A 57,671-nucleotide genomic window follows, 5' to 3' on the forward strand; every position below is an offset into this window, starting at 1 on the left:
CCTCCATATCAAATTGTATAAAGATGCTTGTTTTTCTATAGCTTGGTAATTCTGACTGAATCTTCTGCCTTGTATTTAAAAAACATTGTAACTTAATTTACACAGGATTTTGGACTTGACTGATTTATGCTCTTTTCTCGGGATATATGCTCCCTTCTCGGGATATTTCCTTTCTTCTCGGGATTTATCCTCCCTTCTCGGGATATTTCCTTTCTTCTCGGGATATATCCTCCCTTCTCAGGATATATCCTCCCTTCTCGGGATATATGCTCCCTTCTCGGGATATATCTTCTCTTCTCAGGATATTCCCTTTCAAAATGCAACCATAAAAATCCCCCTAAAAGTTAGATTTTTACGTCTAACATTTTAGGGGGGCACATTGTTCCAGGCTTTTATCAAACCTGTAGATTTACAATACGTATTCTTCTTCCTCAATAATTTTTGCAGCAATTTCACGTTTTTTCGCTATAACATTAATCGGTGTATGACGTGTTAACTTACGTAGGGAAGATAACATCATACGTAAAGAATCTCCTTCTTCTATCGCAATAAGTGTTTCTTTTGCATCACTTTCTACACGGTTAAACGCCTCTTGAATATACACTTGTGTATAGAGAAGTTTTTGTTGATTCTTTTCTGCTCCAGACTTATTAATTGCTTTTTCCGTACGAAGAATAGCTGATTCCATGTTATACACTTCAGCGACCATATCAGCCAAGTTAACAAGAAGCTCTTGTTCACGCTCAATTTTTTGCATGTATTTCCCGACAGCAATACCCGCAGCAAACAATACTAATTTCTTCGCATTTTTAAGTAAATATTTCTCTTGCTCTAACGTACCTGCACCAACTTCCTCAGGCATCTTCATAACTAATTCCTCTTGTAGACTTTGCGCTTGCTGCAACAGTGGAAGCTCGCCTTTCATCGCTTTTTTAAGCAAAGTACCAGGCACTAGTAAACGGTTTATTTCATTCGTCCCCTCAAAAATACGATTAATACGAGCATCACGATACATTCTTTCTACTTCATATTCTTGGATAAAACCATTACCACCATGCATCTGAACGGCTTCATCAACAACAAAGTCAAGAACCTCTGTTGCAGTATATTTGTTCATTGAGCATTCAATTTGATATTCAGCAATTGCTTGTGCAATTTGTCGTCCGTCTTTTAATTGCTCTTCCGTAAGTGCGCCCATACGCTGTTCAAAAAGTCCTACAGTACGGTAAACAGCACTTTCATTTGCATAAATATTCGCAGCCATCGTACCTAGTTTCTCCTGTGTTAGTGAGAAGCTTGAGATTGCTGTGTTAAATTGTTTTCGTTCATTTACATATTTCACAGCAGTTTCTAAAGCTGCTTTTGCACCACCGACACCACCAATTGCTAATTTATAACGACCCACGTTTAGAATATTAAAAGCAATCTTATGTCCTTTTCCTTTTTCACCTAAAAGATTTTCTACTGGAACTTCTGCATCATTCAAGATTAACGTTCTTGTTGACGAACTCTTGATTCCCATTTTCTTTTCTTCTGCACCGGTTGTAACACCAGGAAACTCACTTTCCACAATAAATGTAGAGAAGTGCTCACCATCAATTTTTGCATAAACAACAAATACATCTGCAAAGGCTGAGTTTGTAATAAATTGCTTTTCTCCATTTAAAATATAGTGTGTACCTGCTTCATTTAAGACCGCAGTTGTTTTGGCACCTAACGCATCAGATCCAGATGTAGCCTCCGTTAGGGCATATGCTGCAATTAACTCACCAGTAGCAAGCTTTGGTAAATATTTCTGTTTTTGTTCCTCATTTCCAAAGAACACAATTGGAAGTGAACCAATTCCAACATGCGCACCATGTGTAATTGAGAATCCTCCAGCACGTGAAAATTGCTCTGTAATTAGGGCTGAACTTGTTTTATCTAATCCCAATCCACCGTACTCTTCTGGCACATCTGCACCTAACAGCCCTAATTCACCTGCTTTTTTCAATAAATCTACCGAAATATCAAAGTTTTGATTTTCTAATGCTTCTAAATTTGGACGTACTTCTTTTTCAATAAATTCCTCGGTTGTCTTAGCTATCATAATCTGTTCATCTGTAAAATCCTCAGGTGTAATAATATCCTCCGCTGTTAGGTCTTCTGTTAAAAATGCCCCACCTTTAAATAATTTTTCCTTTGTTTCGCTCATTATAATCATCCTTTCATTTTAGTTTATTAGATTACTAGCTTATAAAAGTTCGAATACTCCTGCCGCTCCCATTCCACCGCCGATGCACATTGTAACAACACCAAATTGAGTGTTTCTACGTTTCATTTCATGCATGAGGGATAACGTTAATTTCGTCCCTGTACAACCAAGTGGATGACCAAGTGCAATTGCTCCTCCATTAACATTCACTTTATTAATATCTATATCTAGCGCTTGCACTACACGAACTGCCTGTGCTGCAAAGGCTTCATTTAATTCAAACAACCCAATATCTGAGAGCTCTAAACCTGCTATTTTCAATGCTTTCGGGATAGCCGCTACAGGACCAACACCCATTATTTCAGGCTCCACACCAGCGACAGCGAATGAACGGAATTTTAATATCGGAGTAAGTCCTTCTGATTCTGCTTTTTCCCTGTCCATTAATAGGACGGAAGCAGCTCCATCACTCATTTGTGAAGAATTCCCTGCAGTTACGGTTCCATTTACTTTAAATGCTGGACGTAATTTCCCAAGGATATCAGTTGTTGTACCAGGTCTAACACCTTCATCCATCTCGAAAGTAAATGCGGTTTCTTCTATTTTGTTATTTCGCCCTACTACACGCTCCGCTACTTCTACTGGTACTACTTCATCATTAAATTTCCCTTCAGCGATCGCCTTTGCTGCATTTTCATGACTTCTTACCGCAAATTGATCTTGGTCAGAACGTGAGATGGAGAAACGCTTTGCAACTTCTTCTGCAGTATGACCCATGCTCATATAATAGCCTGGTGCTTCTTCAACTAACTTGACGTTAGGCTTAACAACATGGCCTCCCATTGGAATTAAGCTCATTGACTCTGTTCCACCAGCAATGATCGTGTCACTTGCACCTAACATAATTCGTTCTGCCCCGTAAGCAATAGATTGTAATCCGGACGAACAAAAGCGATTTACAGTAACACCTGGTACATCATGACTTAATCCAGCAAGTCCAGCGATATTCCTGGCAACATTCGCTCCTTGCTCTGCTTCAGGCATCGCACAACCAATAATGACATCATCAATATTCCCGTCATATCCACCAGCACGTTTCAATGTTTCCTTTATTGTTAAAGCAGCAAAATCATCTGGCCTCGTATTTGCTAAAGAACCTTTAAATGCTTTTCCTACAGGGGTTCTTGCACCTGCAACAATAACTGCTTCTTTCATATCTTTCTCCCCCTTTTTAATTACGTAAGGCTTTCCCTTTCAGTAACATGTGCTGCATTCTTGCTTGTGTTAAAGGTTCTCCAATTAAACTTAAAAATGCTTCCCGTTCTAAATCAAGCATGATCTGTTCATCGATGACGGAACCTTCTCTTATTCTTCCACCAGATAACACATAGGCTAATTTTTCAGCAATTTTAATATCATGTTCCGATGCATAGCCGCCGTATTGAAGTGATTTCGCCCCCATCAGCATTGCTGCATACCCTGCTTCCCCTACAACAGGAATTTTCTCATGTATTGGTTTCCTATATCCTGCTTTACGTAAAGCGAGTACTTTTGCTTTTGCATCAGATATTAAGTGGTCTGGGTTAACACTAATACTGTCACCATGTCCTAAGAAACCATTTTCAACTGCCTCAGCTGCGGATGTGGAGACTTTTGCTGTCGCAATTTTTTCAAAAACATCATTTGCCACTTTAGAAAGATCAAACTTAATTCCCTTTGGCATGTTACGAAGTTGTTTTAAATACAGTTCTTTTGTTCCCCCTCCACCTGGGATGAGTCCAACACCAACTTCAACAAGTCCGATATACGTTTCAGCAGATGCTTGGATTGCCGCAGCCGGTAAAGATACTTCTGCCCCACCACCAACTGTCATATTAAAAGGGGCTGACACAACTGGCTTCTCTGCATATTTAATTTTCATTGCCATATTTTGAAACTGACGGATAACTAAATCTAGCTCATCAAAATTCTCATCTTGCGCTTCCATTAACATCAATGCAATATTTGCTCCAACCGAGAAGTTCTTCCCCTGATTCCCAATTACAAGGCCTTCATAATTATTTTCTACTTCTTCGATTGCAAACTGAACCATTTGAATGGTATCAAGACCTAGTGCATTGCTTTTCGAATGAAATTCAAGTAGCGCAACCCCATCACCAATATCGATTAAACTTGCACCTGTATTCTTTTTAATGATTCCATTTTTTTCTTTTAGTAGCTTTAAATTGATTTCATTTTCGTTAAACTGCTGGGCTTTATAGTCTCCTTGATCATAATAGGATATATCTCCAGCTTCCTTGTTATAAAAAGATTCATAACCGTCTTCTAGTAGATTTAGAATCCATTTTGGTACTGTCTCTCCTTCTTCCTGCATTCTGGAAATTGATGCTCTCAGACCAATCGCATCCCATGATTCAAATGGTCCTAGCTCCCAGCCAAATCCCCATTTCATTGCCTGGTCAATAGATACAATATCATCAGCAATCTTACCTAACAGTTCCGCAGAATAGAGTAACACTGGTTTGAGTACTGACCACACAAGATCCCCAGCACGGTCACCTTTCGCACTTACAAGCGCTTTCAATTTATTACGTGTACCTTTTTGTTGTTTCACGATTTCTGTTGCAGCTGTTTTTAATTTCTTACGTTCTACATATTCTAGTGTTTCTGGATTAATTTCATAGATTTCTCTGTCCTTCTTTACGAAAAATCCTTGTTTAGCCTTTGCACCAATCCATCCATTTTCATTCATTCTATTGATGAATTCTGGAACGTCAAATACTGTTTTTTCTTCTCCATCTACTTGGTCATACACGTTTTTTGCAACATGGATAAATGTGTCTATTCCTACTACATCCAAGGTACGGAACGTTGCACTCTTCGGTCTACCAATCATTGGCCCAGTTACAGAATCAACTTCACCAACACTGTAACCACCTTTTAACATTTCACGAACCGTTACGAGTAATCCATATGTCCCAATTCGGTTAGCGATAAAATTAGGTGTATCTTTCGCTTCAACTACACCTTTCCCAAGCACATTTTCCCCAAATGTTTTCATAAAGGAAAGTACAGCCTCATCCGTATATTTTGTAGGGATGATTTCTAATAATTTCAGATATCTTGGCGGATTAAAGAAGTGTGTTCCAAGGAAATGTTTCTTCAAATCATCTGAGCAATTTTCCACCATATCATTAACAGATATTCCTGATGTATTCGAACTGACAATTGATCCAGCCTTACGATGCTTATCTATGTTTTCAAATACTTTTTTCTTAATTTCCAAATTCTCAACAACAACCTCAATAATCCAATCTACATCTGACAACTTTTCCATGTCATCATCCATATTCCCAACTTTAATTAAATCAAGGCTTTTCTTTGTTGTGATTGGAGATGGCTTTTGCTTTAACAACGCTTTTTTACTTGCCTGTGCTATCCGATTTCTCACCATTGGGTGATCCAATGTTAGCCCTTTTTTCTCTTCTTCTTTTGTTAATTGCTTTGGTGTGATGTCCAGCATAAGTACGTTAATCCCAATATTTGCCAAATGTGCTGCTATAGCCGAACCCATAACACCTGTCCCAAGCACCGCAGCCTTCTTTACTTGATAAACCATTATTGTCCCCCTCATCATCTATTGAATGAATACTCATTCATTTATTGTTATAAAAAAAAGAAGGATTTATCCCATCTATTTATACTATAAATTAAATTCAGATTTTTCGCAATGGGTTTGGTTGAAGTTTTTGTATTTTTTTAACCACAAGAAACGAATCGTACGCCAATAATATGAATTTATATATTACTGGCGTAACCCAATAAACTTCCTTATATTTAAATGCTTATCCGAGCGCAACATCGAGGATCATCATAATTGTAAAACCAATCATTAAACTCATAGAAGCTAAATCTACATTTCCCTCTTCTTGACTGCCTGGAATTACTTCTTCAGCGACAACAAATATCATTGCCCCAGCCGCAAAGCTTAATGCATATGGCAGAAGGGGTTCAATATAAGAAACTGCTAAAAGCCCAATCACAGCTGAAATAGGTTCAACCATTCCAGAAAGTTGTCCATACTTAAAACTTTTTCTTCTAGACATACCCTCTCTGCGAAGTGGCATCGAAACAGCTAGTCCCTCTGGGAAGTTTTGAATCCCCATTCCTATAGCTAATGCAACAGCACCTGAAATCGTTGCTTGAGATGAGCCGCTAGCTACTGCACCGAACGCAACACCAACAGCCAATCCTTCTGGAATATTGTGTAATGTGATTGCTAATACGAGTAGTGTACTACGCTTTTTCTTTTTCGGTTGATATCCTTCTGCTGCATCTATTGGTGCATTTGGGTGGAGATGTGGAATTACTTTATCAACACTCCATAGGAAGGTCCCACCCAACATAAATCCAACAGCAGCGGGTATCCATGCAGGAGTGCTCCCCCCTTCTGCCATTTCAAGTGCAGGTGCTAATAATGACCAAAAGCTTGCCGCTATCATCACGCCTCCTGCAAATCCAAGCATGGAGTCCATTAACTTTTGATTAACGTTTTTTGAAGTAAATACAAGTGCAGCTCCAAGTGCCGTCATACCCCAAGTATATAACGTTGCAAGGATTGTTTGGTACAATGGATCAAGCGCTAGGAAAAAATCAAACATACTTATAAAACTCCTTTTTGCATTTAAAGTATCTCTTTATATAAAGTTTTTAACTTTGCACACAATGCGATCAATGATTATGCTATTAGTTTGTTCTGAATTTGATATTTCAATCTTTTATAATACAGCAAAAAAATATAACAAATCGTAATGATTCCTATTTACAAATCGTAATGATTACGATATGATGTTTCAGTATAATTAACTAAGAAACAAGAGGATGAACGTTTATGAAAACATATTGTAAAACTATTATTCTACTACTTATCGTCCTGTTAGCAACTGGATGTACTGCAGAAGAAACCACAAAAGATAATGATAGCAAATTAAATATCTATACGTCTATATATCCAATTCAATTTGCAGTTGAGCGTATTGGTGGGGAGTCAATACATGTAGAAACGGTATACCCTCCAGGTGTAGATGCACATTCCTATGAACCTACTTCAAAGGACATGACAGACATCGCTAAGAGTGATGCATTTATTTACTTAGGTGCTGGTATGGAGGCATTTGCAGAAACTGCTGCAGATGCATTGGAAAAACAAGATATATCTTTAATAGAAATCGGTGTGCATGAGGAATTATTCCATGTAGAGGAATCCGATGACCATCAAGAAGAGCACCATGACCATGACCATAACCATGACCATGAAAATGAAGAAGTAGAACATGATGGACATAACCATGGGGATCATGACCCACATATATGGATTGATCCGTTACGAATGATTGAAATGGCCAATATTATTAAAGAAGAATTAATAACATTAAATCCTAGTGAAGAAGCAGTGTATAATGAAAACTTTGAAGAACTGAAAGCTGATTTACTTACACTTGATGAACAATTCATACAAACCTTACAACCAAAAGCAAACAAAGAAATTATTGTTTCACACGCGGGATTTGGGTATTGGGAAGAACGTTATGGTTTGAAACAAATTGCTATTAATGGTCTTTCTTCAAGTAGTGAACCTTCACAAAAAGAATTAGTAGATATTATTGACCAAGCAGAAGAACTTGAGCTAGAATATATTATTTTTGAACAAAATAGCTCGAACCGTGTCTCAGAAATCATTCAATCTGAAATCGGAGCAGAAAGTCTAACGATTCATAATTTATCTGTACTCACCGATGAAGATATTACTAATAACGAAGACTATCTATCATTAATGAAGAAAAACATAGAAGTACTCGATAAAGCAACAGAATAGAAAACGGAGGTGCTATGATGAAAGAAGTAGTCGTTTCAATGGAAAATGTAAGTTACGCATACGAACAAAAGATAGTACTAGATTCTGTTAATTTCGAAATTCCAAAAGGTGCCTTCATGGGATTAGTCGGACCAAATGGAGGCGGGAAAACGACACTAATTAAACTTATCCTTGGACAATTAAAGCCTAATGAAGGATCAATAAAACTACTTAATGAACCAATTGAAAAGTTCAAAGACAGAAACAAAATCGGCTTCGTTTCACAAAAGGCAAATTCATTTAACAAAGGATTCCCAGCAACAGTGTTTGAAGTTGTTTCTACTGGTTTAACAGCAAAAATTGGTTATTTTAAATTTTTTAATAAAAAACATAAAGAAAAGATATTACATGCAATTGAACAAGTAGGTATGCTTGAATATGCATATGAAAACATCGGAAACCTATCTGGTGGCCAACAACAACGCGTTTTCATTGCCCGTGCATTAGTAAATGACCCACGGCTTCTCATTCTAGACGAGCCTACAGTTGGAGTCGACGTTGAAAACGTGAAACGATTTTATGAGCTACTAAAACAATTGCACGAAAATAACAATATTACATTATTACTAGTTACACACGACACAGGAACGATGACAGAGCATGCAACGGATATTGTATGCTTGAATAAAACGTTACATTTCCACGGGAGACCTGCAGATTTCTCTTCTTTAAATGAAGAAGATTTTTCTAGATTTTATGGGCACCCTGTTAACATTGTCGTGCATAACCATTGATTGGAGGCTACGTGATGCTAGCTGATTTTTTTCAATATGATTTCCTGAGATATACATTACTAACCGGATTACTTATCGGTATCATTGCCCCACTCCTTGGGACCTTTATCGTAGTTAGGAGGTTATCCCTAATTGCTGATGCACTTTCTCATGTAACACTAGCAGGGATAGCCTTTGGTTTAATGATCGAAAAAGTCTTTTTAATTACTTTTACGCCATTATATAGTGGGATGCTATTCTCCGTGGGTGGATCCATCTTAATTGAAAAACTAAGAAGTGTTTATAAGGGGTACCAAGAGATTGCGATTCCAATTATCTTATCGGGTGGAGTGGGCTTAAGTGTAATTTTTATTGCAATTGCTGACGGCTTTAATACCGACTTATTTAATTATTTATTTGGATCGGTTTCAGCAGTAAGCCAAGGAGATTTCTTTTTAATACTAGGTATTTCTATCTTTGTTATCCTTATCGTAACATTATTTTACAAGGAACTTTTTACATTATCTTTTGACGAAGAGCATGCAACGATCTCTGGAATTCATTCAAAAGCAATCCATCTATTATTTATCGTATTAACTGCGCTTGTAATTGCTGCATCGATTCGAATTGTTGGGGTATTATTGGTGTCCGCTCTAATGACATTACCAGTTGCAGCTGCTATGCGATTAGCAAAAGGATTTAAAAAGATGATGTTTTTATCTATTTTATTTGGGGAGCTATCGGTGATTATCGGAATCATTTCTGGATACTACTTGAACATACCACCAGGTGGCACCATTGTCGTTGTCTCTATTTTTATTCTGCTGATTTCAATTGGAATGAAACGGTTTAGAAAGGCGTAATTAGAAAGTGGGGGAAATAAAATGAATATAAATGAAGCGATTGATCTTTTAAAAGAAAACGGGTATAAAGCTACAGGTAAAAGAAAAGATATCTTAAACTATTTTGCAGATTCTGACGGTTATCGAACTGCAAAAGACTTAATTAAGTTCTTGGAGAAAAAGGATGATGCCGTAAGTTTTGATACGATTTATCGTAACCTTCATCTATATAATGAAGTTGGGATACTTGAAACCACTGAATTAAACGGTGAAAAGCATTTCAGAATGAATTGTACCCATCATCATCACCATCATTTTATTTGCAACAAATGTGGAAAGACAAAGGAAATTGAAGTGTGTCCAATGGATGAAGTAACCCGCTCGCTAGCTAACTATGAAATTGATGGTCATAAATTTGAAATTTATGGCTTATGCCCCACCTGTCAGTAGCTATGGATACAAGAATATATATAGCAGTAGGCATTGGTGGGATGATTGGTGCACTCCTGCGTTATGCAATTTCTATGATACTTGCAGGAGATTATGTATTTCCTTATGCAACGCTTATTACTAATTTTATTGGCTGCTTTCTTCTAAGCTTCCTCTTAAACCACTCATCCATTCGAAGTAAACTCAGGGATGATGTATTTACTGGATTGACTACAGGATTAATTGGTGCTTTTACAACGTTCTCTACATTTGCTGTTGAGACGATTGAATTGTGGAATGAAAATGTACTATTTGCACTTCTCTACACTGGAATTAGTATGATAGGTGGACTAGCTTTCTGTTTTATGGGTTTCATGCTTTCAACTAAAATAAAGATGCAAGGTGCGTCATGAACTTTCTACTCGTTGCGTTAGGCGGATTTCTTGGTAGTACACTCCGCTATTACATTTCTATAAAAACAAATAAGCGTTTGATTGGTACCTGGATTGCAAATATAACAGGGTCATTTTTATTAGCTTTTGTTGCTAAACTTCACATGGATGGTATACTTTCCGAATCCCTTTGGATATTACTAGGAATCGGGTTCTGTGGTTCTTATACGACCTTCTCTACATTTGGAAATGAATCACTTCAATTAATGATAGATAAAAAGTACAGATCTGCGATTATATATATTAGTAGTACGATTATGATCTCCTTCATTATTGTTGCGATGATATTATTGTAAAAGTCTACATAACTCTCCAATTTCCTACAATTTTCGTGTATAATAACCTATAGATATGAATACCCGAGGAGAAATTAAGATGAATAACCGTAAACGTATTATCATTATAATCTTGACTATTCTAGTAACATCATTAATCTCTTTTGTTATCATTATGCAACATAACTTCATGAATCCAGATTTCGCTACAGCAGAATCTACAGTTGAACCGACAAATGCGAAAGAAGAGAATGTCGTTGAAGTGAAAGTGGAAGAGAAACAAAAACCTCATGAAGATGAGAAGGAAACAATTTCAATCCAATATGTTGCTGCAGAACTATTAAATGTTCGTGAAGGTCCAGGAACAGAGACAGATATTGTTGGTGTTGTAACCCTAGATCAAGAAGTAGAAGTTGAAGAAATGAACAATCCTGATGGTTGGGTTAAAATTACAACGGAAGACTTTACTGGGTATGTTAATAGTAAATACCTAGAAAAAGATAAGTAGAAACTGGGACATAACTAAATGTTAATTCATAATTGATATAATTTGTGGACTAAGTGAAAGATTTTACTCGTCCCACCGAAAATATTTGTGTCAACGCCTTTGTGACCAACATCCTGTTGGCCCGAGGCCGTGCCCGCGGAAAGCAAAGTATTCTAACAAAGCTCTCGCCCACACATTACATTAATAATGTGTGAGCGAGAGCTACACTATTCTGAATAATTCCGAATTTCATATCAAATCCAAAGTAAGTTGTATTGGAAGATTTTAGAGCATCGTTCGGATTTTGCTATAATAGATTACTTTTATCCCAGCCTCATTCTTGGAAAAGGTGGTGTAACAGGCGTTCTTTATCTTGAAAAAACTGCTTCATTACTTGATAATGCCCCGTTTTCTCCAATGTTGTATCATACATTCCATGTTCTGTTAATTCGATTATTTTCCCTTCAGGATATGCCATAACAATCGGCGAATGTGTGGAAATAATGAATTGTGATCCTTCTTGTACAAGCTCATTAATTCTCGCTAACAACGACATTTGTCTTAACGGAGATAAGGCTGCCTCTGGCTCGTCCAAGATATATAGCCCATTTCCCCTGAACTTTTCTATAAATGCTGAGAAAAATGACTCTCCATGTGATTGCTTATGTAAAGACTTCCCTCCAAACGAATCGATAATCTTTGAACCATATGAAGGCTGACTATCCAACTCCTCAATATTCGTAGCAAGATTGTAAAATGTCTCTGCACGAAAGAAAAAACTGTCCGTTGGTTTATAGACACTTTTCGCCACTAGAAGAAATTCGTCTAAATTCGAATGCGAATCGTAATTCGAGAAACGGAAATTCAATGTACCACCTTCTGGGTTAAACCCCAAAGCAATTGCTATCCCCTCTAACAATGTTGATTTTCCCATTCCATTTTCTCCAACAATATACGTTACATTTGGATGAAACACGATATCTTGAAAATTTTCTATAACTGGTAGATTAAAAGGAAAAGAACTAAATGACGGAATCAACCCTTTCTTCAATCGAACGCTTTTTATATATTGCGTATTATCGTTTAGTTGCATCAGAATCACATCCTAGTTAATAACTTAACTTTTTATTGTCTATTACCTTTTATTTCTTTATTCATTAAATATCAATACGAAGAAAAAAACAATAACCCTTGAAAAATCATCACAAAAAATAAAATCCAAATTTAGTTTCACAACGTACCCTTTATTCTCAAGCTAAATTAAAAGAGACAGCCCACATGAGTTGTCTCTTTCTATTATTCTAGCTTCTTATGATCTTGACTCTTTTTATCTGGTAACCATCCATCTCATCAATTATAAATTGATAACCACCATGATCGACTGCTGAACCTACTTTTGCTTCAACATTTTTTGAGAATACCCATCCACCGACAGTGTCAATTTCATCATCTGATAGTGTCGTACCAAGAATGTCATTTAATTCATCAATATGCAGTTTCCCAGAAACTACTTTTGTTTTTTCATTTACTTCTTCAATCATCGGAATTTCATCATTATCAAATTCATCTCGAATATCGCCGACAATTTCCTCTAAAATATCTTCAACCGTTAATAAACCAGCAGTTCCACCGTATTCATCATTAACAATAGCCATATGAATTCGGTCACGTTGCATCTTTAACAATACCTGCTTAATTGGTGTTGCTTCAGATACATGTATAATTGGACGAATAAATTGCTCAAACGTTGCAGGCTTATCACCGTCCAATTGTGCTGTAAGAATTTCCTTCAGGTTAACAAGCCCAATAATATTGTCTTTTTCACCATCTGCAACAGGATACCTCGTATACTGTTCTTTGCGAATAATATCAATATTTTCTATGAAACTATCTTCCTTATAAAAACAAACCATTTCCGTACGTGGTATCATGATTTCTTTTACTAATCGCTCATCAAATTCAAAGATGTTATTTACATACATCATCTCAGATAAGTTAATCTCACCACTTTTATAGCTATCTGAAAGAATCATACGAACTTCTTCCTCAGAGTGTGCCCCTTCATGTTCATTCATCGGTTTGAAACCTAATAATTTTACGAGGATCTGTGCCGACCCATTTAATAACCAAATAAATGGATATAAAATCTTATAGAACAAAATAAGTGGTTTTGCTAAATATAAGGTAACTAGTTCAGCTTGTTGTATAGCAATCGTTTTTGGTGCTAGTTCTCCTACCACAACGTGTAAAAATGTGATGAAAGAGAATGCAATAATAAACGAAAGAACCGATGTAAATGTATCACTTAAATGTAACGCATCAAACACAGGATGCAATAAACGTGCGACTGTGGATTCACCTAACCAACCAATCCCTAAAGCCGTTACAGTAATACCTAACTGACAAGCAGACAAATAGGCATCTAAGTTATCAGTTAATTTCTTTGCATGTACCGCCCTTTTATTTCCTTCACTAATTAATTGATCAATCCGAGTAGTACGCACTTTTACAATAGAAAATTCGGTTGCTACAAAGAATGCAGTAAGCAATATCAATATAGCAACCATAACCAGGTTAACAATGTCCAATTAGTATCCTTGCATCTACGAGATACAAGGATTTCACCTCCGTTTTTTTATAAACTCTGTAACCTCTGTTGCATTCACCCGTGGCAATCCAACCCATGGTGTAAAATCGTTGCAAGCATTATGTCTTAACACGCTATTTAATTTCACATTCCCACCTGAATCACCCACTTTCCTACTCTTATTATATTACATCATATATATTCAGTCTACATTTAATTCCTCTTCATAAAATAACTATTAGGGATTGATGGACAAGGTGGGATCATATGATTAAGAAAGCATTGGCAATTATTGTTGGAAGTTTATTCGTCGCCCTTGGGGTAAATTTATTTGTTATTCCACATCACCTATTGGATGGTGGCATTCTTGGAATTGGGTTGATTGCGAAATACTTATTTGGAGTCAAAGCTGGGTTTACAATTATCATTATTAGTCTTCCATTATATATTTTTTCCTTTTTTTATTTTCGGGAGTACTTTTACAATGGACTGCATGGACTATTTGTATCGTCCTTATTAATTGATTTACTTCACCCACTCACTTCATGGAATATTGATGGAGGCTCGATACTCTTTTCTGTCATAGCAGGTGGAATATGCATTGGAAGTGGTGTAGGCATTATGCTTCTTAACGATATTAGCACTGGTGCATCTGATTTATTGGCATTGATGTTGTCCAAAGTAACTTCTATAAACGCTGGAATCATCATATTTCTAATCGATTGCTTTGTTTTAATTGTTGGCTGGTTTGCCATTACAGAAGTAAATTTCCTTTACTCTGCAATTATGGTAATCATCGTTGGCTTAACTACGTCAGGGATTATTAGAAAATTTACCTAGTAGCTATATTGAAAAAAGTTTGATTCGGATAGAGAAAAAGCAGGTAAAAGAATTAACTTTCACCTGCTTACTTATTTTCTTTATCTACTTTTTCTTTCGATTTTACATCCTTCTTTAAAAGCTTTAGAATAGCTGCAACCATCACTAATAGTATAACCGCAAATGGTAATGCCGAAATCAATGCAGCTGTTTGCAATGCTTCAAGTCCACCTGCAAGTAACAATACAACCGAAATAGCAGTGATTAGTACTCCCCAGATAATTTTCGTAATCATAGCTGGATTGATACTCCCTTTTGATGTCATGCTACCAAGAATATATGTTGCTGAATCCGCCGAAGTTACCAAAAAGGTAAATATCAAAAGAATAGCCAGTAATGATGTAATTGTTGAGAGTGGTAACGTACCAAATGTCTCAAATAACGCTACCGCTATATCTCCATTCACAGCTTCTGCAATTTGCGTCCCATTATTTAAATCACTGAACAATGATGTTCCTCCAAAAACTGCAATCCATAAACATGCAATTGCTGGTGGTACAACTAAAACCCCGAAGATAAATTCTCTGATTGTTCTACCTCTTGACACACGCGCGATGAAGGCTCCTACAAATGGTGACCATGAAATAGCCCATGCCCAGTAGAAAATTGTCCATTGATGAACCCATTCTCCACCTCCATATGGTGTCATTCGTAAACTATATTGAACAAAGTTTGTTAAATAATCACCGATTCCTAATACAAAGCTTTCTAAAATGAATACAGTTGGTCCTGCAAAAAATACAAATAACAATAATAGAAGACATAAGCTTAAATTTATATTACTTAACCATTTCATCCCCTTGTTTAAACCGGTAACAGATGATGATAGATATGTAATTAGCATTACTCCTGCAATGATTATTTGTACCCAAATTGTGTTTGGAATATTAAATATCGATGTTAATCCACCATTCATTTGCATAATTCCCAGTCCTAAAGAAGTGGCAACACCCATTACAGTGGCAATTACGGCAAAGGAATCAATTGTATTTGCTATTCCCCTATTTTTCCCAACAACAGGCTCAATTGCAGTGGATATTAATCCTTTTCCATCTTTTCTGAATTGAATATATGCAATAACTAAACCGACTATCGCAAAAACGGACCATTGACTTATTCCCCAGTTAAAGAAAGCATAGCCCATTGCCACTCTTGCAGCTTCTGGTGTCTGTGCATCAAGACCTGGAAAAGGCGTTTCAAAAAAGTGACTCATTGGCTCCGCAACACCCCAGAATACAAGTCCTGACCCAAATCCTGTGGAAAATAGCATGCCAATCCAAGTGAAAAACGAATATTCAGGTCTAGAATTTGATGGTCCAAGTCTAAGCTTACCGAATTTACCAATTGCTAATCCGAGTAAAACCATAATAAATACAAAAACCGCTAACAAATAAAACCAACCGAAATTGATTGTTGTAAAGTCAAATAATGCTTGAGCCACTTTTCCGAACCCTTCTGGAAATACTGCCCCAATAATAACTAATAGTCCTACAATAATTGTTGATACAAAAAACACTGGGTTATGATAGGCTTTCTTCTTCATGTAGTCTCCTTCTAATTTGTTGTTGTTTTTCTTTTAATATGTAAAAAATTTGCATTTATTATATTCCCCTATAATGAATAAGCTAAACTCCTTTTTTAGAAACACAATCAATTTAATTTTCATCCATTCAATTTGCATTAATCATTGGAAAATAATGCAAACCTTTTACATAATGAAGATTACTAAATACCCATAGTAGCCCATCTTCAGAAATTTTAATAACCCATCCTAAGTTAAGAATGAGTTATTCTATTATTTAAGACATGAAGTATCAGTCTAGAAATGTGAAGTTAGCAAAACCAATGTTTATAATTTACTTATTATCCTTCTAACAATCCATACTTCCTCTTAAAATGATTCATTATTTTCACCCAACTTACACTAAAAACAACAAGGAAGAAGACATTTGAGAGTGCATGGGCAAGGTCGTGGTAAATGCTTGAAACGTAAATACTAACGAAAAATTCCCATGTGAAATTTTCAATATTGCTCGTTACAATCCACAAATTCATTAACCACCCAAATAAATAACCCCAGATAAACCCAAATATACATTGCCCCCAAACTTTCCTCATAAACCAAATATTCCGAAGCAGGCCTGCACTCATCCCCATCATTCCCCATGCAAACATTTGCCATGGAGTCCAAGGGCCTTGTCCAAGAAAGATATTGGAAACAATTGCAGCAACTGCTCCTACAATAAATCCCGATTCCGAACCAAACACAAGACCTGTAACGATAATGACAAATGATGTTGGTTGTACACTTGGCAAGCCAGCAAATGGAACACGTCCGATTGCTGCAATAGCCGCTAAAATTGCCAATATAACAACTTCCCTACCTTTGATTTTCTTTAATTCGAATCGAGCAAAAAAGGGTATCATAATACATGCGATGATAACCAAACTCATTAATAAATAAGCATTGTATTGAAAGAAGACAAAAGCAGTAATTAATAAGATAAATATTATAACGGATACAATCAATAGGTAAGTACGTGATCTGGCCATATTTCTAGTGCCTCCTCTAATGTTAACACCTCTGGCAAATTACTCATTCGAGTTGCACGATTAATTGCGGTGGTATAAAAATAGTTTCCTTTAAATAATTCTTTTGGAGTACCATCAACTGTAATCGCTCCATCAAACATAATCGCACATCGATGAGCATTAATGGCTGCAAATTCAATATCATGCGTAACCATTACAATTGTCATACCTGTTTTATGTAACTCTTTAATAATCTTTCCGAAATGCTGTTTTGAAATTGGATCAAGTCCTTTTGTTGGTTCATCGATAAACAAGATTTCAGGTTTACTAAGAAGCATGCAAGCAAGTGCTGCTTTTTGTAGTTCTCCCCCTGAACAATCATAGGGATGGCGATTCCGCAAATGTGCTATACCGAATAGATCTAACATTTCCTCTATCTTAGCTGATCCATTTTCAATTTTGTGTTGATTTATTACTTCCTGCATTTCTTTCACCATCGTGTCCTGAATAAAGTATATCCGTGGATTTTGTGGGAGATAGGCAAACTTCTTATACAATTCCTTTCCCTTAAGCTTTGTGATATCCTTTCCTAAATACCTAGCTGATCCCCGTTGCGGTTTAATCATCCCTAGACATGCCTTGAGCAAAGTTGTTTTACCCGATCCATTTCCACCAATAATAGCAAAATAATCACCTTGTTTAATTTGTAACGAAAGATTTTTTAATATCATTGGTAAATCCTTATCATATTGAAAATAAGTATTTTTAACAGAAAGAATGGTATCATGATGAGTAATACTGAAAGAATCCTGCACTGATTGGCCACTATTCTCTACATCAGATGGCAACTCATTCATCCATTCCTTGCTCTCCTTTACCGTTAAGGGTATATTTTCAATCTTATGAAATTGCTCTATTTCCAGATAGAGACGAGAAACTGCTGGTACATAAGGAATAAACTGTTCATCATTATTTTTATAAAGCTTATATATTACCTCTTTACTATCTCCTGCATGTACGATTTTCCCTTCATCCATCATGAGTACGCGATCTGCTATCGCAAAAAGCTCTTCAAGACGATGTTCAACCAATACAATCGTTATTCCCATCTCCTTATTCAATCGCTCAAGCATGATAATTAAATCTTTTGCAGCAACAGGATCTAACTGTGAGGTAGGCTCATCAAGTAATAGTACCTTTGGTTTCAATAAAAGAATCGATAGTAAATTTAACAATTGCTTCTGCCCACCAGAAAGCTCTGATGGTTTATACTCCAATAAATGTTCCATACCAAAAGAATGTACCAATTCTGCAACACGTTTACGCATTTCAAAATGTGAATATCCAAGATTTTCTAAGCTAAAAACAATTTCCTGCATAACTTCATCCATCACTATCTGATTTTCAGGATCTTGAAAAACAAATCCTATTTCTTCTATTAATTTACGATTATCCCAACTATTTAATAATTTGTTGAAATAATAGATTTCCCCAGTAGATTCACCAACTGGAGCTAATTCCGTTTTTAATAGGCGAAGTAAAGTAGTTTTCCCACAACCACTCGGTCCACATACTACAACAAATTCTCCTTCTGGAATATGAATGGTTACATGGTCAAGAACTTTATTTTCCATGTCGGGATATCGAAATGAAAGATCATTTATTTTAAATATATCCATCTGAGTTTTTCTCTCCCTTCAGCAATTAATGGAAACGAAAATATACTAATCATACATACAAATAAAATCCAATCAAGCAAAAAGAAATGAAGGGTTCCTAACTCTGGATAAATTTGAATTTTACCGTATCCTAAAGAACCACCTACAATACAAATAAGGAAAAGTAATACCAATGTCAGAAGCCAACCCCAGTCACGTTTTTCCATTTTGTATGGAATATAGGAACTTTTCTTCCCAATTCCATATCCTCTTGCTTTCATCGAATCAGCCGTTTGAATTGCTTCTTCTAATGACAATGTTAACAGGAGCTGAATTCTTAACATCCCTATTTTCGCTCGTTCACGGATACTCCCTTCCGTCATACTCATCCCTCTAATTCGATGAACCATACCGATTTCTTCTAACCTTCTATTCAGAAGAGGGACGAAACGAATCGCTAACATAATTAAAAAAGCAGTACGAGGAAGAACTTTTGAGAAAATGAATAAAAACCTATTTCCGTTTAATACGAGATTGAAAGATACGAACATAATAAGGACGATTACTAAAGACAATGACATCGTTATTCCGTATATCGTAGCCTCAAGGGTTACTTGCTTATCTCGAAAGTAAAATAAAATATTTGTCCCCCGCGAAACTAAGAAAGGATTTAAAACAATAATAATCATACTCATTACGATTAAAACTAGTCCCCATTTCCTTAACGCCCTACCACCATCATGTGAAATATTAACAAAAACCATTAAAATACATGCGATGATTAAAAACAGTGGATGATTAAAATACATCGCTAAAATGCTAACACACAGATAATACAAAAATTGAACATAGGGGTGGTAGCTACGGTAACCATTTTCCATTTGACCAACACCACCTTTATATAAGACTTGCCTTAAAAAAACCGACCTGATGTACATAACAAACATACAGGCCGGATTCTTTTAATGTTAATATTTTATCTCCGGAAGGGTTGTAAATCGGCACCTAAGTCAGCACCTAAATCAGTTGTATAAAGCCATTCCACGCGGTCTCCCGCTAGTAATGGTACAACCCCAGCACCACGATCTGGAAAGATTCCATTTACGCGATACATCCAACCACTTCCCTGTCCACGATCAAACTCATAAACATTTGCAATACCCTCTATATAAGCTGTTGCACCTTGACCACCACGATAATCCATTTGAATTTTCTTTTCCCTCGTAATTTCAATTAAAGCATCCAAAACCGTATCGCCTTCCTCGATTTCTATTTCTGTTGGTGGTAGAGGAATCTCATTCGTTTCTGTTGATATAACAATTGAATAAACGATTGTATCCTTTGTATCCTCAGGTGTTTCTTTCTTATCTCCCGGATTTATTGTTGTATCGTTTGGTTTATTCTCTTCATTTTCTCTTGAACTATTTGTGGTTTCCTTTGGTGTATTCTCTTTTCCCGAGCTATTCGAGCTATCCTTTCTTATACTCTCTTCCGCTTCTTCAGGCTTATTCTTTTTCTCTTTTTTGGATTGTGTTTCCTTTGTAACATTTGTTGATTTAGAATCGCCTGTAGAATCTTCTTTTTGTTTACTTTCTTTAGAAACGTTTTTTGTACTTTCTGAAGAGACTAATTGTTTATCAACCTGTCCATTATTGTCACCACTTATTTTTTCTTCTGTTCTTTTCTCCTCTTCGGTTTTATCAGCTTGCTTTTCCGGTTCTTCTTCAACCTCATTCAATTGATTCGTGTCAGCAGTTTCTGTATCTTCAATCAAATAACTTTCATCAGAGCTACTTTCTTCAACCTTATCAGAATCCTCTTTTGATAAAGGCTTTTCTAATGATGAACCACAAGCCGATACGATAAAAATGAAAAGAATAGAACATATAAATAAAAGACGTTTCATCCAAACTGGCATACAACCATACACCCCTTTATTTAAATGTCTTTCATATTAATCTTTTTGCGAAAGAGCCAAAGAAATCCACCTAATAACACCGCCATTAAACCGATAAATATATAATTAAATGTGTTGGTTGATGTATCCGGGAGTTGACCTCCATTTTCTGTTTGCATTGACGTTTCCATACCATTATCTATTTTGTTATGCTTATTCTTTTCTAGAGAACTTTGGTTCTTATCATTATTCGCAACAGTTCCATCTTGATTTATTTCTTTTTCATCTAGGTTCTCTTCACCATTTCCTGGTATTTCAACTTCATCTGGATTCTCTCCACCGTTTCCTGGTGTTTCAACTTCATCTGGATTCTCTTCACCATTTCCTGGTGTTTCAACTTCATCTGGATTCTCTCCACCGTTTCCTGGTGTTTCAACTTCATCTGGATTCTCTTCTCCATTTCCTGGTGTTTCAACTTCATCTGGATTCTCTTCACCATTTCCTGGTGTTTCACCCTCGTCTGGATTCTCTTCTCCATTTCCTGGTGTTTCACCCTCGTCTGGATTCTCTTCTCCATTTCCTGGTGTTTCACCTTCGTCTGGATTTTCTTCTCCATTTCCTGGTGTTTCAACTTCGTCTGGATTTTCTTCACTTTGTTCTGAACCAAATTGGTACACATTACCTTTACCCTTTAGGAAAAAGTCATAGGCAACAAGTGCTTGCAGCGCCTGCTCAGTAGCCATTCCATTCGAAAAATCATAGTCCATTGTATGTTTAAATCCACCATCAGCATTTTGAAATTCTAGTAAATGATCTATTAGACTATTTCCATTTTTAGTAAACTGCTCCCCAGCCGCATCAATACCATAGGCGGACAATCCAATTATTACTTGTGAAGCAGCTTCACTTGTAATACCCCCAACAAATGAACCCCCATCGAATCCACCTTCTTCTGTTTGTACACTTGAAAGCCATTCTACTGTTTTATCTAATGCTTCACGAACCTTTGGCTGATCCCGATAAGGACTCAACGCAATCAAAGCCATCCCTGTTATATCAACACTTGGTGTTCCAAATGCTTCATTCAGTGCCCAGCTTCCATTATCATTTTGTGTACGTAACAATTCATCGATTAACCCTTGGCGATTCCATCTTGCATCACTAGGTACATCATACATTTTAGTATCTAATGCAATTAACGCAAAAATTGGACCATTATTACCTTGGAAAGTCATGGTGTCATAACCACCACGGCGATCAGGACTGTTATAAATCATCTCTATTAAATTCACACCATTAATATCCCGTGGGTCTAGTTTTAGAGCGACCGCCGCCATTGCAAGCCGCTCGGTATCTGTTATTTTAATGCGGCCGTTCTCTAATGCATCAATAACCTGATCTTGAACATTCTGATGGAATACATCAAGATAATCTTCTGGAACTTCCTTCCCAGCCTGTGCTAAACCAATTGCTTCCCACTCACCATTAACGCCATTTTCGATAATGTATGCACTTACATTCTCAATAGCAGATGTAACTTGCCCGATGTAATTTTCAGACTCTTCCGCATAACTAACTTGTGGATGTAAGAATGATAGATTACTAAGAACTACAAGCATTGACAAAATAACTGCAAACTGTTGAAAAATTGCTTTCCTCATACTTTCCCTCCTCATTTTCTCCAAAAAAATACATCTCTTAAATAGAGATGTATATGTGTGCCGTATTTCGGATGATATGTAACAAACCCATAAATACCTAATCCGTTCACACACCTCCCTATCCTCGTAGGTTGAATGGCGTAAAAGAATAGGCAGGTCTCCTGGCTTAGAGTCATCACCTTCTATTACCTTCCCATCTTGTGACAGTGGTATATGAATAGAAAGCTCTTCATTACAGTGGCGGGACCGCGCCGGATTTTAACCGGTCTTCCCTTTTAATGATTTGTCCTAATGCAAGACAAATCAAACCTATCTTTTTCGTATTCAATTAATTACAGTCTAATAAATTTGGCGTAGAATGTCAAAAATTAGTAATATTGTATCAACTATAAATAGCGGAAATCACCATATACTTACTGCACATTTTATATCAACTATAAAAAAGCTAGCTTTTGAAAAAAGCCCACAACAAAAAATCCACCCTACAAAAGGATGGATTTTTCTATGAATCTATTATTTCGCTACACGACGTACGTGTCCAGCAAAGTGATCATTCCAATAGCCACTATTCATATCAGCAACTGCTAACCCAGTAGAGTTTTGTGCGCCAATAAATTTACCGCCACCTAGATAAATACCAACATGTCCATTTGTTTTATATGTGTTGAAAAATACGATATCACCAGGTTTTGCATCACTATATGACACTTTTGAACCAACACCTTGTAATCCTGAAGTACTTGATGGAATGGAAATTCCGCCTTGAGCAAATGCCCATGATACGAATCCAGAACAATCAAATCCACCTGGTCCTTTTCCAGCCCAAACATAAGGTGTTCCAAGATGTGCATATCCAGCATTTATAATCGTACTAAGATTTCCACTTGCTGGAGCGCTACTTGAACTAGAACTTTCACTTAGAGTTGTTAGCTCCCCACCAGAAGAGTCAGATGAACTAGCAACTTGAGTGTTTCTAGCTGGTTCGGTTAATGCAGATAAGCTTTGTTTTACATCCGCTTCTAGTGATGCTAGTTTGCTATCTTCCATATTTAACTCGTCTTTAAGAGCCACAAATTCTTCTTTTTTATCATTTAATTCATCCATTTTGGATTCTGTTTGTTCTTTTTGGTCATTGATTAAAGCTAACATTCCTTCTAATTCAACTTTCATTTCAGTTAGCTCATCAAGTTTTACTAGAAGATCATTTTGTTTTTCTTCAACTTCGGCCTTATCAGCTTCTTGTTGTTCCATTAAGTTTGTATCAGATTCTGTAATTTTATTTACAGCTGTTACACGACTAATAAAATCTCCAAAACTCTCTGAACCAAAAATTACTTCTAGATAATTAATTGATCCACCACTTTTTTGATAAGAAACAACACGATCTTTTAAAATATTGTATCGTTTTTCAATTGCTTCTTCCAATACAACAATTTCTTCTTCTAATGAATCAATTTCCGATTGTGTGTCAGTAATATCGGTTTCTGCCTGTTCCATCATTTTTTCGTTTTCTTTAATCGCTTCATTCACACGCTTTATTTCATCTTCAAGTCCACCAAGGTCTATTAAAATATCAGCAATTTTACTTTCCGCATCTGATAGATTTGCTTTCACCTGTGCACGTTCCTCTTGAATTTGTTCTTGTTTAGCCTGTAAATCAGCTTTTGTTTCAGCATGTACATTGTTACTAAATAAAGGACTACCGAATCCTATAATAGCAACAGTAGAAAGTGTAATAATTGTCTTTTTCATCATTATGTCCTCGCTTCCGATTATATTACTCAATTTATATGTATATTTTGTATATAGTCTTCAAGTATTGGGTAAAATAGATTAAAAGTATGTTTTCTATTACTTAACATCCGTAGTATACCATTACAAAATTTCACACATATTATAGTTATGTTACAATTATGTTTCAAAAATGACATTTATCGACTTCTTTTACAAAAAAATTGCTTGCTCTCATGAGAGAACAAGCAATTTTTTGTATAGTACTTTTGATATATTGGATAGGATCATCATCCAGGGCCTAGCGAGACTTTCCTCACCTTCGTACATCCCTAGACGAGCGCTTCCACTTTTCTTACATTAACTCGTAAATTGTTCTACCTCTGTTGACCCTTTTAATGCTGTGGTAGAAGAGGTTCCACCTGAAATAACTTGTGCCACTTCGTCAAAATACCCAGTCCCAACTTCGCGTTGGTGGCGTGTAGCAGAATAGCCGTGTTCTTCACTAGCAAATTCTGCTTGTTGTAATTCAGAATATGCTGCCATGCCTTTATCTTTGTATTTCCGTGCTAACTCAAACATGCTATGATTCAATGCATGGAATCCTGCTAATGTTACAAACTGGAATTTGTATCCCATTTCACCTAGTTCTTTCTGGAAGCTAGCAATCTCCTCGTCTTTCAACTTCTGTTTCCAGTTGAAAGATGGAGAACAATTATATGCTAGTAGTTTGTTTGGATACTTTTCATGAATTGCATTAGCAAATCTCTTTGCCTCTTCCATATCTGGTTCTGAAGTTTCACACCAAATTAGGTCTGCATAAGGTGCATATGCTAATCCACGTGCAATTGCTTGATCAATGCCAGATTTGGTTCGATAAAATCCTTCCACCGTTCGTTCGCCAGAAATAAATGGTGCGTCATATGGGTCTACATCGCTTGTTATTAAGTCTGCTGCATTCGCATCTGTTCTAGCAATAATAATTGTCGGTGTCCCCATTACATCTGCAGCGAATCTAGCTGCAATTAAATTACGAATCGCATTTTGTGTTGGTAATAAAACTTTCCCACCTAAGTGCCCACACTTTTTCTCTGATGACAATTGATCTTCAAAGTGAACAGCAGCTGCTCCTGATTCAATCATGGATTTCATTAGTTCAAATACATTTAACTGCCCACCAAAACCAGCCTCTGCATCTGCAACAATTGGCACAAACCAGTCAATGTCTTCCTTCCCTTCAGAATAATGAATTTGATCTGCCCGTTGCAATGCTTGGTTAATTCGCTTGACAACTTGTGGGACACTATTTGCTGGATACAGACTTTGATCTGGATACATTTGCCCAGCCATATTGGCATCTGCCGCTACTTGCCAACCACTCAAGTATATTGCTTTTAACCCTGCTTTCACCTGCTGTACTGCTTGATTTCCTGTTAATGCACCAAGCGCATGAACATATCCTTCCCCATTAATTTGATTCCATAACTTCATTGCTCCTCTTGTTGCAAGCGTATATTCGATGTCAATTGAACCACGTAGTCGAATCACTTCTTCCGCTGTATAAGGCCTTAGGGTCCCCATCCATCTTGAGTTATTATCCCATTCTTTTTTCAACACATCTACTCGACTCATTGCCATTAGTTATTTCCTCCTTTTATTAATTGCTCATATGCGGGTATTGTTAAAAACGCTTCAAATTCATCTTTTTTCACCAATTGATGAACGATATTCGCAGCATTTTGGTAGCTTCCATTCGTAAATTCAACTTCACCAACGTGCTCTTTAATTGCAGTAAGCTCCTCCGACATGATATGCTCAACCATTTTTAAATCGATATTTCTTCCATCATCCAATATGCCTTTGGGATTTCTAATCCATTGCCATACTTGCGCTCTTGAAATTTCAGCAGTTGCCGCATCCTCCATTAGATGATTGATTGGTACAGCACCACGACCATCTAACCATGCAGCAGTATACAGAATGCTTACATTAATATTTGTTCGTAGACCTGCTTCCGTAATCTGTCCTTGAGGAATTTCAACCAAATCTTCAGCTGTCACATGTACATCGTCTCGTTTCCGGTGAATTTGATTCCGTGTCGGCATCTCCTTATCGAACACTTCTTTAACCAACTGCACCATTCCCGGATGAGCGACCCATGTTCCGTCATGACCGTCCTTTGCTTCTCTCTCCTTATCAGCCCGCACCTTCCCGTATGCTATTTCATTTGCTTTATCATCGTTCTTTACTGGAATATGAGCTGCCATCCCACCAATAGCAGGTGCATTTCGCTTATGACATGTTTTTATCGCTAACAATGAATAGGCACGCATGAATGGAACCTCCATCGTAACAACAGAACGATCAGGTAAAATAACGCTCGGATTGCACTGAAACTTCTTAATAAAACTGAAAATATAATCCCATCTTCCACAATTTAGCCCTGCAGAATGCTCCCTTAATTCATATAGGATTTCATCCATTTCAAAAGCCGCTGTGATCGTTTCGATTAAAACGGTTGCTTTAATCGTCCCTTGAGACAAACCTAAGTCATTTTGTGCGAAAACAAATACATCATTCCACAGACGTGCCTCAAGGTGATTTTCTAGCTTTGGCAAGTAAAAGTAAGGCCCTGTATTTCGTCTCAACAGTTCGTTAGCATTATGATAAAAATAAAGTCCAAAATCTACCAAACTCGCTGACATCGGCTTTCCATCTATAATGATATTCTTTTCTTCCAAATGCCATCCACGTGGACGAACCATTAATACTGCCGTTTCCTCATTAAGGGTATAGCTTTTTCCATTCACTGCTTCAAAATCTATTTCCCTACGAATTGCATCACGCAAATTAATTTGTCCTTGCATCACATTTTCCCAAGTTGGAGAAGTAGCATCTTCAAAATCTGCCATAAATACTTTTGCACCCGAATTAAGTGCATTAATGATCATTTTCCGATCGACAGGTCCGGTTATTTCAACCCGCCGATCCTGAAGGTCTTTCGGCAAGGGGTCTATTTGCCAATTCCCATCGCGTATGGCCTTTGTTTCTGTCAAAAAGTCTAGTTTTTTTCCTTCGTTTAAACTTTGGAGCAAGTTTCTCCTTAATTCTAGTAAATTTCTTCTTCGTTCATCAAAATGAAGATGCAGCTTTTCTAAAAACGCTAAAGCCCCTTCTGTAAGTACCCCTTCATACTTCTGTTCCGTTTCCATTTTTATTACAGCATTTCTTAGCATTTCCCCACTCCTCTGTTATGTTATACAACATAAATTAAAAATTTTGTTATATAACAGTATGGTCAAAAAATTAATCTTCCTTTTTAGAAAGACAATACTCACATTCCATTATAAAACTTTTTGCATCCACTTCCTTGCCGCATTCTGGACAACTACACACTTTTTCCATATGATTGCCTCCTTCGTTTTTATATAACAGTTTTGTTGTTGTTTCTTTTGTTATAATACAGTCTATTCGTTATTTTCTAAAAATGCAACCCTTTTTTAAAAAAGATTGAAAATATTTTTTTGTTGTAAGAGAATAGAGAAGGATTCACAGTGGAAGGAGTGAGGCAGTTGAGACATTTTCGATTTGTTGGAAGCCGAGTTGTTAAAACAGGTGTATCTGTTTTTCTAACTGCATGGCTTTGTACGATTCTAGGTTGGCCACCAGTATTTGCAGTAATAACTGCTATCGTAACAATTGAGCCAACAGTAACAGATTCCATTCGTAAAGGGATGGTTCGCTTCCCTGCTTCAGCAATCGGTTCAGCTTATGCTGTATTATTTATTGCATTGTTTGGCAATTCAGCTATTACATATGCACTTGCAGCTGTTTTCACAATTACTACCTGTTTTAAGCTAAAATTACATGCAGGTTTATTAGTAGCAACGCTAACATCTGTTGCTATGATAGAGGTTATCCATACGAACTTGCTCATTTCATTTTTCATCCGATTAGGGACTACAACAATTGGTATTGGCGTTTCAACTCTTGTGAACTTTTTCATATTACCACCAGATTATCGAAAGGAAATTGCAGGACATGTCAACCATATCGGAAAGCAAACAGCTATTTCTATTGAAAGCATTTTCCATCGAATCTTTAAGGGTGATAGAAAACATTTAGGGAAGGATAGCGAGTTGTTGAAGGACTTAGAGAAGGAAATTCAGAAGACAGAATTACTAAGTAGATATCAAAAACAAGAAGCAAAACTTCATCCGCTTGTAGGACATGATAAAGAGAAATTCAATGTTATTCAAGAAAAACTAAAGATTCTACGACTGATCCATGATCACATTGATAACCTTCATCATGCACCGATTGAACAATTATCATGGACAGATGATGAACGTTCTTTGATTCTTTCTTCTGTTGACTTGCTGACTCAAGTCTTACATCATCCAGAAAGCTACAGTAAAAAAAGACATCAGCATTTTCAAAACCAAATAATGGAGATTTTCTGGGAAGATAATATAGAAATTACGTCCAAAAAAACAAAACATCCGACAAAATTTCCGCCGGAGTTAATTATTCTATATGAACTACTTTCTATATATGAGTTGGTGGAACAGTATTTTGAATAACCTAATATACGTTCTACTATTCCACCAACCTATGTTTAAATGCATAGATTACTGCTTGGGTTCTATCTTGCACTTCCAGTTTCCCTAAAATATTACTCACATGAACTTTTACAGTCTTTAAAGCAATAAATAAATCATCAGCAATTTCCTGATTGCTCTTCCCTTGTGCAATTAAAAGGAGAATTTCCTTTTCTCTTTCCGTTAATTGGTCATGTAAATCCACTACATCTTTTGTGCGCATACGGGTCATTATTTTCCCTGTTACTTCTGGCTCTAAAATCGATTGTCCCCCGTAAGTTGCACGAATTGCCTTCGCTATTTCCTCCGCTTTCGAAGTCTTTAACATATAGCTCGTTGCACCAGCTTCCAGTGCAGGATATACTTTCTCATCATCAAGAAAACTTGTTACAATAATAATTTTTGCCTCTGGCCACTTTTCAATGATTTTCCGTGTAGCTTCGATTCCATCCATTTCCTTCATGACTAAATCCATAAGAATAATATCAGGCCTAAGCTCCAAAGCTAGTTTTACAGCTGGTGGCCCATCATCCGCTTCCGCTACCACTTCAATATCGGGTTGTGCAGATAGATAGGCAGATACACCAATTCGAACCATTTCATGATCATCTGCAAATAATACTTTAATCATTTTCCTCATCCCCCTTCCGTAATATCGGTACTTTCACTTCTAATTGTGTTCCTTGATTTGGAAGACTAATAATTTTAAATGTCCCACCAATTTCAAATGCTCTTTCACGCATGTTCTCTAGCCCATATGAACCAGTCTTCATCTGTTCCATGTCAAAACCAATGCCATTATCTGCAACCCGCAAAATAATCGTTTCATCTCGTTCAATTAACATGACATTCAGCGTTGTCGCCTTTGCATGCCTGAGCGTATTCGATAACGATTCTTGCAAAATTCGAAAAAGCTGGTCTTCAATCCCTTTATCAACTGGAAACTCCTCGATTTTGGACTTGATTTCCATTGGTACTTTTTGTGTTAATTCGTTGATTAACTCCATTATGCCCTCTTGTAGCGATTTTCCCTTTAATGCCACAGGACGTAAATGCAATAGTAATGCTCGCATTTCCAGCTGGGATTGATGAATCATCTTCTCGACCATTTGTAATTGCTTTTTCATGGAGGCATCTTGTGGTAGATTTGCTTCATTAATAGCAGACATCATCATGGAAGCAGCGAATAATTGTTGACTTACAGAATCATGGAGCTCTCTAGCAAGTCGATTTCGTTCTTGCACGACAATTTCCTGAAGGCTTTTCTCCCGCTCCTCTGCACGTTCTGTTGCCAAACGCTGCGAATATTCGACCTGCTTCTTCATTTTATCCTGTAATTCATTCATTATTTGTTCAATATTTTCTAATTCCTTATAAGCACCTTCATCATCTGCCTTAAGTTTGTTTCCTTTCACCAATTCATCCAGGTTACGCTGCACATAATCAAGCCTTTGCTTCCAGTATAAACCAATTATTATTCCAAATACTGTACCAAGCATGATTACGGAAATAAAAATCCACACAACATACGGAACGTTACCAATTTCCTGTTTCCATACAGATGTCCAATCACCCACTGGAAAAAATAGGAAGGTAATTCCAATTGAAATCAGTGCTAATAAAAGCGAATAAAGGATGGCAGAAAATGTATGGCGAAGTATAATATTCATATTCGCTTCACCTCGATATCTCCAGAGAAGATGGAGGTGATTATTTTCACGCGTGTCTCTGCTGCATCATAATGTTCCGTTTGATACAACAAAGACTTATTCATCAACTTCTGATGATGTTTCCCAAGGATATGTGCCCTACCAAAAACGGAACTATGATGAATGCTCACTTCCACGTCATATGGAACATACACTTCAATTTTCCCCAAAAAATGCCTGATGGAAATAACTGCTGTATCATTCGGTAACACCGTGTTACTTAAATCAATGATTCTATTACCAAATGCCCCGTGAATATTTACATCACGCCAACCATATGCGGTATCCTTCGTTTTTTGATCTTCAAAAAGCTTATGATCAAAGAGCGGCTCAATTCGAGTCACTGTTCCTTGTATTCCTTCCGAGTTGGGAAGTGTCGGTGCTACAACATCCTCCCCCTTCTTTTGTTTCGAATAATCAATAACATACAAAACAAGGGCTGCAGCTACGAGAAAACGAACAGCAAAAATATTTAATACAGCGAAAATAAAACTAATAAGGAAAATCCAAAAGACAATTTTACCCCATAATTGATGAAAGTTTTTCCAACCTACAAACATAATTATTGCACAAAAAACGGCATTAATAATGTTTCCGCCATAAAAAAAGATAATTTCAAAGATAAGGAGGATCACTCCAATAATCAATATCCAATTAAATGTGTCTGTTTTAAATCGCTTGAACATGAAGGCATCCTCCTTTTTTATGTAAGACGTACAGGCACTATAAATAGTGCCTGTACTAGTATACCATGTTTTTTCATTATTCTACATATAGACTTAATTCGCCTTTTCTTCTTTCATTTCCTTCTCAAGCTTAGCAATTTTACCATCAAATGTGCTTCTGTAATAGGAACTGTTTACTTTATACTCTAAGTCGTCAATGTAACGTTCCATTTCAGCAAATTTAGAAAATGGTTTTTCTGAAACATTGTCAAACACTTGATTCATTTGGTGATGTGCTCGCGCAATGTTTTCACGTCCCATTAGCTCCATTCTTCGTAAATGCATATCTTTTAAACGATGCTTCATTTCTTCATATTTTTGCTCTAATTCCTCTAATTGTTCAACTGCTATCTGACGGGAGGCTTTCATGTTATTCGCTCTTGTGTTGTATTCTTCATAGTCCTTCATTGCAAATGCATGCATCTCCGTTTCACCAGCTCTTTCTGCAATCTGAGCTTGTTTCAAGCGTTTTTCAGCAAAATCTTCTGCTTTATGAAATTCTCTTGTAAATTCATCCTTTAACCTATATTGACGATCAATTAACTTACGAACCCTTTCTGTTTCTTGTTCTGCTTGTCTTAAATATTGGTTTAATGACTTGATTGGGTTCTTTTGTTCCTTCTTGTCCAACACATCATGTAAATCCGCTTCGATTGAATTTACCATTCTTGTAAAAATATTTGCCATAATAAATCTCTCCTTTTTTGCGCTATAGAGGCGCTTCTTCATTTATTATTAATGATTTAATTCTGCCCACTCACGTTCAAAGTTCGTGAATGGATCATCATTATCCACAACTTGAACAATAGGGTCCTCTTCTTTGTTCCAATTTTTATAAACATAGTAAAGCACAAAAGCTGCTGCTATCCCGATAATCGAGTAAATATTTGATAGGACCATTCCTAGTACAAACAAGCCTAGAATTACCCATCCAACTTTCCCAGATGTTGAATCACTTTTTACAAACTTCTTAAAGACAACATATAGCAACCAAACACCTAGTCCTAATAAAACCATCGGGCCAATGTTAGCTAACAAAATTAATAAGGCTACTAACCCTCCTACAAACAACATAAATTTTCTCATATGTGATTGCCTCCTTTCTTTATCTTGATTTCATCTTACCGTGATTACGGGTTCATTATAATGAGCCTGAGCTATATTTTTGACTAGGGCTTGAGGCTTATTTGGTAGTAGTACTGTTTTTTGAAGAGGGTAGAGATTGTTTTCCAGTAGATATTAGGTTGAAATGGGAGACATTGCAGAAAAAAGGAAGAAAATGTTGAATAAAGATAGCAAGGGGGAATGAAATGATGAAGGCACTACTCGTTATCGACGCACAAAATACAATTATTCATTCAGGAGACTTCACAAAAGAAATATCTACTATTGAAGAAATCATTCAGGATTTCAAAGGAAAAGGTGAACCAGTCATTTTTGTCCGTAATATTGATAACAATGAGGACAGTCCATTTTACAAAAATGCAGACACCTCAGAATTACATCACTCTCTCAAAGATTACGCAGACCACATCACCTTGAAAAAAACGCCCAGTTCATTTTATCAAACAGATTTATCCACTACCCTTGAAAAATTAGGCGTAAATCATGTATTCATTACAGGTTTTAATACAGAATTTTGTTGTATGTTCACAGCAATTGCCGCTTTTGACAGGGGATATAAAGTGACTTTTATTGAAGATGCAACAGGCACCGTTAATGATGAGGATACCTATGAAATGAAAGGACTCGATATCCGAGACTTCGTAGGAACTGCATTGCATTGGTCAAATGTAATACAGGTGCTAGACTATGAGGAGTATGAGGAAGGGTACAAGGTGACAAATTAACGTTTAGTTCTCCACGTATCTATATTCAACTTCCGGAACTTCACATAAAAAAAGTAGGGATTCCACTTCCAATTAGATGGTATCCCTGCTTTTTTATGATTTCCTTCTTCTTTTCTTATATAAAACGATAAAAATGACAATTCCAATCGCAATGGCCGCATATGTCACATCCGAATAAACATCCATAAATTGAAGAACCGACTCCCAGTTTGCACCTAACGTAGCCCCAACCATAATTAATAGCGTATTCCAAATAACCGTCCCCATTGTAGTAAAAAGGAGAAAAAGTCCAAATTTCATATTGGTCATGCCCGCTGGAATAGAAATTAAGCTCCTAATTAAAGGAACCATCCGGCAGAAAAATACAGTCCAATACCCATACTTATCAAACCATGCATCAGCTTTGTAAATATCTTTCTTTTTGATACGTAACACACGACCCCAACGATCTACAATTTTCTCTAACTGTTCCACATCTAACATTAAACCAACGCCATAGAGTATAATCGCACCTACAACGGAACCTGCAGTTGCTACTAGTAACACTCCTATAATTGTTAATTCAGAATATGTCGTCATAAATCCGCCAAACGGAAGAACAATTTCAGATGGTATTGGTGGAAATAGATTTTCTAATGCCATCATAAGAAATATCCCAACATAGCCAAACTGCTCCATTGTTTCTGTAACCCATGCCTGCATACTAACCTCCATGCTTTATCATAGACTTGTCTATACTAATATAGTATATCATGCATCGTATTATGAAACATTTTTGGTTTTCCCATTAGTAATAGAAAGGCCGCAGTCTAACTAGTCTCGAATCAAGTGAATGAAGAATCATTTACTTGAAAAGCATCTGCAATAAGTTCATAGGATTTTTTTCTTGCCTCATAGCTATGGGTAATTGTCACAACCATGAATTCATCAATGTTATATGTCGCCTGAAGGTTCTCTAATTTGGTTCTAACTTGTACAGGATCTCCGATAATTTGATTTTGTTTCATCTTATTCATTGTATCCTTTTCTTCCCCTGTAAACATATATTTCTTCGCTTCCTCAATCGTCGGAACGCCGTCTTTCCCTTCTCCCTTTCCTTGCAACACTTTCCAAACAAGGTTGCTCAGGGCAAGCTCTTCAGCTGCTTCCATTGTTTCTGCACAAATAACAGACACCGTTACAAATACTTGTGGATTTTCTCCTGCAAAATTTTCTTTATACCTTTGTACAATTTCTGGTCCATTCTCGTTACTCATAAAATGCCCAAACACATATGGTAATCCTTTTTCAGCAGCAAGTAGAGCACCTTTCTCACTTGTACCTAGGACCCATGGAACAGGTGAGATGGACGGGACAGGTGTTGGAGAGACTTTAGAAAATAGATGGTCCTCCGTGAAATCCGCTTTTAAAAAGTGAATAAGCTCATCAATTAATTCTGGATAGTTGCGAACCTTTTCCAAGAAGTTACCAGCTAGTGCGATCGATGTTTCCGCAGAACCACCAGGCGCACGCCCTACCCCTAGGTCAACGCGCCCTGGATATAAGGTGGCTAACAGATTATACTTTTCTGCGATATGATATGGTTTATAATTTGGTAATAACACTGCACCAGAACCAATACGGATATTCTTCGTTTGAGATCCAATGATTCCAAGTAAAATATCAGGAGCTGGAGATGCTAGACCATCTAAATCATGATGCTCAGCTACCCAGTATCGGTTGTAACCCCATTTATCTGCAAGCTGTGCAAGTTCAATCGTTGCCTCTAATGCTTCCTTCGCTGATCTTCCTTGTGAAATTGGGGCTTGGTCTAAGATACTTAATTTCATTTGTTATAACTCCTTTATAAGAAAACGAACCTACCAGAGCGGGTAAGTTCGTTCGTGTTTTCTAACTTATACGGAAACCATTTCTGATTGTACGTAATGATATAGTAGATTCTCTGTATGTTTCAAGGAATCTTCATGTGTTCTTTCAAATGCATGGGATGAATCAATCCCAGGCCCAATTAAGCCATGAACAATATCATGCCCAGCACGAATGGCAGCAGATGCATCTGAACCATAGTATGGATAGATATCAAGCTTAAAGCCAATATCATTTCCTTTCGCAAGCTGGACCAAGTTTTTACGTAATCCATAATGGTATGGACCGCTTCCATCTTTCACACAAATGGAAACCGTATACTCATCTGTGGACTGTCCGTCCCCCATTGCACCCATGTCAACTGCTAAATACTCAATCGTTTCGGGAGTAATATTTGAATTTCCACCATAACCAATTTCTTCATTATTGGAAATCAAGAAGTTTGTTGTATATGGAAGGGTAATGTTTTCTTCTTTTAAACGTTTAATTAATTGCAATAAAATAGCAACACTTGCTTTATCATCTAAATGACGAGATTTTATAAAACCATTATCTGTAATTTGAACACGTGGGTCAAAGGAAACAAAGTCACCAACTTCAATTCCGAGCGCACGTATGTCTTCTGCATTCTCCACTTTTGCATCAATACGCACTTCCATGTTCTGCTGATCGCGTTTTGCATCACCTGCATCTTTATACACATGTACAGATGTTTGGTGCATCAAAATCGTACCAGTAATCGTCTTTCCGCTTGTCGTATGGATTTCACAGTATTCCCCTTCAATCGAGTTATAACGAAAACCACCGATTAAATCTAGGCGAAGACGACCATTACTTTTTACTTCCTTTACCATCGCGCCTAATGTATCCACATGGGCCGTTAACATCCGATGTTCATCATTATTCTTACCAGGTAGCGTTGCGATTAACCCACCTTTACGGTTACGTTTGGTTTCCACATTTAATTCCTTCAAATAATCATCAACAAAAGTAATCACCTTTTCTGTATTACCTGATGGACTAGGAATGGATACTAGTTCCTTAATCATCTCTTTTGTCGCATTCACATTTGGATATGTACTCATCATGTAAACTCCTCTCAAACTTTTCTTTCTTTTTATTTTATCTCTAATAAACGAGTGTAACAACTTTGCCGTTTCTTCACTCTTTTTTCGACTGCTGTCCTTCCTCCATTTGGTCTACAATTTTTTCAGCAGCTCTTCGGTATACGTTACTCATATGTGTGAAGGATGCCACCATTAACAACTGTTTCTTGTACAACATGTCTTCCTCATCGCTTGATACTTCTTCTGCTACTTCTGCATTAATTTGCAAGCTTTGCTCCTTAAAACGATTAACATTATTCTCACTTATATTCTCATAACTTTTATACAAGCCTTCTAAATCAAATGTATCATTATTTGCTATATCTAGTACTTTCTTTATGTCATTTATTGATAGTGCGCTCTTCATTTGATAGACCATGCTAATTAGCATGATGTGTTCTTTCGTATATTTTTTATTCTTTACTGGGAAAAACAACTTTCCTTTCGCATAATTATTGATCATCGTTTTCGTTAAAATTTTTTCCTCTTCATTACGCTTCGTATCCGCATATTTCCTTTCAAATAACTGTATGACTTGATCCATATATAAATCCAATTCTGGAATATCATCTATCGTTAAATACGAATCTAAATGAAGACTCTCTATTAATTCATGTATGTTTTCCATTTTCTTAACTCCATTTTTTTCTTTTATTATACGTAAACGAAAGTTCAAAGTAAACCTTGACTAGATGGTGATATACATATATGATGTTTATATAGTTTTCAAAACTACATAACAAAGTGAAGGGTTGATGACATTGAATACACATATCCGAGAACCGATTAATACATGGACACATCTAATAGGAGCTGTTTTAGCACTATTTGGCCTGATTGCACTAATTGTAAAAGCTGCAACGACAACGAATTCCGCTTTAGTTATAACTGCTGTCATCATTTTCGGAATTAGCATGATTCTACTATACTCCTCATCAGCAACATATCATATGGTCATTGCAAAGGACCGTGTCATCGCATTTTTACGAAAAATCGACCATTCGATGATATTTGTTTTGATTGCAGGAACATACACGCCTTTTTGTTTAATTACGTTAAAAGGTACAACCTTGGGATGGGTATTATTTTTTGTGGTAAACGGACTAGCTTTACTTGGCGTGACTTTCAAATTAACTTGGTTTAACGCACCACGATGGTTATCTACTGCCATCTACATTGGGCTAGGCTGGCTTATCATTTTCTTCAGCGGTGAATTAGCACCAGCATTAGGTGTAGGTGGAATGACATTTTTAATCTTAGGTGGAGCTGCATATACTTTAGGTGGAATCATTTATGGTTTCAAGCCGAAGTTCCTTCAATTTAGAAACTGGGGCTTCCATGAGATTTTTCATATTTTTATTTTGTTCGGAAGCTTGTTTCACTTTATTTGTATTTATGTTTATGTGCTATAAAAAACGCACCATTATGATCTAGTTTTTAATAGATAGATTGATTCTATCAATAGTGAGGTAACTCCTAATTTAAAAATCGTTACTTTTTCTACTGTTTAGCTAGCTTCTTATAATAAACAAGGGTAGTATTATCATTTATTTTTTTAGTAACCCCTGTTTGGCTGTATCCCATTTTTTCGTATAAATAACAATTCCTTTTTTCTTCTAATATAGTGGCTAACTCCCAACTAGTTGCTTGAGGAAACATTTCTTCGAGCAACTTCATAGCATTTTGAGCAATCCCTTTACCTTGGTAATTAAGATCAATAAACATTGGGCTTATCCAAAATTGTTCATCCTTTTCCCCAAAAATACAGATAGCACCTACAAGTGTACGATCCACAATTATTTTATAAAATCCACCACTAGGATGATTGATTCTCGTAATCACCCTCTCAATACTTTCATTTACTGGATTAGTATCGTAATCCTTATATTTCTCCAACAATGGCTGAAAAGCATTGAGCTGCATATCAAAAATTGACTTTGCATCATTACTTGTTGCTTTTTCTAACTTCATTTCCAATAAAATCCCCCTCCATTTAAGAAGCCTTGCTCTGCATTAAGGGTGCCACTCCTTCTTTAGATTGATAAGATTCAATCATAACAAACTTATTTTTTCATCTGCTACGACACCCATAAGTTACAAGGTCATCCCCTTTTTCTTAGCATCTGCATCTAAACCTGCTCCAATTGCTACACCAATTCCCATTCCGAGTGGTAATCCTAATCCAATATTATCAAATATAAGTAATCCAAATACGATGCCTAAACTCGTGCCAATAGACATATATATACTCAGATAATACCCACTTGTTACTAACTTGTGTTGTTTCTGTAAATGAGAACTAATGTTATCTATTTTTTGTTTATGATGTTTAACATCATTTTCTATAAGTTCATCTACCTTATCTACAAGTTGTATGATATGGTTTTCTAAGTCAATAAAGTGTTGAAAACATTCTTCACATTCGGATGAAAAAGAACCCAACTTTTGAATGATTCGATTACACTTTCCTAATTCAAGTTTTCTAGCATCTTTCTCATCAACCGTATTTCTAAATTCCTCAAGAATCGTTTTTAGTTTTTCAACTCGTTGACTTTCCACAGCTCGGCCTCCTCCATTATTACTCCCAGGATGTAGATACCATAAACACTCATCATTTTATTTCTTTTTCTTATGATAGTAACTGCCACCTAAGACAACTAAAAAAATCACAAAAATGGCTACGATTATACTAATATCCATCCGTTCACCCCCGATAAAGTTAATAATGATTACGTTACAAAAATAAAAACAAGGTTTCCACTTTCTTATTTTCCACTATTCTGGAAATTGGATCAGTTGAAGAAGTCTTGTTTATTCTCTCTTTTATCGGTTTTTGTGATTGCTGTTCTTAAGATAAAGTTATAAGTCTCTTTCTCTGATTATTTTAACATAGTATCCAATCACCATTATATATATTTTCAGAATATTATATTCCGCATTTAAGTTCGTTCTTTATTTCTCATTAACGGCATTATTTATCTAGATATTTCGTTAGGTACCAAGGCAGGGAATGATTGGTTAAATATCGAATTATACAGTGAAGGGGGCGTTACTATTTTGCGAATTGTAGATACATATCCATCTTTTCCGATAAATCCTACGATAGAAAGCTTACGAAACTATTATCATCAGTACCCAGAAATCTTTGATTATTATTTCTCCAGACATTGTACAGATAATAATGAACGATTAGCTAAAGCCATTGATAAATATAGCATGGACAAACATTCAATTAAAATCGTATATAATCAAATTGGTAGTCTAATCAAAAATGTTGTTCAAATTTATGAAAAAAAATATCAACTATCCTTCCCAGTCGATATTAATCTTATTGTCGGAGCTTATGGGTCCAATGCCTATACAAATCGAAAATTCATACCCGATATAACGTTTGCTATGGAAAGGTTAACCCATGAGAAGGATCCCCTGCAGGTCATTATTGCCCATGAATTTGGCCATGTCGCACATAACATTATTTCGGATCAACACAATATTGACTGGACAACAATGCAATGGGAACATCCTTATGTTTGGTTATTACAAGAAGGGGCAGCTACCCATTTCTCTAGACAGATATTACCTGGTTTGCATCCATCTATCTACTTTTCTTATAAAAGTGACGGATCTAGATGGCTAGAGTTTGCTCGAAAACATCATACTGAATTAATTACTAGATTTTGGCATGACGTAATGAAAGAGAAAACAAGTAATGAAATATTCAAAGAGTGGTTTTCTATTAATGGTGGGAAAACTTTTGGTTACACCAGACTAGCCTACTATATAGCAGATTGTATGTTTCAGGACTTTGTAACACAAGAAGGAGAAATAAGTACGCTCCTTTTGTGGAAAGACAAAACCTACTATCAAAAAGTGAATAATTGGTTTAATCAAATGATTAAAAGGTAAATCTCTAGCTAGGAGACTTACCTTTCAAGGCAATGCCTCTACCTCAAGGATAATTAACTTTGAGGTCCTTGGTATTATTAATTAATCATAGTCATTCGGTCACCATATTCAAATAAAAACAAACGTATATTTTCTACACACTCCCAAATAATAAGGGAAATACCAAATTTTAGGAGGACTCCATGAAAAGAATTTTCATCTTAATATGCATAGCTCTGCCTTTTCTAACTGGATTTGAAGGAGCAGAGAACCTTGAAGTTTTGGACATAGAGTTAACGATTATTAAGTCAGAAGGTAGCCTGCGCTATGACTTCTTACTGGAAAACACAGGTGATAAACCCATTGAGAGCGACTTCGATTATCCAGGACAACATCCATTCGGAATCGAGTTTGTTGTCAGGCCAAATGATGAATTAGCTACATTAATGGAAATGGAACCAAATACAAAATACAAGAAAATGCAACCGATGGGTAGCGGCTCAAGAGGCTATTTTGAACCTGGTGAAGAGGCTCCATTTCATGTTTCGTATAAAATAAAGGACGATGTTAATTTTGAACAAGTAAAAAAGCAAGCACTAAATAGCACACTACTTATATTAGATGGTGTTACTGTCTCTGCTGAGTACCCATTAGATGAATACAAGGACATGTTGAAATAGTGTGTATCTCATTCAAAAGCAAACTTCTTTCGCTATATGAAAGAAGTTTGTTTTTACATTTTCAATAATCTTCAATCAATCGTGTTCTTTCTTCGATAATCAATGTATGTTCATTCTCTTTCTCTTCTTTTTCTTCCTCTAATTCTCTTAAAATAGCGGTAACTGTGGATTTTTGACTCTTAATATTTTCAAGAGATTCAGAAATCCTTTCTTGAACCATCCAGTCTACAATAAATCCGTCGAAGAAAAAGTCAGCAAATTTTAAGAGTCCAGAAATATCAATTTGTAGTTGTGCCGTTTGATCAATATCTAATAACTCTTTTTGAAAATGACGCATTCTGCCCTGAGCAACATGAATATGTTCTGTAGCTTTATCGATGTAATCATGTTTTACTGCCGAAGACAATGCTCCTCCACCAAATAAGTCAAATGTTCCCCATGATTCTGCTTCATCTAAAGATGCTATGGCCTGGTTCAATGCATCGATAACTGTATTTCCTGCTTCCAGTGCTTCTTCTAGCTCCTCAACATAAGCTCCTGTGTCCCCTTCTTTTTCACTCAGTTCATATAATTTTTCACGAAAAGCAGCATTATTCCCTTGTAACTTTTCCGTTTTTAATGTAATCAACGCTTGGTATTCCTCTTCAACACCAGATACCGATTCTAATCTATCTATTAATGTAACGATAGATTCCTCAATTTCCAGCTTCGTTTTCCTCGCTTCTTCTAGCTGTAATTGCACAGCCACGACTTCTTGTTTTTCTATTTCGATTTTCTCATACTTTTTACCAATTAGAGTCTGGATTAGATTGGTTATCCCGATCCCTTCTAACTTCTTCACGTCTTTTTCCTCAGATTTTAGTTTTACCGTCAAGTTTGTTATTTCCTGCTCTATTCCTATTAGCTCATCTTGATAATCTTCTAACTGCACTTCCCACTTGTGCTTCTTTCTTCGTTTCCCTTTTATAAAAACCATCTTTTCATTTAATGTATCTAACAATTGCTCCACCCCTTTATTATACGTACGAATGAGGAGGATACTTTGTTTCAATTTAAAAAGATGCCTCCCTAAATATAGGAAAGCACCTAACTGAAAGAGCTTATGCATTATGTCTCTTGATTAAATCAACAAACGTATCAACGAAGGATTGTAAAAATTGAACGGTTCCTTCATTTGTGATTTTGCCGCCATCCAATAATTCTGCTGAGTTGCCAATATATGCTTCTGGTTGCTGAACAACTGGCATATTTAGAAAAGTAAGTACCTGACGTAAATGATGATTTGCACCAAATCCGCTAATCGCACCTGGAGATTGGCTGATGATTGCTGCAGGCTTACCATTCCATACACTTTCCCCATAAGGACGGGACCCTACATCCAATGCATTCTTCAGTACGCCAGGTATAGAACGATTATATTCAGGTGTTACAAATAAAAATGCGTCTAGCCCCTTAACTGTGTTACGGAATGTTGTGTATTCAGCAGGAGTTCCCAGATCACCTTCGAAATCCTGATTAAATAAGGGAAGATTTCCAATTTCAACAAACTCTGTTTCATATCCACTAGGGAATAAGCCAGCCACATTATCTGCAATTTGTTTAGAGAATGCCTCTTTACGTAAACTACCAACTACAATACCAACTTTTGTCATTTAAACTCACCATCCTAGGTTTTATTTGAACAAACTTCAGTGGTATTTTTCTACTAATTTATTTTTATATACTACAATTATTTTGTGAGAAAAAGTTTTTTTTGCTGTCATTGTTCGAATCCGACAAGATATTTTTTAAACTACTTCACATTAAACTTCTCCCTCCATTCCATTATACATGGGAATTGACGTTAACTTGATGACCATTCATTTATCATTTTTTGAGCTTCCTTTACATGTAGTATCCGAACAGATTGGTGTAGAAAGCTCCGAATCTCTTCTGGATTAAACACTTCGATAAAAATAGTACGTACAGGTAACAAGAAATGGATTTTAGTGTGGTTACTGCAATTCTGATTACTTCATATTTTCTAGTAGAAAACTCGCTATTAACTTGCCTCCAAGTTAATAGCGAGAATTTTCGTTTTATATATTCTGATACCATTTACCAGCTGCTTCTACTTCGCTAAACGTCAACTGATGACCTCTGTTTTCCCAATGAAGTTCTACACTTGCACCTGCATCTCCCAACAAGGATTTTAGTTCTTCTGATTCCTGAGCAGGGCAAATTGGATCATTCGTACCTGCTGCAATAAATACATTTTTATCTGATAAATTGGGTAATTGAATCCCTCTTCTTGGAACCATTGGATGATGCAATATCGCTCCTTTTAATGCATCCTGATAATGGAATAGCAGGCTTGCTGCGATATTTGCACCATTTGAATATCCGATCGCAATAATATTGTTACGGTCAAATTCATACTTTTCCGCAGCTTCATCTAGAAATTCATGTAATTCCTTTGTACGGAAAACTAAATCTTCTTCATCAAAAACACCTTCTGCGAGTCTCTTGAAAAAGCGTGGCATTCCATTCTCTAGAACATTTCCCCTCACACTTAATACGTTTGCATCTGGATCGACTTTATCCGCAAGTGGTAGCAGGTCTTGCTCCGTGCCTCCAGTTCCGTGTAATAATAGTAATGTTGGTTTCGATGGATTATTACCTTTTCTGAAAATATGCTTCATTGATTATTCCCCTTTTCTTGTTTTATTTCGTTCTTACGCTTCATATTCCTTTTCAATTTCCTTTGTACTTCTTACTGTTTCAATCGGACGAACTAATTTTTCTATTTCTTCACGTTTAGGCTCTAAGAATGGAGGTAAAGATAACTTCTCCCCAAGCGTTTCATACGATTCATCTCCCATAAAACCAGGTCCATCTGTCGCAAATTCAAATAAAATTTGTGGTGCAACTCTTGCGTATAATGACTCAAAGAAGTGACGATCCACATAACCAGATGTAGGGAATCCAAAACTACTCATTCTTTCAATCCACTCTTCTAAGACAGCACGGTCCTCTACACGGAATGCTGCGTGATGCACGGTACCATATCCTTGACGTGCTGGAGGTAAAACTACATTTTTCTCCACATATATTTGTGCACCATTTCCACCTTCACCAACTTCAAACAAATGCAGTGAACCATCCTGTGCGATTTCTTTAAATAGAAGTACTTTTTCTAATACTTCTTTAAAATAATCAAATTCTTTAATACGAACATGAATTGGTCCGAGTCCTGTTATTGCATATTCTAAAGGGATTGGCCCTTTTTGCCATGGTGTACCTGAAGCAACACCTTTATTATTTTCATCAGAAATCAATTGATATTGTTGGTCATCGAAATCAACGAATGATAGTGTCTTCACACCAAATGTTTCTTTAATACCTGTATGCTTCACTTCTACACGATCGAAGCGTTTTACCCAGTAGTCTAATGCTGCGTCGGTCGGTACACGGAAAGATGTTTTAAAAATTTCATTTGTTCCATGCTCACCCTTAGGAATTCCAGGGAAATCGAAGAACGTCATATCTGTTCCCGCACTCCCCTTATCGTCTGCGAAAAACAGGTGATACGTTTGAATATCGTCCTGGTTAACTGTCTTCTTCACTAAACGCATTCCTAAAACATAAGTAAAAAATTCATAGTTCTTTTCTGCGCTACTTGTAATTGCTGTAACATGGTGCATTCCTTTTAGGTGATTCATTTTAAATTCCTCCAAAAAATTTATTTTTTAGTATTACTTCTCTACAATAGGAGAGAGTTTTTCTTCGATTTCCGCTCGCTTTTCTTCCAAGAACGGCGGTAAATCAAGTTTTTCTCCTAAATGTTCCACATCTCCATCAACGGTAAATCCTGGTCCATCTGTTGCAATTTCAAAAAGAATTCCGTTTGATTCACGGAAATACAAACTCTTAAAGTAGAAACGATCGACAATCCCTGAAGACTGGAAGCCTCTTTGTTTCACTTGTTCATCCCAATGCTTAAGCTCCTCGTCGTTTTTCACACGAATTGCTAAATGATGAATACTACCACGCCCTGGTTTTTCAGAAGGTCCTTCCATATATTTCACGACGATTTCACCAAAAACTTCTCCTTTTATCGACTGAAAAATCGCTTCTCTTTCACTTCGGCTAACTTCTGTATAGCCAAACATATCGGTAAGGGTACTCGCCATTTTATCCAGCCTACGCACTGTCATTTCCACAGGACCCATTCCCCCGATTTGATGTTCTTCCGGAACGTCGGATTTTTCCCACGTTTCCCAGTGATCTACTTTTTCTCCATTTGAAACGAGTAGCACCAAACGGAGGCCATCAGGATCCTCAAATTTTAAAGCAGGTCGATTGGTGTATGTTGTAACCTGACTATGCACTACATCGTGCTCCTCAAATCTTGCTTTCCAATAATGTAGACTGTCTTCTGTTGGAACGAGTAATCCAATTCTCGTAATTGCATTTGTCCCAGGGTATGTGTTTCCTACTAAAGGCATTTCAAAAAATGTTAGTTCTGTACCTGGGCTACCTGTTTTATCTCCGTAAAATAAGTGATACATTGACGGATCATCTTGGTTCACTGTGATTTTCACACGACGTAAACCAAGCACATTTTTATAAAAGTGATTATTTTCATTTGCGTTTTTTGTAATCATTGAAATGTGATGATGCCCTGGGATTTTGTACATAAGGTATTCCTCCATTTTTAAATTACGAATCGTAATGTAAACTAAAATAAACCCTTTCGTAATCACTTCTGCAAATCTATTCTGGTCGCTCGATGGAAAACACATCACCAATTTTCGCATAATTGGATCCAGCTAGACGACTAACTGCCCCAAGTTTTTCATGGTTTATTCTTCCACTTTCGTATATTTCCTCATCGATGTGATACCTAACTACTTTACCAATAAGTAAGTCTGCTCCAACCTGGTCATTATCACCTAATTCTACAGAGTGCTCCAAGGTGCATTCAAATCGCACCTTGGCTTCTTTTATTCCAGGAACAGAAACCTTCTCACTTTCTACAAGTGTTAAGCATGCTTTTTCAATTTCACTTACGTCAGGTGGTAAAGATGCCGCTGTAATATTTATTTTCTCTACATTTTCTTCATCAACGATGTGTACGACAAATTCTTTATTTGCGAAAATATTTCTCGATGTATCTTTCAATTCCCCATTTTTCCGCTGGGTAGAAACGGAAATCATTGGTGGATTTGAAGTAACGACATTAAAATAACTAAATGGCGCACCGTTTACTGTGCCGTCCTCCGCCACACTTGTAACAAACGCAATTGGTCTTGGAACAATACTACCGATTAACAGTTTGTAATTTTCCCGCTCTGTATTATTTATTGGGTCAAAGGATAACATGGAAACCCCTCCTTATTTATCCAAATTTCTTATTTCAATTGGAATTAAAGACTGATTCAATTGCCCGCGGTATTGTTCGTATTGTGCTGGTAGTTTCAATTCTTCACCCATTGTTTCATACGATTCATCATGCGCAAATCCTGGTGGGTCTGTTGCAATTTCAAACAATATCTCGCCATGTTCTCTAAAGTAAATAGCATTAAAGTAGTTTCTATCCCTTACCGCCGTTACGCCATAACCATGATTAGCCACATGTTCCTGCCAATCCAAATGATCCTTGTCATCTTCTGCACGCCATGCAATATGATGTACCGTACCTACTCCCATTTGTCCACGTCCTAGTGGGGTTTGTTTTATATCGATAATATTACCAATTTCCCCGTAAGCTTTAAATCGAACAAGGTCACCTTCTTGTCCTACTTTATCAAGACCCATTACTTCCCCAAGGGTTTCCCCTGTTTTCTCTGGATTCGTAGATAACAATATCGCTCCACCAAAACCTTTAATTCCAACATCTGGTGTAACATCACCAATTGTCCAATTATTTTTTTCGCCTTTTTCTCTTTCAACAAGCTCTAATTGCAAACCATGAACATCCGCAAATTCTAAATAAGTTTCTCCGAATCGTTCTGTTTTATAGAATTCAATATTGAATTTGGCTAATCTCTTTTCCCAAAAATCCATGGAACCAGGTGGAATGATGTACGTAGTAACCCCAACTTGTCCTCCCCCAATTTTCCCTTGATACGCGTTAGCCCACGGGAAGAAAGTAATAATCGTACCTGGTTTTCCTCCATCATTCCCAAAATAAAGATGATACGTACCCGGATCGTCAAAGTTAACGGTCTTTTTAACTAATCTTAATCCTAATACACTTGCATAGAAATCTACGTTTTCCTGAGGATGACCTACGATTGCTGTTATATGGTGAATACCTGCTGTCTTCATCGTTTTAAAATCTCCCGTTCATTCTTTTTATTATTATGTTGATTTAACCATTATATATTTCCATGAATTAAAACGTTATTAATTAAGTTATCTTTAATTAAGTATATTATTGCATAATACTTTCCACATTGTCAAACCTTTTTTCATTTCATATGCGTGAATCTATCGTATCGGTAACGTACTAGAGGTTGAAATGATCAAGAACTTCTTCTATACATTCAAGAATTAGCAGGAGGTAGTATATATTCCAATAGAAGATAGTAGGCCCTTTTTAAGGATAGAGAAAAAGGGAAAGTATGATGAAGAGGCTTTAACAAATAAAATTTTTTTGATGAGAGATTTTTTATGCTTTAATAGTTAAAACAAAACTGTGACAGAATCCATATAATTTCCTAAGCATTACCCATAAGGTTTCCAACCATACAGCGCCAACGGTTTGAAGTGTCTTAAATGTAAAAGTATATTTTTATCAAAGCTATTTTGAATTTAGACTGAGGACGATTTATCTTTATTTTGTACTTTAGAAAGCCTTATGGGTATTTATTTTACTTCAGGAAATTTTATGGTCTCTATGCTCTTCCATGTTTCTCTATAAAGGTGTAACTAATATATCTTATTGCGAAATAATACTAACTTCACATTTCCATACAATTTGCAGAAATACAACAAATATTTCAGAAGTTACCATCTTTAAGTTTTTTATTGTAACTCTCGTATCAATCAAATCCTATAAACTTCTCTTCCACTACACCAGATTCTTCTAGCATTTGGTATAAGATCGAGATATCAGAATTTGTACGTCTTCTCCCAAACCGGTTTTCAGAGAAAGTGAAATATAAGTACCTTTTTGAACGGGAAAGACCAACAAAGAACGTGCATTTATCTTCGGCTTCTTGTTGAGAAAAACTCCAAAATGAATTGTCATCAAAGCCCACAAAAAATACTACATCAAATTCTAGTCCCTTACTTTTATGAATTGTCATAATTGGTATTGAATCATTACCTTGAAACGAATCGATTGCAGCCAACCAATCTTTCCTTGATGTATAATATTGATATAGATAACTCGATAACTCTTCGCGTAATTTATTTATATATTTACCTTGTAAATATTGGGGATAATATTTACTAAGCTTATTTACATCATAAAAATCTAATATTTCTTTTAGTAGAACATCTAAATCTTCTTGTTGAGTTACTTTCATTAATTTTGTTTTTACAATCCTCAACATTGTTTTAAGATGTTTTCTCAATTTATCGATGATAATCGGATCAACTGTACCTAATTTGCCCTCAAAGAAAATCTTTGCCTCCCAGATAAATGACCAAGCATCACTATCTCTAGCATTAAGAGCTGATTTCAATGTATTAAGAATTAGCAAAACCATATCTTCTTTTAATAGGTCTTGAAACTTTGCTTCATTTCTTGCCTGAATATTTACTTTCTCAAGTACTTCAATAATTTCGTCACTAAATTGCTGTACACTTTGCTTTACTATTATACAAATATCCCTATATGAAATTTGCTGCTGATGAATTAATTGCGTTATTCTTTCAGCAACATCCTCTGTTTCTGTAATTGAATCTTTAAAATACCATATTTCTGCAACTCCCTCGTCCTCGGTCCATTTCGGATTAGCTATAGGTGAAAATGGTATCTCCTGTAAATAATTATTAACTATTTTTTGTATCTCCAATAGCCGTGGGGCTGATCTATGATTCATAACTAACGTAAATTCTTTTGAATTAAAATCTTTTTTATATGAATCAAATATATCTGGCTTTGCCCCCGCCCATAACATTATTCTTTGCCTATTATCTCCTACCGCTGTGATTGATGTTTCAGAGTTATGAAAACATACTTTTACTAATGCATATTGTATACGCGTAGTATCTTGAAACTCATCTAAAAAAACGTGGGAATAAGTTTTCCTTAAAGATTTTAAAATCAGTGGATTAGTTTCTAAAATATAGATTGCTAGAACAGATATCATCTGAAAGCTCAAGGTTGGCTTAATATCCCCATCACCTTTAAGTAATATATCCCAAACATCTTTATAGACACCAGATACACTTTCTAATCTTCTTTTTGTTAAATTATCAATATACTGTTTTTTAATTTTATTATTATTAAAGTTAACCCCACACTTTGAAAAAGCTCGAACAAATTCATTCTGATTTAAAGCTATTCCGTAATTTGGATCAGGTCTAAACTCATCAGGTATCGCATTTAAAAACCTATCCAATATACTTTTTGCAAATGAATCGAAGGTTTGAGATATAAATCTAGACTCTAAATCTTTAGATAATCTTAATTTTATTCTATCCTTTAAATTTACCGCTGCATCTTTTTTCAAACTTACGGCTAAAATTTTATTGGGATAAACACAGCTATTAGTTTCTAACAAAAAAGATGCTTTTTGAGCCAATAGTTCGGTCTTACCAGCACCCGGTCCTGCAACAACTAAAGAATTATTTAAATCCTTTACAGCATTTAACGCAGCTGGTTCAAGTATTAATCCATCACTTGGTTTCCATTCTTTAATCGAAATCCCCATACTATGCATCCTCTATTTCTAGTAATAATTTAACTTTATCAGTTATATTTATAAAGACATCAGGAATATTTTCTTGTAAGACATCATCAGCTATATAATTTAATGCTTGCAGATGTGTCACTGGCTTTCCTCTGGTTAGAAAGAAATAGCTATACCATATCATTAATTCCTTTTGTTTTTCAGTATATGTATTGCCTTCACCACCGTTTTTCTTTAAGGCTCTCTTCATATCACTTTCAATGCGTTCTTGATAAGCTAAAGTTTGCTTTTCTTGTTCATCTAATTCTTGAATTCTTTTTTGTTTCTCACTTTCATCTATTCGGATGAGCGGTCCTTCATTTTTCTCTAAGGTTTCTAAATAAGCATCTAAAAAGTTTTCAATCATTAAAAAGTCAATATCTAACGGTTTGGAAAAATATACATTATAGCGTTCTAGCATTTTTATCCAGCCATCGATATACTCATAACCTGCCTGATTCCATTCATGCATATTATCCAACTTTTCATCCGACAAAACTTTACCGCCTTTGACAGTTAATAATTCACTTTTGCTAATCCCATTACTAATAAGTTGCTTAATAGCATACTTTATCCTTCCCCATCCCCCACCTTCCCTTTCTCTATCTAAATCTAACAGGGTAATAAAAGGGATATTCAACTGACTTAATAGCCTCCAAAAGTGATTAACGTGACGTCCACCTAGAGGAACCATTGATATGCCAACGGTGTCCAATTCATCCATATATAAATTCAGAAATTTTGGCATCAATATTTCCTCACTATCGCCTTCTCCTAATACCACTAATGATGAAAAATATAATTCTGGATAGGCTCTAATTGCTTCTTTTACATATTTATAGGATTCGTCTTGTTTTTCAGGTAGCACAATCTCTTTAGCAATGGTTGCCCCATTCTCGATTCTTAAATGACGGATTTCCGTTGGTTCTACACGTTTAATAATTGAAGGACTATGGGAAGTAATCAATACTTGGGAATTACTTTTAGAACGTATGTTACTCAAGTTTTTTACAACTTTTCCCAGCAAGTGTGGGCTAACATGATTTTCAGGTTCTTCAACTAAAATAAGCGTTAAAGCCGGCGGATCAATATTTAATACTCGTTCTTCATCAGAAATTCTGTTTTTTATTTCTTTTATAGCCTCATTTTCTAATTCTAATAGTGAATCTATCAAAGTAAGATAAAATAGAGATTTCAATCCATCTCCTAAATCATCTACTTTAAATGCCTTTTCCGTATGCGAAGGTGTGAATTCCACCTCAAGTTTCTTTAAGATATTGTCCAGATCACTACTGCCAAATTTAATATTAGCTTCATTATATCTTGAGTCATTATGATAGTTTTTCCATTGAGAAGATACTATTTTTTTTACAATAGTAATACCAGATTGCTTAGCAACCTCATTATCTACCTCATCAATTTTTTCATTTATCCTTTCTTTATCTGACTCTTTCCAATTAATTTGGTTTAAAATTCTCCACAAAATCGTTCCAGAAGCATTTTTTAACTGTTCGGATGGGTTTCTTACAGCCGGAATATATATAACTTGTATTTTGGCTCTATCATATGCAGACATTGGTTTTTGGCCATCCTCGCCTTTATCCACCACATAATGGTATTTATAATCTATTATCCCTTCAGGGGAACTACCTTTTTCGTAACTGGCATCTAAACGTATAGCGATATATGGATTGCCCCCCGGTTGATCTACCATAAAGTTTTCAAAATACGCAGCTATCCCGTAATCATCCTCTTCTGATCCTTCACTATCCCCATCAAAAAATTCAAAATAAGCCTCTATGTAAAAATTACTTTTTTCTATTTCATCTGCTGTTTTATCTAGAGGTATATGAAAATCAGATTTGGTAATTTTGGAATTTCCAAACAACTTTTGAAGTGCGCTTAATACTGTAGTTTTCCCAGAACTATTATGACCAATAAACGCGGTTAAATCAGAAATTTCAATTGTTGTATCAGTTTGTCCAAAGCTGCGATAATTGTTAAAAACTAATTTAGTTAATTTCATATAAATCTCTCTTTTCTTTTCAAGATATTAAACTCTTTATTACAGGTTTCTAAAAAGTTGCATATATAAAATTTTGGCTCTATGTTTAACCTCTATTTTCCCTTTTTACGAACGGGTTCGTTAGTGAAACAGTGATACAAGCGAGTAGCAATCCAAATCAGTATACTATTGTTAAACTGGTAAAAAAGATGACATTGGTGGTATATTCTATTGGCCGTAATGCTTAACAGTCTTGAGCTTTTATATTTTTAATTTAAATGACCATAATTACATTAACTAATTTTATCCTTCATTGTATTTACATCAATGTAAATCTTCCCCATTGTTTGAGCTGCTTTAATTTTTCGGTCAAGAATTTCTTTAAAACTAAATAGACCTTCTACTACAAGAATTATGTCAGCTCCGTCAACTAAAATTGTATTGAGTGCCTTCCCCTTTACTAAAGCCTCAACAGAGTCATTTGAAAATCCATTTATTGAAATAAATATTCCTCTCCCATATAATTTACCTTCAACTTTATATGCAAATTGATAAAGGGCATTAGATGCAGTTAAATTGTCTTGCCATTTCGCTTCCATAATATAATTTTCTCCATCATACTTTATCGTTCCATCAATCTGTTCTCCCCTAAGCCTAATAGGATCAGAAATAATAAGAGATTCATGGATTGACAGTTTTCTTAAAAAATCTTCTAATAAATATCCCCTTTGTTGTAGTGACACACTATTACCGGATGTATTTTTACCCTGATATAGATTTATAAACTCATTATGTAACTCTTCTAATGTATTTTTCTTAGTGTAAATTTCTTTATCCTTTCTCTCACGGAGTTCTCTTTGCTGCTTTAATTTTGAATCTCTTATTTCTTGTAACTGTTTTAAATGGCTAATATTTCTTTTAGCTTCACTTTCATCTAACTTTTTTAAAGTCTTAAAAAAATACGGGTCAAAATGATTCCAAACAACTAGAGCTTGAAGCATACTTCTAAATTGACCTATCCCACCATCAACACGGTTATTAAGATTTCCAAAAACCATATCAATTATTTGAGATCTTTTTAAACTTTCATTAACATTTTTTAGGTCACTTTTTGTACAACCATTATTAATAAAAAAATCAATAATATCTTTTTTAGGCCAAAATATAGATAAGATGCAAGTTCTCATAGAATCTGCTATATCTTTTGGAAAAACTGTTTTCATTTTAACACCTCCATACTTATAGTAAATCATATATTAGAAAACAAACCTTAATATTTCTAAATAAGAAATTTATAATGAAATGTCTCTCACCCTTAAAAAAACTCTATTCTTCAAATAGAAATTTATATTAAGTCCTTTATTTTTAATAATTAATCTTGATAGGCTTTAATGTACTTTAATAAAATCTGCCAGTAAGGTCCATTACCATACTTTAAGACTTATTTATCAAACTCTTACCATTTCAGACCAAATTTTAAAAAGCATATTAACGAGACAACAAAGATCAATAGAAAAATAATAACCACTAACAGATTATATTGAACGATTAAAAGTATTAAAGAGATAAATATAAAAATAATAGAGATTAAGCTGTTCTTCTTTAGTTTTTTCTTTAAAAAGATATCAAGGAAACCTACAGTTAATATGAGAAGTAACAGCATCGCTGTATATCTTATAAAACTAAGTAAAATGTTCTCACCGATGGATATTATGATAAAACTTAACAGGGCTGCAAATAAAGTAAAAAAAGCTTGTCCTATCGGAAATACAATATCCTTGAGCTTTGTAAAACCATAGTCCAATACATCCAATCCTGACTTAACAGTGTTAAGCTCCCTATTCTGCTCACTTAAATAAAGAAGTTGTTGATATAGTTTTTCTGAAATTTTTTCTATTTTTTCTTTTTCATGTATGGAGGAATCATTTATAATCTCCTTAATTTCTTTAATATCAGATGAATCCAATAGTGGAAAAGAATTAATTACAGCTACAAAGAATTCCTGCCCTTTAGTAATGTCTAATTTGTACTGATAGGCAACAGATAAGGACTTACTTATCTTCTCCATAAATATATCAGTTTTAGCAGTTTTTAAGTCTTTCTTTTTTTGATATTGTACTTTAAATTCCTTATACAACCAAACAAATAAAGCTACAATTATCAACCAAACTGTGACTTCTAAAGGATTCATATTTGTGACTTCAGTAATCTTTTGAAAAACAGTTTGCACATCCAAAACTTCTCCCCCAAAACTCGTTTATAATAGATTATCATTATAGTTTTTATAGCTACGTTCCATTGATCTCATTTTAAAACATATTATTTAATATGTTCATTTTAATATAACTCACCCCGGAACATAGAAGGTTTTGAGTTGAATCTTCTTAAACCATATCTAGTCATCCTAATGTACTGTTATTTTAATTTTTGCAATTTCCTCAAGTCCCTCTTTATCAATTTCAAACTGTCTTAATAATTTATTTATAGGTGATTTTCCTGTATTCTTCATTTCGTTTTCTACGTCACGTATACCATTAATAACTTTAATATTTAAAAACTTCCTGTGATTATGAGAAAATTGTATTTCTGAATGATCGCCCTGAAAAATTGTATACATATATTTATTAGTATTAGGAATTGGATAGAATTGATATGTTAAGCGTAAAGTTGTAGGATTAGCAACAATTGTTGCATCAGACAGCATGGATACAACCGATTTATTATGTTAAAATCCTTGTATTTCTATCATTATTTCTATTACTTCACTATTAGTATTGAATCCTCTAATCCACCATAAAAATCAGATTCATTTTAATAACGATCATCATCAGAAAGTTTTGGGTCCAAAATAAGTTGAATTGTCTTTATAAAATTAGTTTTACCAAGATTATTTTACCAATAATAACCTGCTTATGACTTAAATTAACATCTGTATCTTTAAGGTTCCTAAAATTTTTATATTTTTTTATTTTCACTCTTGAGAAATATGGTGATTTAATTGTAGACGTAACTTTCCCTTCTTCCAAATATTCCTTTTTATATATTATATCGTTTTATGGAAATATTTGTTGATTTACAGGGATGTTTCTGGAGATTCGATATAAAACAAAAAGGATTATGGCAAAATAATGAAAAGGTTAATTAATTTATCTAGCTTAATGTTTGTTATAAATTCATCGCTTGACTTTAAATTACAAAAATGAACCATAAAATTTCCTAAAATAAAAGGAACCATAAAACTTCCAAACGGAAATTTTATGGTTCCTGTCACAAAAACTGTGACGTAAAGCATATAATTTCCTAGCAATAAAGCATATAGCTTCCAACCCTAGAGCCACAAGGTATCTCAGCTCTTTTTATAAGACTTATTAAACCAAAAGACTACTACCATTCAAATACAATCGAGTAATAATCTCTTTTTTCTACTTTTAGGAAGCTTTATGCTTTACAATTTTATTTTAGGAAATTATATGCTTTACATTTCTATTTTAGGAAACTATATGGTTTATTTAATTTCAGAACCCTTTTACACTCAATTTTAGATTAACAATTGTAGAATTAAATATTCACTTATATCCTAAACTTTCCAAAGTCTCCTTCCAAGCCCTTTTTACCCATTCTTTTCTAAATAAATGTTTATTTTCAAGATTCTCTTGTACCTTATTTGAACTTGGATAAATTCCTTTTTGATGTAATGTATTTACAATTTCTATAATTTCTCTTTTTATAATTTGAACTCTCTTCCTTTTCAATTCATGAATATACTCCTCATATCGTTTAACCACCTTTTTACATAAATTAGGGGAAACTGTTTTTGCGGTTTTTAAAGTTATGCCATTATCTTTTGAAAACTGATTCAAACTTATAGGAGTTTCTTTACTTAGACAATCTATTAATTTTTCTTCAATCTCGATTCTTCTTTTTTTTACTTTTTGTTCTTTATAAGAATTAAAGTTTTTTGTTACCTTTTCACATAAAATTGGAAAGTTCCTTTTGGCGGTGGATTCATAAAAACCATACTCTTTGGAAATTCTATTTAGACTTTTTGGCTCTTTTGAATTGACCTCTTTCTTTAGACTATCTTCAATTTCACTTATTGAGATAGATTTCTGCTGTTGAAGATAGCTATCTTTTTTTATTTCAAGCACTAGCTTTTTATTATTGTCATAAATCATCTCATAAATAGTTAACCCGATTTTTCGAGCAATTTTTAAAAGACTTTCACTTGAAGGGTGTCTTCTTCCTTTTACCCATGAATTGACCGTTGCTGAATTTAATCCTAGAATATTTGCCAACTTCGCTACACTTTTAATATCCAATTTCTTCATTAATCTGTTTAAAAAATTTGAAATAAAAGTTCTTGTTGGGTAAATTGGTTGCTTTGATGAATTTGCAAGTAATTCTTTATAATTTTGAAAAATAAATATATCTTTCTCAGTTAAAGTTTCTTTATTAATTACCAATTCATCTCCTAACCACGATCCGCAATATTGACAATAGCCAACCATTAGTTCCTTATGCAAATACGGTAAATTTCTGTTACAATTCGGACACTGGTCTTGCAGTACTACTTCATGTACTTCGCATTTTTTTATATCAGAAATATACCAAATTAGCGGTTCATATATAATTTTTGAGTTAGATTTCATTTTATTTAAGCATATCGGACACCATTTTCTATATCTACTAAAGAGTTTTTTTGAAAAAACACCCTGCCAATTTAACATAGTCAAACTACGTAGATCATGTCTACCAGTTAGTATTTCCAATGTATTACAATACTCTATCGTAACGGGACTATTCTCATTAATAAAATGTGAGGTATCCTTGATTATTCCTTGGGTAAGTTGTTCTTTTAAATAATTTATATTTAGCATAGGTGCAATTACTTTACTCAGCAATGGTGATACCGCTAAATTGTGAATTTCCGCTATTCTCGATATATAACTTGATAGACTTTCTACATAAGATGTTCCAATTCCTATTGGGTCAACATTATATAAATCTGTTCTAGTAGATAAAAAGTTCTCAACCTTCCCTCGCTCATCTGTTAAACTACTTAAAATTAAATTCATTACTGATTCCCCCCGATGATGATAATGCGTTAACAAGTAAATCCAAGAAATAAAAAATTGAGTAGGAAATACCCACCCAATTTTTCTTTAATATTTTATATCCCCTAAGCTTAGGCTAACCCTACAGTATCCCTTTCTGGTTTTCTAATTCCCGGCTTTGGATTATTCTTTCTTTTTGGTTTTTCATTATCTTTCTCTTTTTTAATTCCAAGCAAAGTTTGAAGCTCTTTTTTATCTTTTTTATTATCACTGAAATAATATTCTCCAGTAATTGCCTCGTTTGCTAATGTTAAAAGTTTTTTTGTTTGTAAAGCATTTCTTTTCAAATTTTGATAGGTAATAGTCATCTCTTCTTTTTCTAGAGCATCTGAAAGGCATCTTTGCAACCAATTCTTTAAAATACCCGCACACCCAATGGAATTCTCATATATATATTCTGAGTATTTCCTTAGATCAGGCTCCTTCTCCACAGGTAACAATTTCTGGAAGGTTAATAATAAAGCTTGGAAGGACTTTCTATCGTTAGCATTGGTATAATCATATCTCGGAAAGTGAATTTCCTTAACCCTTCTAGACAACTGACCATCTAAATTGAAAACCGCATTTAAATCATAAGTTCCAAATAAAACAATTTTAGTGGTACTCATGTTTGCTAATGATTTAATGGAATTAAATTGCCTCTGGTTTTGTTCACTGCTCCCCCTTTTTTCTGAATTTATTTTAAAAAAGTGCTGTGCTTCATCAATCAGAAGTGCTTTTGTTTTCCTGTTAAAAAATGCACTTTCTATTGATCTACGTAACTCTGGAGCAGTGTTTGCATTAAGAGGGTTTTTTTTGTTACTTTTCTTACCCTTCCTATTTTTCTTTTCAATATCAGTAACATCAATCTTATAATCAATTAATGGATCTCTTAATGACGAAAGTACCCTATAATAGAAATCTTTCCAGTTGAACTTCCCTAAATCCGGATTTGGAAGCTCAATACCGGAGATAGGGATAATGCTTCTATCTTTCTCGGTTTCTTCTTTCA

At 35.4% G+C, this 57,671-nt stretch carries 54 protein-coding genes and 1 riboswitch (1 of these 55 running past the window's edge); of the genes, 13 read left to right on the plus strand and 41 right to left on the minus strand.

What is annotated here, in order from left to right; genetic code table 11:
- Positions 1-92: 92 nt before the first annotated feature.
- From D8M05_RS11035 to D8M05_RS11055, 5 genes are all read right to left on the minus strand, one after another.
- Positions 93-323 (minus strand): hypothetical protein, encoded by a 231-nt coding sequence (locus D8M05_RS11035; RefSeq protein WP_121131749.1) that lies wholly within the window; start codon positions 321-323, stop codon positions 93-95.
- An 86-nt stretch (positions 324-409) separates the two neighbouring features.
- On the minus strand, positions 410-2,194 hold the full coding sequence (locus tag D8M05_RS11040; RefSeq protein WP_121131751.1) for an acyl-CoA dehydrogenase family protein: 1,785 nt from the start codon (positions 2,192-2,194) through the stop codon (positions 410-412).
- A 39-nt stretch (positions 2,195-2,233) separates the two neighbouring features.
- On the minus strand, positions 2,234-3,409 hold the full coding sequence (locus tag D8M05_RS11045) for an acetyl-CoA C-acetyltransferase (protein WP_121131753.1): 1,176 nt from the start codon (positions 3,407-3,409) through the stop codon (positions 2,234-2,236).
- 16 nt (positions 3,410-3,425) lie between these two features.
- Entirely contained in the window at positions 3,426-5,813 is a 2,388-nt protein-coding gene (locus D8M05_RS11050) for a 3-hydroxyacyl-CoA dehydrogenase/enoyl-CoA hydratase family protein (protein ID WP_121131755.1), read from the minus strand.
- A gap of 226 nt (positions 5,814-6,039) precedes the next feature.
- Positions 6,040-6,855, minus strand: coding sequence for a ZIP family metal transporter (locus tag D8M05_RS11055; protein WP_121131757.1), 816 nt, complete (start codon positions 6,853-6,855; stop codon positions 6,040-6,042).
- 230 nt (positions 6,856-7,085) lie between these two features.
- Here D8M05_RS11055 and D8M05_RS11060 point away from each other — a divergent pair, with 230 nt between their 5' ends.
- From D8M05_RS11060 to D8M05_RS11090, 7 genes are all read left to right on the plus strand, one after another.
- Positions 7,086-8,069: a metal ABC transporter solute-binding protein, Zn/Mn family gene (locus tag D8M05_RS11060; protein ID WP_121131759.1), complete on the plus strand. Its 984-nt coding sequence runs from the start codon at positions 7,086-7,088 to the stop codon at positions 8,067-8,069.
- A gap of 17 nt (positions 8,070-8,086) precedes the next feature.
- Positions 8,087-8,842: a metal ABC transporter ATP-binding protein gene (locus tag D8M05_RS11065; protein ID WP_121131761.1), complete on the plus strand. Its 756-nt coding sequence runs from the start codon at positions 8,087-8,089 to the stop codon at positions 8,840-8,842.
- Positions 8,843-8,856: 14 nt separating this feature from the next.
- Entirely contained in the window at positions 8,857-9,684 is an 828-nt protein-coding gene (locus D8M05_RS11070; protein WP_121131763.1) for a metal ABC transporter permease, read from the plus strand.
- 21 nt (positions 9,685-9,705) lie between these two features.
- The gene (locus D8M05_RS11075) at positions 9,706-10,113 is read left to right on the plus strand and encodes a Fur family transcriptional regulator (RefSeq protein WP_121131765.1); all 408 of its coding nucleotides are present in this window, start codon (positions 9,706-9,708) and stop codon (positions 10,111-10,113) included.
- A 2-nt stretch (positions 10,114-10,115) separates the two neighbouring features.
- Positions 10,116-10,505, plus strand: a complete 390-nt coding sequence (gene crcB / locus D8M05_RS11080) for a fluoride efflux transporter CrcB (protein ID WP_121131767.1) — start codon at positions 10,116-10,118, stop codon at positions 10,503-10,505.
- On the plus strand, positions 10,502-10,840 hold the full coding sequence (gene crcB, locus D8M05_RS11085) for a fluoride efflux transporter CrcB (protein ID WP_121131769.1): 339 nt from the start codon (positions 10,502-10,504) through the stop codon (positions 10,838-10,840). Before crcB (D8M05_RS11080) ends, crcB (D8M05_RS11085) begins: the two co-directional genes overlap by 4 nt.
- Before the next feature lie 79 nt (positions 10,841-10,919).
- Entirely contained in the window at positions 10,920-11,327 is a 408-nt protein-coding gene (locus D8M05_RS11090; protein WP_183072774.1) for an SH3 domain-containing protein, read from the plus strand.
- 313 nt (positions 11,328-11,640) lie between these two features.
- Here D8M05_RS11090 and D8M05_RS11095 read toward each other — a convergent pair whose 3' ends face one another.
- Together D8M05_RS11095 and D8M05_RS11100 are read right to left on the minus strand one after the other, a co-directional pair.
- Positions 11,641-12,399, minus strand: coding sequence for an AAA family ATPase (locus D8M05_RS11095; RefSeq protein ID WP_121131772.1), 759 nt, complete (start codon positions 12,397-12,399; stop codon positions 11,641-11,643).
- Between the two features lie 208 nt (positions 12,400-12,607).
- Complete coding sequence (locus D8M05_RS11100; RefSeq protein ID WP_245985307.1) at positions 12,608-13,894, minus strand: hemolysin family protein; 1,287 nt, start codon at positions 13,892-13,894, stop codon at positions 12,608-12,610.
- Between the two features lie 266 nt (positions 13,895-14,160).
- Between D8M05_RS11100 and D8M05_RS11105 the strand changes: the two genes are divergently transcribed.
- Positions 14,161-14,733 (plus strand): YitT family protein, encoded by a 573-nt coding sequence (locus D8M05_RS11105; protein WP_121131774.1) that lies wholly within the window; start codon positions 14,161-14,163, stop codon positions 14,731-14,733.
- 67 nt (positions 14,734-14,800) lie between these two features.
- On the opposite strand, the gene D8M05_RS11110 is transcribed toward D8M05_RS11105, so the two are convergent.
- From D8M05_RS11110 to aceB, 9 genes are all read right to left on the minus strand, one after another.
- On the minus strand, positions 14,801-16,315 hold the full coding sequence (locus D8M05_RS11110) for a BCCT family transporter (RefSeq protein WP_121131776.1): 1,515 nt from the start codon (positions 16,313-16,315) through the stop codon (positions 14,801-14,803).
- Between the two features lie 320 nt (positions 16,316-16,635).
- A complete protein-coding gene (locus D8M05_RS11115) occupies positions 16,636-17,325 on the minus strand; it encodes an ECF transporter S component (protein ID WP_121131778.1) in 690 nt (229 codons plus the stop codon).
- A complete protein-coding gene (locus D8M05_RS11120; RefSeq protein WP_121131780.1) occupies positions 17,298-18,983 on the minus strand; it encodes an ABC transporter ATP-binding protein in 1,686 nt (561 codons plus the stop codon). Before D8M05_RS11120 ends, D8M05_RS11115 begins: the two co-directional genes overlap by 28 nt.
- The gene (locus D8M05_RS11125) at positions 18,965-19,843 is read right to left on the minus strand and encodes an energy-coupling factor transporter transmembrane component T (RefSeq protein ID WP_183072775.1); all 879 of its coding nucleotides are present in this window, start codon (positions 19,841-19,843) and stop codon (positions 18,965-18,967) included. Before D8M05_RS11125 ends, D8M05_RS11120 begins: the two co-directional genes overlap by 19 nt.
- A gap of 95 nt (positions 19,844-19,938) precedes the next feature.
- The gene (locus D8M05_RS11130; protein ID WP_121131784.1) at positions 19,939-20,880 is read right to left on the minus strand and encodes a DUF4430 domain-containing protein; all 942 of its coding nucleotides are present in this window, start codon (positions 20,878-20,880) and stop codon (positions 19,939-19,941) included.
- A 20-nt stretch (positions 20,881-20,900) separates the two neighbouring features.
- Positions 20,901-22,520 (minus strand): prenyltransferase/squalene oxidase repeat-containing protein, encoded by a 1,620-nt coding sequence (locus D8M05_RS11135; protein ID WP_183072776.1) that lies wholly within the window; start codon positions 22,518-22,520, stop codon positions 20,901-20,903.
- 134 nt (positions 22,521-22,654) lie between these two features.
- Positions 22,655-22,848: riboswitch (cobalamin riboswitch) on the minus strand.
- Positions 22,849-23,033: 185 nt separating this feature from the next.
- On the minus strand, positions 23,034-24,275 hold the full coding sequence (locus D8M05_RS11140; RefSeq protein WP_121131788.1) for a C40 family peptidase: 1,242 nt from the start codon (positions 24,273-24,275) through the stop codon (positions 23,034-23,036).
- Between the two features lie 336 nt (positions 24,276-24,611).
- Positions 24,612-25,889, minus strand: coding sequence for an isocitrate lyase (aceA, locus tag D8M05_RS11145; RefSeq protein WP_121131790.1), 1,278 nt, complete (start codon positions 25,887-25,889; stop codon positions 24,612-24,614).
- On the minus strand, positions 25,889-27,463 hold the full coding sequence (gene aceB, locus D8M05_RS11150) for a malate synthase A (RefSeq protein WP_379542937.1): 1,575 nt from the start codon (positions 27,461-27,463) through the stop codon (positions 25,889-25,891). Before aceB ends, aceA begins: the two co-directional genes overlap by 1 nt.
- 351 nt (positions 27,464-27,814) lie before the next feature.
- Here aceB and D8M05_RS11155 point away from each other — a divergent pair, with 351 nt between their 5' ends.
- Positions 27,815-28,834 carry an FUSC family protein gene (locus D8M05_RS11155; RefSeq protein WP_342772260.1) on the plus strand — a complete coding sequence of 340 codons (1,020 nt, stop codon included), beginning with the start codon at positions 27,815-27,817 and terminating at the stop codon, positions 28,832-28,834.
- Positions 28,835-28,850: 16 nt separating this feature from the next.
- On the opposite strand, the gene D8M05_RS11160 is transcribed toward D8M05_RS11155, so the two are convergent.
- From D8M05_RS11160 to D8M05_RS11180, 5 genes are all read right to left on the minus strand, one after another.
- Positions 28,851-29,483, minus strand: a complete 633-nt coding sequence (locus tag D8M05_RS11160) for a response regulator (RefSeq protein ID WP_121131796.1) — start codon at positions 29,481-29,483, stop codon at positions 28,851-28,853.
- A complete protein-coding gene (locus D8M05_RS11165; protein WP_121131798.1) occupies positions 29,476-30,522 on the minus strand; it encodes a sensor histidine kinase in 1,047 nt (348 codons plus the stop codon). Before D8M05_RS11165 ends, D8M05_RS11160 begins: the two co-directional genes overlap by 8 nt.
- On the minus strand, positions 30,519-31,247 hold the full coding sequence (liaF, locus tag D8M05_RS11170; protein WP_121131800.1) for a cell wall-active antibiotics response protein LiaF: 729 nt from the start codon (positions 31,245-31,247) through the stop codon (positions 30,519-30,521). Before liaF ends, D8M05_RS11165 begins: the two co-directional genes overlap by 4 nt.
- Positions 31,248-31,340: 93 nt before the next feature.
- On the minus strand, positions 31,341-31,973 hold the full coding sequence (locus D8M05_RS11175) for a PspA/IM30 family protein (protein WP_121131802.1): 633 nt from the start codon (positions 31,971-31,973) through the stop codon (positions 31,341-31,343).
- 48 nt (positions 31,974-32,021) lie between these two features.
- Positions 32,022-32,372, minus strand: coding sequence for a lmo0954 family membrane protein (locus D8M05_RS11180; protein WP_121131804.1), 351 nt, complete (start codon positions 32,370-32,372; stop codon positions 32,022-32,024).
- A gap of 227 nt (positions 32,373-32,599) precedes the next feature.
- Here D8M05_RS11180 and D8M05_RS11185 point away from each other — a divergent pair, with 227 nt between their 5' ends.
- Positions 32,600-33,136 carry a cysteine hydrolase family protein gene (locus D8M05_RS11185; protein WP_121131900.1) on the plus strand — a complete coding sequence of 179 codons (537 nt, stop codon included), beginning with the start codon at positions 32,600-32,602 and terminating at the stop codon, positions 33,134-33,136.
- 93 nt (positions 33,137-33,229) lie between these two features.
- On the opposite strand, the gene D8M05_RS11190 is transcribed toward D8M05_RS11185, so the two are convergent.
- The 4 genes from D8M05_RS11190 to D8M05_RS11205 form a co-directional block, all read right to left on the minus strand.
- On the minus strand, positions 33,230-33,838 hold the full coding sequence (locus D8M05_RS11190; protein WP_121131806.1) for a DedA family protein: 609 nt from the start codon (positions 33,836-33,838) through the stop codon (positions 33,230-33,232).
- A gap of 122 nt (positions 33,839-33,960) precedes the next feature.
- Positions 33,961-34,965: an LLM class flavin-dependent oxidoreductase gene (locus D8M05_RS11195; RefSeq protein ID WP_121131807.1), complete on the minus strand. Its 1,005-nt coding sequence runs from the start codon at positions 34,963-34,965 to the stop codon at positions 33,961-33,963.
- A gap of 66 nt (positions 34,966-35,031) precedes the next feature.
- The gene (locus D8M05_RS11200; RefSeq protein WP_121131809.1) at positions 35,032-36,087 is read right to left on the minus strand and encodes a M42 family metallopeptidase; all 1,056 of its coding nucleotides are present in this window, start codon (positions 36,085-36,087) and stop codon (positions 35,032-35,034) included.
- A gap of 76 nt (positions 36,088-36,163) precedes the next feature.
- Positions 36,164-36,736 (minus strand): DUF1836 domain-containing protein, encoded by a 573-nt coding sequence (locus D8M05_RS11205; protein WP_121131811.1) that lies wholly within the window; start codon positions 36,734-36,736, stop codon positions 36,164-36,166.
- 133 nt (positions 36,737-36,869) lie between these two features.
- Between D8M05_RS11205 and trhA the strand changes: the two genes are divergently transcribed.
- On the plus strand, positions 36,870-37,520 hold the full coding sequence (gene trhA, locus D8M05_RS11210; RefSeq protein WP_121131902.1) for a PAQR family membrane homeostasis protein TrhA: 651 nt from the start codon (positions 36,870-36,872) through the stop codon (positions 37,518-37,520).
- An 88-nt stretch (positions 37,521-37,608) separates the two neighbouring features.
- Here trhA and D8M05_RS11215 read toward each other — a convergent pair whose 3' ends face one another.
- Both D8M05_RS11215 and D8M05_RS11220 read right to left on the minus strand, forming a co-directional pair.
- On the minus strand, positions 37,609-38,085 hold the full coding sequence (locus tag D8M05_RS11215) for a GNAT family N-acetyltransferase (RefSeq protein WP_121131813.1): 477 nt from the start codon (positions 38,083-38,085) through the stop codon (positions 37,609-37,611).
- A 117-nt stretch (positions 38,086-38,202) separates the two neighbouring features.
- Positions 38,203-38,667 (minus strand): glycine zipper domain-containing protein, encoded by a 465-nt coding sequence (locus D8M05_RS11220; RefSeq protein ID WP_121131815.1) that lies wholly within the window; start codon positions 38,665-38,667, stop codon positions 38,203-38,205.
- 498 nt (positions 38,668-39,165) lie between these two features.
- Between D8M05_RS11220 and D8M05_RS11225 the strand changes: the two genes are divergently transcribed.
- Positions 39,166-40,014 (plus strand): hypothetical protein, encoded by an 849-nt coding sequence (locus D8M05_RS11225; RefSeq protein ID WP_121131817.1) that lies wholly within the window; start codon positions 39,166-39,168, stop codon positions 40,012-40,014.
- A 182-nt stretch (positions 40,015-40,196) separates the two neighbouring features.
- Positions 40,197-40,673, plus strand: coding sequence for a hypothetical protein (locus tag D8M05_RS11230; protein WP_121131819.1), 477 nt, complete (start codon positions 40,197-40,199; stop codon positions 40,671-40,673).
- 61 nt (positions 40,674-40,734) lie between these two features.
- Here D8M05_RS11230 and D8M05_RS11235 read toward each other — a convergent pair whose 3' ends face one another.
- From D8M05_RS11235 to D8M05_RS11300, 14 genes are all read right to left on the minus strand, one after another.
- Positions 40,735-41,724 (minus strand): coiled-coil domain-containing protein, encoded by a 990-nt coding sequence (locus D8M05_RS11235; protein WP_147405178.1) that lies wholly within the window; start codon positions 41,722-41,724, stop codon positions 40,735-40,737.
- Positions 41,725-41,773: 49 nt separating this feature from the next.
- Entirely contained in the window at positions 41,774-42,325 is a 552-nt protein-coding gene (locus tag D8M05_RS11240; protein WP_121131823.1) for an NADPH-dependent FMN reductase, read from the minus strand.
- 426 nt (positions 42,326-42,751) lie between these two features.
- Entirely contained in the window at positions 42,752-43,354 is a 603-nt protein-coding gene (locus D8M05_RS11245) for an alpha/beta hydrolase (RefSeq protein ID WP_121131825.1), read from the minus strand.
- 33 nt (positions 43,355-43,387) lie between these two features.
- Entirely contained in the window at positions 43,388-44,374 is a 987-nt protein-coding gene (locus D8M05_RS11250; RefSeq protein WP_121131827.1) for a ring-cleaving dioxygenase, read from the minus strand.
- 33 nt (positions 44,375-44,407) lie between these two features.
- A complete protein-coding gene (locus tag D8M05_RS11255) occupies positions 44,408-45,352 on the minus strand; it encodes a ring-cleaving dioxygenase (protein ID WP_121131829.1) in 945 nt (314 codons plus the stop codon).
- Positions 45,353-45,428: 76 nt separating this feature from the next.
- Entirely contained in the window at positions 45,429-46,037 is a 609-nt protein-coding gene (locus tag D8M05_RS11260) for a flavin reductase family protein (RefSeq protein ID WP_121131831.1), read from the minus strand.
- Between the two features lie 12 nt (positions 46,038-46,049).
- Positions 46,050-46,985, minus strand: a complete 936-nt coding sequence (locus D8M05_RS11265) for a ring-cleaving dioxygenase (RefSeq protein ID WP_121131833.1) — start codon at positions 46,983-46,985, stop codon at positions 46,050-46,052.
- Between the two features lie 716 nt (positions 46,986-47,701).
- The gene (locus D8M05_RS11270) at positions 47,702-49,543 is read right to left on the minus strand and encodes a UvrD-helicase domain-containing protein (protein WP_245985308.1); all 1,842 of its coding nucleotides are present in this window, start codon (positions 49,541-49,543) and stop codon (positions 47,702-47,704) included.
- Position 49,544: 1 nt separating this feature from the next.
- Positions 49,545-51,587 carry an ATP-dependent nuclease gene (locus D8M05_RS11275; protein WP_121131837.1) on the minus strand — a complete coding sequence of 681 codons (2,043 nt, stop codon included), beginning with the start codon at positions 51,585-51,587 and terminating at the stop codon, positions 49,545-49,547.
- Positions 51,588-51,859: 272 nt separating this feature from the next.
- Entirely contained in the window at positions 51,860-52,789 is a 930-nt protein-coding gene (locus D8M05_RS11280) for a restriction endonuclease (RefSeq protein WP_121131839.1), read from the minus strand.
- A 233-nt stretch (positions 52,790-53,022) separates the two neighbouring features.
- Positions 53,023-53,802, minus strand: coding sequence for a hypothetical protein (locus tag D8M05_RS11285; RefSeq protein ID WP_121131841.1), 780 nt, complete (start codon positions 53,800-53,802; stop codon positions 53,023-53,025).
- Positions 53,803-53,970: 168 nt separating this feature from the next.
- Positions 53,971-54,270 (minus strand): hypothetical protein, encoded by a 300-nt coding sequence (locus D8M05_RS11290; RefSeq protein WP_121131843.1) that lies wholly within the window; start codon positions 54,268-54,270, stop codon positions 53,971-53,973.
- An 862-nt stretch (positions 54,271-55,132) separates the two neighbouring features.
- Entirely contained in the window at positions 55,133-56,641 is a 1,509-nt protein-coding gene (locus D8M05_RS11295) for a helix-turn-helix domain-containing protein (RefSeq protein ID WP_102414973.1), read from the minus strand.
- Between the two features lie 110 nt (positions 56,642-56,751).
- Positions 56,752-57,671, minus strand: the 3' portion of a protein-coding gene (locus tag D8M05_RS11300; protein WP_121131845.1) for a TniB family NTP-binding protein. It continues 232 nt past the right edge of the window; the window shows 920 of its 1,152 coding nt (coding positions 233-1,152); the start codon falls outside the window, past its right edge; the stop codon is at positions 56,752-56,754.

Origin of the sequence: Oceanobacillus bengalensis (assembly GCF_003628445.1) — a bacterium.
GTDB lineage: Bacteria > Bacillota > Bacilli > Bacillales > Amphibacillaceae > Oceanobacillus > Oceanobacillus bengalensis.

Coding starts and splice junctions, on each gene's coding strand:
- D8M05_RS11040 (WP_121131751.1), bottom strand. CDS start 2,194: ATGAGCGAAACAAAGGAAAAATTATTTAAAGGTGGGGCATTTTTAACA.
- D8M05_RS11045 (WP_121131753.1), bottom strand. CDS start 3,409: ATGAAAGAAGCAGTTATTGTTGCAGGTGCAAGAACCCCTGTAGGAAAA.
- D8M05_RS11050 (WP_121131755.1), bottom strand. CDS start 5,813: ATGGTTTATCAAGTAAAGAAGGCTGCGGTGCTTGGGACAGGTGTTATG.
- D8M05_RS11055 (WP_121131757.1), bottom strand. CDS start 6,855: ATGTTTGATTTTTTCCTAGCGCTTGATCCATTGTACCAAACAATCCTT.
- D8M05_RS11060 (WP_121131759.1), top strand. CDS start 7,086: ATGAAAACATATTGTAAAACTATTATTCTACTACTTATCGTCCTGTTA.
- D8M05_RS11065 (WP_121131761.1), top strand. CDS start 8,087: ATGAAAGAAGTAGTCGTTTCAATGGAAAATGTAAGTTACGCATACGAA.
- D8M05_RS11070 (WP_121131763.1), top strand. CDS start 8,857: ATGCTAGCTGATTTTTTTCAATATGATTTCCTGAGATATACATTACTA.
- D8M05_RS11075 (WP_121131765.1), top strand. CDS start 9,706: ATGAATATAAATGAAGCGATTGATCTTTTAAAAGAAAACGGGTATAAA.
- crcB (WP_121131767.1), top strand. CDS start 10,116: ATGGATACAAGAATATATATAGCAGTAGGCATTGGTGGGATGATTGGT.
- crcB (WP_121131769.1), top strand. CDS start 10,502: ATGAACTTTCTACTCGTTGCGTTAGGCGGATTTCTTGGTAGTACACTC.
- D8M05_RS11090 (WP_183072774.1), top strand. CDS start 10,920: ATGAATAACCGTAAACGTATTATCATTATAATCTTGACTATTCTAGTA.
- D8M05_RS11095 (WP_121131772.1), bottom strand. CDS start 12,399: ATGCAACTAAACGATAATACGCAATATATAAAAAGCGTTCGATTGAAG.
- D8M05_RS11105 (WP_121131774.1), top strand. CDS start 14,161: ATGATTAAGAAAGCATTGGCAATTATTGTTGGAAGTTTATTCGTCGCC.
- D8M05_RS11110 (WP_121131776.1), bottom strand. CDS start 16,315: ATGAAGAAGAAAGCCTATCATAACCCAGTGTTTTTTGTATCAACAATT.
- D8M05_RS11115 (WP_121131778.1), bottom strand. CDS start 17,325: ATGGCCAGATCACGTACTTACCTATTGATTGTATCCGTTATAATATTT.
- D8M05_RS11120 (WP_121131780.1), bottom strand. CDS start 18,983: ATGGATATATTTAAAATAAATGATCTTTCATTTCGATATCCCGACATG.
- D8M05_RS11125 (WP_183072775.1), bottom strand. CDS start 19,843: ATGGAAAATGGTTACCGTAGCTACCACCCCTATGTTCAATTTTTGTAT.
- D8M05_RS11130 (WP_121131784.1), bottom strand. CDS start 20,880: ATGCCAGTTTGGATGAAACGTCTTTTATTTATATGTTCTATTCTTTTC.
- D8M05_RS11135 (WP_183072776.1), bottom strand. CDS start 22,520: ATGAGGAAAGCAATTTTTCAACAGTTTGCAGTTATTTTGTCAATGCTT.
- D8M05_RS11140 (WP_121131788.1), bottom strand. CDS start 24,275: ATGATGAAAAAGACAATTATTACACTTTCTACTGTTGCTATTATAGGA.
- aceA (WP_121131790.1), bottom strand. CDS start 25,889: ATGGCAATGAGTCGAGTAGATGTGTTGAAAAAAGAATGGGATAATAAC.
- aceB (WP_379542937.1), bottom strand. CDS start 27,463: ATGGAAACGGAACAGAAGTATGAAGGGGTACTTACAGAAGGGGCTTTA.
- D8M05_RS11160 (WP_121131796.1), bottom strand. CDS start 29,483: ATGATTAAAGTATTATTTGCAGATGATCATGAAATGGTTCGAATTGGT.
- D8M05_RS11165 (WP_121131798.1), bottom strand. CDS start 30,522: ATGAATATTATACTTCGCCATACATTTTCTGCCATCCTTTATTCGCTT.
- liaF (WP_121131800.1), bottom strand. CDS start 31,247: ATGTTCAAGCGATTTAAAACAGACACATTTAATTGGATATTGATTATT.
- D8M05_RS11175 (WP_121131802.1), bottom strand. CDS start 31,973: ATGGCAAATATTTTTACAAGAATGGTAAATTCAATCGAAGCGGATTTA.
- D8M05_RS11180 (WP_121131804.1), bottom strand. CDS start 32,372: ATGAGAAAATTTATGTTGTTTGTAGGAGGGTTAGTAGCCTTATTAATT.
- D8M05_RS11185 (WP_121131900.1), top strand. CDS start 32,600: ATGAAGGCACTACTCGTTATCGACGCACAAAATACAATTATTCATTCA.
- D8M05_RS11190 (WP_121131806.1), bottom strand. CDS start 33,838: ATGCAGGCATGGGTTACAGAAACAATGGAGCAGTTTGGCTATGTTGGG.
- D8M05_RS11195 (WP_121131807.1), bottom strand. CDS start 34,965: ATGAAATTAAGTATCTTAGACCAAGCCCCAATTTCACAAGGAAGATCA.
- D8M05_RS11200 (WP_121131809.1), bottom strand. CDS start 36,087: ATGAGTACATATCCAAATGTGAATGCGACAAAAGAGATGATTAAGGAA.
- D8M05_RS11205 (WP_121131811.1), bottom strand. CDS start 36,736: ATGGAAAACATACATGAATTAATAGAGAGTCTTCATTTAGATTCGTAT.
- D8M05_RS11230 (WP_121131819.1), top strand. CDS start 40,197: ATGAAAAGAATTTTCATCTTAATATGCATAGCTCTGCCTTTTCTAACT.
- D8M05_RS11240 (WP_121131823.1), bottom strand. CDS start 42,325: ATGACAAAAGTTGGTATTGTAGTTGGTAGTTTACGTAAAGAGGCATTC.
- D8M05_RS11245 (WP_121131825.1), bottom strand. CDS start 43,354: ATGAAGCATATTTTCAGAAAAGGTAATAATCCATCGAAACCAACATTA.
- D8M05_RS11250 (WP_121131827.1), bottom strand. CDS start 44,374: ATGAATCACCTAAAAGGAATGCACCATGTTACAGCAATTACAAGTAGC.
- D8M05_RS11255 (WP_121131829.1), bottom strand. CDS start 45,352: ATGTACAAAATCCCAGGGCATCATCACATTTCAATGATTACAAAAAAC.
- D8M05_RS11260 (WP_121131831.1), bottom strand. CDS start 46,037: ATGTTATCCTTTGACCCAATAAATAATACAGAGCGGGAAAATTACAAA.
- D8M05_RS11265 (WP_121131833.1), bottom strand. CDS start 46,985: ATGAAGACAGCAGGTATTCACCATATAACAGCAATCGTAGGTCATCCT.
- D8M05_RS11270 (WP_245985308.1), bottom strand. CDS start 49,543: ATGGGGATTTCGATTAAAGAATGGAAACCAAGTGATGGATTAATACTT.
- D8M05_RS11275 (WP_121131837.1), bottom strand. CDS start 51,587: ATGAAATTAACTAAATTAGTTTTTAACAATTATCGCAGCTTTGGACAA.
- D8M05_RS11280 (WP_121131839.1), bottom strand. CDS start 52,789: ATGAAAACAGTTTTTCCAAAAGATATAGCAGATTCTATGAGAACTTGC.
- D8M05_RS11290 (WP_121131843.1), bottom strand. CDS start 54,270: ATGCTGTCTGATGCAACAATTGTTGCTAATCCTACAACTTTACGCTTA.
- D8M05_RS11295 (WP_102414973.1), bottom strand. CDS start 56,641: ATGAATTTAATTTTAAGTAGTTTAACAGATGAGCGAGGGAAGGTTGAG.